Here is a 55,830-nt window from a genome sequence, read left to right as displayed (position 1 = left end):
GGAGCCCCCATGTCCATCCAGATTGGTCAACGCATTCCCGAAGTCGTCCTGCAGTACATCGATGACCGCGGCATCCACAAAATCGACACCCCTTCCCTGTTCGGCGGCCGCAAGTGCGTGCTCTTTGCCGTGCCCGGCGCCTTTACCCCGACCTGCTCCGAACGCCATCTGCCGGGGTTCATCGCCCATGCCGGCGAGTTCCGTGCGCGCGGCATCACCCTGATCTGCATGGCCGTCAATGATCCATTCGTGATGCAGGCCTGGGGCAAGGCCCACCAGGTGCCGCCGGACATCCTCCTGCTGGCCGATGGCAATGCCGATCTCACCCGCGCGCTGGGGATGGAAATGGATGCCAGCGGCTATGGCATGGGGCTGCGCAGCCGGCGCTTTGCGCTGTATGCCGAGGACGGTGTGGTCAAGGGGCTATGGGTGGAAGCACCGGGCGAGTTCCGCGTCTCCTCGGCCGAACACGTGCTCTCGCAACTACCGGCCTGATCAGACCGCGTCATGCCCAAACTCCCCACGACATCGCCCGGCACGGCTGTCCGGTTACCGGCGGCGATCTGGATTCTGGGGCTGGTCAGCCTGCTGATGGATGTCTCCTCGGAGATGATCCACAGTCTGCTGCCGCTGTTTCTGATCGGCACACTGGGCGCCAGCGCCACGTACGTCGGGCTGATCGAGGGGCTGGCGGAGGCGACCGCGCTGGTGGTCAAGGTGGTCTCAGGCAGCCTCAGCGACGCACTCGGCAGGCGCAAGGGTCTGGCTGTGCTGGGCTATGCCCTGGGCGCCGCCACCAAGCCCGTCTTCGCCCTGGCCAGCTCGGTCGGCATGGTGCTGACGGCACGCCTGCTGGACCGGGTCGGCAAGGGCATTCGCGGCGCCCCGCGCGATGCGCTGGTGGCCGATCTCGCGCCGCCCGGAACCCGCGGTGCGGCATTTGGCCTGCGTCAGTCACTGGACACCGTCGGAGCCGTGCTCGGCCCGCTGCTCGGCAGCGCACTGATGCTGCTGTGGGCCAACGACTTCCGCGCGGTGTTCTGGGTGGCGCTCCTGCCTGGCAGCCTGGCGGTGGCGCTACTGTTGTTTGGCGTGCATGAACCCGCCCGCCCTGCCCGGCAGCAAGCCGTCGGCAACCCGCTCCGGCGTGAGCGCCTGCGCCAGCTTGGCCGCCCCTACTGGCAGGTTGTCGCCGTCGGCGCGGTATTCACCCTGGCCCGGTTCAGCGAAGCGTTTCTGGTGCTGCGCGCGCAACAGGCCGGCATGCGCCTGGCGCTGGTGCCGCTGGTGATGGCGGTCATGAATGTGCTGTATGCGGCGACCGCCTACCCGTTTGGCCGGCTGGCCGATCGCTTCGCCCGTTCCCACCTGCTGGCGCTGGGGCTTGTCGTCCTGATCGCCTCCGACCTGATCCTGGCCAGCGCTGGCGGCTGGCCAGTGGTGCTGGCCGGGGTGGCGCTGTGGGGCATCCATATGGGCATGACCCAGGGCCTGCTGGCCGCCATGGTCGCCGACACGGCCCCCGCTGACCTGCGGGGAACGGCCTTTGGCATGTTCAATCTGGTCAGCGGGTTGGCCATGCTGGCCGCCAGCGTGATCGCCGGCCTGCTCTGGGACCGGCTCGGGTCAACGGCCACCTTTCTGACCGGCGCCGGCTTTGCTGCGCTGACCCTGCTCGGACTGCCCTACGCGACCCATGCCAGCAACAGGTCGGGTTGAACAACACCCCCAAAAGACATCGGGCCGCACAGGGCGGCCCGACGGGGTGACTTACAACGTGGTGCCGGAGATAGGAATCGAACCTACGACCCCATCATTACGAATGACGTGCTCTACCAACTGAGCTACTCCGGCGAGGCCGGCGATTGTACCGGCAGATGCGTCACGGCGCCAGACTCACGACGGAGTTCCCTAGGCAGGGCGAACACCATGTCCTCCGGCTCGCCGTGCAACTCCTGCACGGTCGAGGCGCCCAGCGCGCGCAGACGCTCCAGCACGCCTTGCACCAGCACTTCCGGGGCCGATGCCCCGGCTGTGACGCCCACCCGCCGGCGTCCGACCAGCCAGGCTGGATCGATCTGGTCGGCGTTGTCGATCAGCCAGGCCGCTGCGCCCTCGCGCTCGGCCAGTTCTCGCAGGCGGTTGGAGTTGGAGCTGTTGGGCGACCCGACCACCAGCACCGCATCGCAGCCGCTGCGCACCAGCGCACGGACGGCATCCTGCCGGTTCTGGGTGGCATAGCAGATGTCGTCGTGACGCGGGCCCTGGATGGCCGGGTAGCGTGCCTTGAGGGCGGCGATGATCTCGCGGGTGTCGTCCACGCTGAGGGTCGTCTGGGTGGTGTAGGCGCAGTTGTCGGGCTGAGCAAGCTGCAAGGCGGCGACATCCTCAAGATCCTCGACCAGGTGGATCTGGCCCGTCTGGCCGTCGCGCCGCCACTGGCCCATGGTGCCTTCAACCTCGGGATGGCCGGCATGACCGATCAGCACCATGTCCCGGCCTTGCCGGTTCTGCCGGCTGACCTCCAGATGCACCTTGGTCACCAGCGGACAGGTGGCGTCGAACACCTTCAGCCCGCGCCGTGCTGCTTCTTCGCGCACCGCCTGCGACACGCCATGCGCGCTGAACACCACGGTGGCGCCGTCCGGCACCTCGTCGAGTTCCTCGACGAACACCACGCCACGCGCTTTCAGATCGTCCACCACGAACTTGTTGTGCACCACTTCATGGCGGACATAGATGGGGGCGCCATGCAGCTCCAGGGCGCGCTTGACGATTTCGATGGCGCGATCGACGCCAGCGCAGAAACCACGGGGATTGGCGAGCAGGATGTCCATGTCGGCAAGTGTAGGCCAGTCAGTCACGGGCGTGGCCGGATTCAGACCCCGGCTTGCCCAGCAACCCGAACAGCGCGAGGCCGACGGCACCGGCCACCACCGCGCTATCGGCCACGTTGAACGCCGGCCAGTAGTGCTGACCCAGATGCCACTGGATGAAATCAACCACGTGCCCGTGCACGAACCGGTCGATGACATTGCCCAGCGCCCCGCCGATGATCAGCGCCAACGGCAGCGCCTGCCGGTAATCGTTGCGACGGGTGCGGGCCAGCATCCATGTCATCAGCGCACTGATCGTCAGCGCCAGGCCGGCAAACAGCCATTTCTGCCAGCCACCGGCATCGGCCAGCAGGCTGAACGCGGCCCCGGTGTTGTAGGTGCGGTACCAGTTCCAGAACCCCTCGATCACCGGCACCGGGGTGTATTCCGGCAGGCTGCGCAGCACCCACGCCTTGGACGCCTGATCCGCCGCCAGCACCAGTGCCGACAGCGCCAGCCACGGCAGCGCATTGGACCTGACGGGTGCCATCAGAACCACCGCCTGATTTCGCCGTGGCCGTCCACGTTGTCGACGCAGCGGCCGCACAGCAGCGGATGGGCGGCATGGCTACCGACGTCGGCGCGGTGGTGCCAGCAGCGCACGCACTTGGGCAGCGTAGTCGGCCGGGCCGCGACCTGGATGCCGGCACGCTGCGCATCCTCGTGCAGATGCACATCGCCACTGATGAACAGGAAACGCAGCTCCTCCTCCAGCGGTGCCAGCCAGGCGAACTCGCTTACGCCACAGTGCAGGTCGATCTCGGCCTCCAGGGCCGCCCCGATCTGGCCGGCGGCCCGCATCGGCTCCAGCACCTTGGCAACCTGTTCGCGCAGCTCCAGCAAGGCCTGCATGCGCTGTGCCGACAGCGGGGCATCCTCCGGCAATGGCGCCAGCCCCTCATACCAGGTCGTCAGCAACACATTGCCGGCACGCTCACCCGGCAGATGGCCCCAGATTTCGTCGGCGGTGAAGCTCAGGATGGGCGCAACCCAGCGCACGAACGCCTCGGCAATGTGGAACATCGCCGTCTGCGTACTGCGCCGTGCCGGCGCGTCTTCGCGCAGGGTATAAAGCCGATCCTTGGTGACGTCCAGATACAGCGCACCGAGATCGACACTGCAGAAGTTCATCAGCGTCTGAACGACGTCGGCAAAGTCATAGTCGGCATACGCGCGCACGATCTGCTGCTGCACTTGCCAGGCGCGATGCACGATCCAGCGGTCCAGCGCCACCATCTGATCCAGCGGGCGCAGATCGCGGGCTGGATCGAAGCCGTGCAGATTGCCGAGCAGGAAACGCGCGGTATTCCGGATGCGCCGGTAGGCGTCGGCGGTGCGTTTGAGGATTTCCTGCGACAGCGACATCTCGTTGCTGTAGTCGGTCGCGGCGATCCACAGGCGCAGGATGTCGGCCCCCAGGGTCTTGAGAATGTCCTGCGGCTCGATGCCATTGCCCAGCGACTTGGACATCTTGCGGCCATGCTCGTCCACCGTGAACCCGTGGGTCAGGCACTGCCGGTAAGGCGCCGCCTTGTCGATCGCCACGCCGGTGAGCAGGGACGACTGGAACCAGCCACGATGCTGGTCGGAGCCCTCCAGATACAGATCGGCCGGCTTGCCCAACCCGCGCGTGGCCAGCACGCATTCGTGGGTCACCCCGGAATCGAACCAGACATCCAGGATATCGGTGACTTTTTCGTACTGATCCGCCTCCGCGCCGAGCAGTTCGGCGGGATCCAGGCTGTACCAGGCATCGATGCCTGCCTGCTCCACCCGGTCGGCGACCTGGCGCATCAGCTCGACGCTGCGCGGGTGGATGTCGCCAGTCTCGCGATGCACGAACAGGGCGATCGGCACGCCCCAGGTACGCTGCCGCGAGATCGTCCAGTCCGGGCGCCCCTCGACCATGCCAGCGATGCGCGCCTGCCCCCACTCCGGGTACCACTTGACCGTCTTGATCGCCTCCAGCGCGTCGCGTCGCAGGTGCGCCTGCTCCATCGAAATAAACCACTGCGGCGTGGCGCGGAAGGCGATCGGGGTCTTGTGCCGCCAGCAATGCGGATAGCTGTGAGTAATCGCGGCATGCGCCAGCAGCGCATCGTTGCCACGCAACACGTCGACGATGGCGTCGTTGGCCTTCCAGACATGTAGCTGGGTAAGGTCCACGTCACCGGCGGGTGGCGTCGATGGCAGATACACACCGCGACCATCGACCGGATTGAGCTCGGCCATCAAGACGTTCCCGACCAGCCCGTAACGCTGGGCCACGGCAAAGTCCTCCTGGCCGTGGCCCGGGGCGGTATGCACTGCGCCAGTGCCGTCTTCGGCACTGACGTGGTCACCCAGCAACACCGGGATGTCACGCCATGGGTAGAACGGATGCCCGAACCGCAGACCCTCCAGGGCGGCACCGGGCGCACGCCCGTGGATGGTCAGCGTGGACACGCCGTAGCGCCGGAGCGCCTGCTCCGCCAGTGCTTCGGCCAGAATCAGCCAGCGCCGCGTGCCGTCGACCCTGGCCGGGCCTTCGACCAACACGTAGTCCAGCGTCGGCCCCAGCGACACCGCCAGCGACGCCGGCAGGGTCCAGGGCGTGGTGGTCCAGATCGGCACGGCCACTTCCACGCCCTCGGCGAGGGACACCCCGAACGCCCGAACCACGGCCTGCGGATCGCGGGCCGGATATGCCACGTCGATCGCCGGCGAGACTTTGTCCTGGTATTCGATCTCGGCCTCGGCCAGAGCGCTGCCGCAGTCGAAACACCAGTAGACCGGCTTGACCCCGCGCAGCAGGTGACCGTTTTCCACCACCCGGGCCAGCGCGCGGATCTCATCAGCCTCGAACCTGAAATCCATCGTGCGGTAGGGGTTGTCCCAGTCGCCCAGCACGCCCAGCCGCTTGAAGTCGCGCCGTTGCAGCTCGATCTGTTCGCTGGCGTACTCGCGGCATTTCTGGCGGAACGCCGCCGCATCCAGCTTCACCCCGACCTTGCCCCATTTTTTCTCGACCGCAATCTCGATCGGCAAACCATGGCAGTCCCAGCCCGGCACGTAAGGTGCGTCGAAGCCGGCCAGCGTCTTGGATTTGACGATGATGTCCTTGAGGATCTTGTTGACCGCATGCCCCAGATGAATGGCGCCGTTGGCATACGGCGGACCATCGTGCAGGACAAAGCGCGGACGCCCCTTGGAGGCGGCGCGGATCTGCGCATACAGGCCTTCCGCCTCCCAGCGCGCCAGCGTCTCCGGCTCACGCTTGGGAAGATCGCCACGCATCGGGAAGCGGGTTTCCGGCAACAGGATGGTGGTTTTGTAGGGATGTTCGTTCTGGTCGCTCACGCGCGGGCTCGCCGTGGTTCGGATTGGAGAAGGAGGGTGCGAGCCTGCCGAGCGTCGCGTTGCATCTGCGCCGTCAGCGCCGGCAGGTCGGGGAAGGTGGTCTCGTCGCGCAAGTGGGCGACGAACTCGACCTCGATGCGGCGCCCATACAGGTCACCCTCGAAATCGAACAGGTGCGCCTCCAGCAGCGGCTCCACGCCCTGTACCGTGGGCCGGGTACCGAAACTGGAGACCGACGGCCAGGGCGCCGGCCCCACGCCGTGCACCCAGGTCGCGTAGATGCCACGCAGCGGCGGGGTTTTGCCGCCATAACGCAGATTGGCGGTCGGAAACCCGAGCGTACGCCCCAGCTGCTGGCCACGCACGACCCGTCCGCCGATGGCATAGGGCCGCCCCAGCAGGCGTGCCGCCTGCGCGAAAGCCCCTTCGGCCAGCGCAGCACGGATGCGCGTACTGGACACCGGCACGTCATCGACCAGCACTGGCGCAATCGCCTGGGCGGAAAACCCCAACGCCTGCCCCAGGATCTGCAACAGGGCCAGATCACCGGCACGCCCCCGGCCAAACCGGAATCCCGGCCCGACCCAGACTTCACGGGCGCGCAGCCGCTCGACCAGCACGGTTCGCACGAACGTCTCGGCGTCCATGGCCGCCAAGGCGGCATTGAACCGCAGCAGCCCGACCCCATCGCAGCCCAGCGCCCGCAAGGCTTCGATCCGGGCACGCGGCAACATCAGCCGCGGCGGCGGCGCGGCGGCTGCAAAAAACTCGCGCGGCAGCGGCTCGAAACCAAGCGCCACCGCGGCCACGCCCAGCGCACGCGCACGCTCGACCGCGCGGCCCACCAGCGCACGATGACCCAGATGCAGGCCATCGAAGGCGCCGATGCAGACCACGCTGCCCTGCGGGCAAAGTGCCCGCCCGTGCCCCTCGGCGGGGCTGGCATCGCGGAAGAGGAAAAAGCGCATGACAGATCGCCAGTATAGCGATGCGGGACGAACCACGCCTGCGCTTGCGGCCTGCCGTCGCCTGAGTCAATGCTCGCGGAAATCGCGCAGCCTGAACCCCAGCGCCAGCATCGCCAGCACGTACACCGACGCGCCCCCCACCACCAGGGTGACCAGCCACCCCAGGCGCTGCCACTTATCCACCACGGTGAAGTCCGGCGCCACCTGCAGCCCCGCCAGCAGAGCCAGCGCCATCACCGCATTGGCCAGCAGCAGACGCAACAGGAACCGGCCCCAGCCTGGCTGCGGATCGAACACGTCGGCGCGGCGCAGCCAACGCCACAGCAGAGCCAGATTGAGGTAGCTCGACATCGCCGAGGCGATTCCCAACGCAAAATGCAACCCGGGCACCCGCGCCAGCGTGGCCATCACCCCGCCCGTCTTGGCGGCCTCGGGCACCCACAGCAGATACATCAAGGCCAGCAGCGCCACGTTGAAGACCATGTTGGCCAGCATCGCCACCAGCCCGGCGCGCACCGGCGTGCGCGTGTCCTGGCGCGCATAGAACGCCGGCAGCACGGTCTTGACCAGGGCAAAGGCCGGCAGCCCGAAGCTGAGGCCAAACACCGACAACGCGGTCATCCGCGCCGCTTCGGCCGTGAACCGGCCGTACTGGAAAATGGTGGACACCAGCGGCAAGGCCAGCAGCATCAACCCCAGCATCGCCGGCAGGATGATCACCAGCGTGGTGCGCAGGCCCCAGTCCAGGGATTTCGAGAAGCCGGCGCGATCGGTATTGACGTGATGCCGCGATAGCGTCGGCAGGATCACCGTGCCCAAGGCAATCCCGAACACCCCCAGCGGGAATTCCAGAAAGCGGTCGGCCGTGGACAACCAGCTCTGCGAGCCATGCACCAGCATCGCCGCGATGAAGGTGTCAAACAACAAGTTGACCTGGGCCACCGACGAACCCAGCAGGGTCGGCACCATCAACCGCACCACCTTACGCACATCCGGATGCCGCCAGCCCCAGCGCGGCAGCGCCAGCAGATCCAGCTTGGCCAGCGCCGGCAGCAGGAACAACAGTTGCAGGACGCCGGCGACCAGGATCGCCCACCCCATCGCCAGGATCGGTGGATCGGTCAGGCGCGATCCCCACAGCGCCCCGGCAATCATGCACAGGTTGAGGATGATCGGGGCAAAGGCCGGCAGCCCAAACCGCTGATAGCTGTTGAGGGCGCCCGCCGCCAGCGCGGTCAGCGAAACACACAACAGAAAGGGAAAGGTCAGCCGCAGCAGGCTGGCAATCAGCACCTGCTGGCCGGGGGCGGGATCGGCCTGGGTGAATGCCGCCGCCAACTGGGGCGCAAACAGCATGCCCAACGCAGTCACCACCAGCAGCACCCCACCCAGGGTACCGGCGGCGCGCGCCACCAGCGCCTTGAGATCCTGGTGCGGCCGGGTTTCCTTGATCTCAGTGAACACCGGCACGAACGCAGTCGAGAACGACCCTTCCGCAAACAACCGGCGCATGAAGTTGGGGATCCGGAATGCCACCCAGAACGCGTCGGTCATCCAGGTGGCGCCAAAGGTGGCATTGAACACCTGGTCACGAATCAGCCCGAACACCCGGCTGATCAGGGTCATGCCGCCGAACGACAATACCCCGCGCGCCATGCTGCGCGGCCGTCCCGCCGCGCTCATGCCTGCCCCTCTGCGCACATACCCATCCCGACACCCTGCCCTGCGGCCAACGACGTCACGCGCCACCCCCAGCGCCGCCAGGTACCGGCCCGGCATGTTGGTTTCCGGGTGTGGCGCTGCTTGACCCTATCCATCGTATCGCCCATAATCGGCGGTCTTTCCGAAGCTGTTGGTGGCCGCACATTGTGCCAGCCGCCAACCCTGCCGCCAAAACCCCAAGACTTTCCAGGATTGTCCCCGTGGCTAACATCAAGTCCGCCAAAAAGCGCGCCAAGCAGACCCTCGTGCGCAATGCCCGTAACGTGGCCCAGCGCTCGCAGATGCGCACCGCCATCAAGAAGGTCATCAAAGCCCTCGATGCCAACGATGTCGCCGCCGCCCGTGCGGCCTACGCCATCGCCGAGCCGCTGCTGGACCGCTTCGCTGCGCGCGGCCTGATCCACAAGAACAAGGCCGCCCGTCATAAGACCCGCCTGACCGCCCGCATCAAGGCGCTGCAGACCGCTGCCTGAGGCATCACGGTCGTTCGCCACAAAAAACCCCGCACAGGCGGGGTTTTTTGCGTGCCCGGATTCAAGACAGACCACGCCAGCGCCGAACCGAAACGCCCCACCATCAGGCACCTTCGGCCGCGTCCCGTGCCTGTTCGCGCAGGTGATCGAAAAACGCCTGCACCTCCAGCATGATCGGCCAGGTGCCCTGGCGACCGATCGCCGACACCAGAAACCACGGCGCTGTCCAGCCCAGCTCGGCCACGATGGCTTCGGCGGCTGCGCGCGCGTCCTCCTCCAACAGCAGATCGGCCTTGTTCAGGACCAGCCAGCGCGGCTTCTCCAGCAGGGCCGGATCGAACCTGCCCAGCTCGCGCTCGATGGCACGCACCTGCTGCACCGGTGACGGCAGGCCCTGCGCGCCGTTCAGCGGATCCATCGGCGAGATGTCCACCAGATGCAGCAGCAGCCTGGTGCGCTGGATATGCCGCAGGAACAGACTACCCAGCCCGGCCCCTTCCGCCGCCCCCTCGATCAGACCGGGAATATCGGCGATGACGAAGCTGCGGCCCGGCTCGACGCTGACCACACCGAGATTGGGATACAGCGTGGTGAACGGGTAATCAGCCACTTTCGGCGTTGCCGCCGATACGGCACGAATGAAGGTGGACTTGCCGGCATTGGGGAAGCCCAGCAACCCCACGTCGGCCAGCAGCTTCAGCTCCAGCCGCAACACCCGGGTCTCACCCTCGCCACCAGGCGTGGCCTTGCGCGGCGCGCGGTTGACCGAGCTTTTGAAATGCATGTTGCCAAGCCCGCCGCGGCCACCTTTGGCCACCAGCAGGCGCTGGCCATGCTCGGTCAGATCGCCAATGATCTCGTCGGTTTCGACGTTGTGCACCACCGTGCCCACCGGCACGGTAATGACCAGGTCTTCCCCGGCCTTGCCGTACATCTGCCGGCCCATGCCGTTCTCACCACGCTGGGCCTTGAACTTGGTCTGGTGACGGAAGTCCACCAGGGTGTTGAGATTCTCGTCGGCCTGCAGCCAGACATCGCCACCATCACCACCGTCGCCGCCGTCCGGCCCGCCCAGCGGGATGAACTTTTCGCGCCGGAAACTGATGCAGCCGTTGCCGCCGTTGCCGGCAATTACGGTAATTTCTGCTTCATCGACCAGTTTCATGGGCTGATTGTGCCGGGTGAGGGGGGCAAAGTTCCATCCGTCGCGCGGTGGTCAACGAAAAACCCCGCCGAAGCGGGGCTCTTCGTATCCACACAAGGGGGTGCCTGAAATCAGGCCGCAGCGATCACGCTGACGGTGCGACGCTTCTTCGGGCCCTTGACGGAAAACTCGACGGTGCCATCGACCAGCGCGAACAGGGTGTGATCACGCCCCAGGCCGACACCCGGGCCCGGATGGAACTGGGTGCCGCGCTGACGGACGATGATGTTGCCGGCCTGCACGGCCTGACCGCCGAACAGCTTGACGCCGAGGTACTTGGGGTTGGAATCGCGGCCGTTGCGGGTACTGCCGCCTGCCTTTTTGTGTGCCATTGTTCAATTCCTCCAGGCTGACGATCAGGCGCTGATGCCGGTGATCTGGATTTCGGTGTAGTGCTGCCGGTGCCCCATCTGCTTGCGATGGTGCTTGCGACGACGGAACTTGACGATGCGGATCTTGTCGGCTCGGCCATGCCCGATCACCTTGGCGGTGACGGTGGCGCCCTTGACCGCATCCCCGAGCTTGATGCCGTCGGCATCGCCCAGCATCAGGACGTTATCCAGCTTGATCTCGCTGCCGGCTTCGGCTTCGAGCTTCTCGACGCGGAGCGTTTCGCCCTGCATCACGCGGTATTGCTTACCGCCGGTGACCACGATTGCGTACATTGGGGTGTTCTCTTTCGGTTCTGTCGTTATTCTAAAGCGCAGCCCGGCCCAACCGAGCTGGCCCGCCCTGGGGCAGACCGGCAATTCTAGGCGATTACGGTAGCGCAAGGCAACCAGGTGTACCCCCGCGGCGCCTGCCCCAGATGCACACGCCGCCCCGATGGCGTCTGACAGCACCTACTGAGCGAACCCACCGATTTGCCCGGCCCGCGGCAGCTCGCTAGGCTTGCTGATTGGCCGCCCGGCCACTCCCCCACCCCCGCAGGACTTGGCGATGGCCCTGGACTACATCCGCATTCGCGGTGCACGGACGCACAACCTCAAGAATATCGACCTCGATCTGCCGCGCGACCGGCTGATCGTGATCACCGGGCTGTCTGGCTCCGGCAAGTCGTCACTGGCCTTCGACACGATCTATGCCGAAGGCCAGCGCCGCTACGTGGAATCGCTGTCGGCCTATGCCCGCCAGTTCCTGAGTGTGATGGACAAGCCCGATCTCGACCATATCGAAGGGCTGTCGCCGGCGATTTCCATCGAGCAGAAATCGACCAGCCACAACCCGCGTTCGACGGTCGGCACCATCACCGAAATCCATGACTACCTGCGCCTGCTGTATGCACGCGTCGGCACCCCGCGCTGCCCCGACCACGGCTATCCGCTGGAGGCGCAGACCGTCAGCCAGATGGTTGACCAGGTGCTGGCGATGGAGGCCGACCCGACGCTCGCCGAGCAGCGCTGGATGCTGCTGGCGCCGGTGGTGCGGGAGCGCAAAGGCGAGCATCTGCAGGTGTTCGATCAGCTGCGGGCACAAGGGTACGTGCGGGTGCGGGTGGATGGCGTGCTGTACGAGATCGACGCGGTGCCACCGCTGGCGCTGCGGGTCAAGCACACCATCGAGGCGGTGATCGACCGCTTCCGGCCGCGCGCCGATCTGCGCCAGCGCCTGGCCGAGTCGTTCGAGACGGCGCTCAAGCTGGGCGATGGCATGGCGATCGTGCAATCGATGGATCAGCCCGAGCGCGCCCCGCTGCTGTTCTCGTCACGCTATGCCTGTCCGGTCTGCGACTACTCGCTGCCGGAACTGGAGCCGCGGCTGTTTTCGTTCAACTCGCCGATCGGCGCCTGCCCGAGCTGCGACGGCCTGGGCGTGGCCCAGTTCTTCGACCCTGCCAAAGTCGTGGCCCATCCCGAGCTGTCGCTGGCCGCCGGCGCGATGCGCGGCTGGGATCGGCGCAACACCTACTACTTCGCGATGATCGACTCGCTGGCGCGGCATTACGGATTCGACGTCGATACGCCCTGGCAGAAGCTGCCGGAACGGATCCGCCAGATCATTCTCTACGGCAGCGGCGAAGAAGCGATCGCGATGCGTTATGTCGGCGAACATGGCCGCAAGGTGCAAAGCCGGCATCCGTTCGAGGGCATCCTGCCCAATCTCGAGCGCCGCTATCGCGAGACCGAAAGCGCCGCGGTCCGCGAGGAACTCGCACGCTACATCAGCGAACGCACCTGCCCCGACTGCGGCGGCGCCCGTCTGAACCGGCAGGCCCGCAACGTGTTCGTCGCCGACCGCGCGCTGCACGAAATCGCGATCATGCCGATCGACACCTGCCTGGCCTTCTTCGATTCGCTTCGCCTGCCCGGCTGGCGCGGTGAAATCGCCGCCAAGATCGTCAAGGAAATCCGTGCGCGGCTCGGTTTTCTGGTCGATGTCGGGCTGGATTACCTGAGCCTGGATCGCAAGGCCGACACCCTCTCCGGTGGCGAAGCCCAGCGCATCCGTCTGGCCAGCCAGATCGGTGCCGGCCTGGTCGGCGTGATGTACGTGCTCGATGAGCCTTCGATCGGCCTGCACCAGCGCGACAATGCCCGTTTGCTGGGCACCCTCACCCGGCTGCGCGATCTGGGCAATACCGTGATCGTGGTCGAGCACGACGAAGACGCGATCCGTCTGGCCGACCATATCGTCGATATCGGCCCCGGTGCCGGCAGCCATGGCGGCGAGGTGGTGGCATCCGGCACGCTGGCGGAGGTGATGGCCGAACCGCGCTCGCTGACCGGGCAATACCTGTCCGGCCAGCGCCGGATCGAACTGCCCACTCGGCGCCACGCGCCCAACCGCAAGTGCATGCTGCGTCTGCTCGGCGCCTGCGGCAACAACCTGAAAAACGTCGATCTGGAGATTCCGGTCGGCCTGATGACCTGTATCACCGGCGTCTCCGGCTCCGGCAAGTCCACCCTGATCAACGACACCCTCTACGCACTGGCGGCCAACGAAATCAACGGTGCCGCGCATACACCAGCGCCGTATCGGGCCATCCACGGGCTGGACCATTTCGACAAGGTGGTGGACATCGACCAGTCGCCGATCGGCCGCACCCCGCGCAGCAACCCAGCCACCTACACCGGGCTGTTCACGCCGCTGCGCGAGCTGTTCGCGCAGGTGCCGGAAGCACGTGCGCGCGGCTATTCGCCGGGACGCTTCAGCTTCAACGTGCGCGGCGGCCGCTGCGAGGCCTGCCAGGGCGACGGCCTGATCAAGGTGGAGATGCACTTCCTGCCCGATGTGTACGTACCTTGCGACGTCTGCCAGGGCAAGCGCTACAACCGGGAAACCCTGGAGATTCGCTACAAGGGCTACAACATCCACGATGTGCTGGAAATGACCGTGGAAGAGGCGCTGGAGCTGTTCCAGCCGGTGCCCGCCATCGCCCGCAAACTGGAGACGCTGATGGACGTCGGTCTGAGCTATATCAAGCTCGGCCAGAGCGCCACCACGCTGTCCGGCGGCGAAGCACAACGGGTCAAGCTGTCGAAAGAACTGTCGCGCCGTGACACCGGCCGCACCCTGTACATCCTCGATGAGCCCACCACCGGCCTGCACTTCCACGATATCGAGGCACTGCTGGGGGTGCTGCACCGTCTACGCGACGATGGCAACACCGTGGTGGTGATCGAGCACAATCTGGACGTGATCAAGACCGCCGACTGGATCGTCGATCTCGGGCCCGAGGGCGGCCATCGCGGCGGCACCATCGTTGCCACTGGCACCCCCGAGGACATTGCCGTACACCCGGCATCGCACACCGGCCGCTTTCTTGCGCCATTGCTCGAACGTGATCGGGCAAGCTCTGCCGCTCCCCACACGTTGAAGACTGCACCATGACCACCACTGCGCCGTTCCGTGTCGCCATCCCGCTGCGTTGGAGTGACCTGGATGCCTACAACCACGTCAACAATGCGCGCTATCTGACCTTTCTCGAACAGGCGCGCATCGAGTGGATGCAGACCCTCGACACACCCTGGGTGACGCCCTCGCTGGGCCCGGTGGTGGCCTCGGCCATGCTCAACTTCAAGGCCCCGATCGAATATCCGGCTTCGATCTTCGTTGAACTTGCCGTGACCCGCGTCGGCACCAGCAGCGTGACGATCGGCCACCGCATCGTCGCTGCCGATGGCACCCTACACTGTGACGGCGAAGTGGTCCTGGTCTGGATCGACCGCCACAGCGGCCGCGCCACTCCACTGCCGGAAGGCGTCCGCCAGGCCGTCAACCAACTGCGCATCGCATGATCAGCCCCCAATCCGAGGCACGCCCCATGTCCCTGATCGACATCACCCGTACCGGCCCGATCTGGCAGTTGCAGATGGCCCGCCCCCCGGTCAATGCGCTCAATCCGGCGCTGTGTCTGGCACTGGCCGATGCAGTCGAACAGGCCGTGGCGGAAGGGGCCGGCGGCATCGTCCTGGCTGGCGGCACCAAGGTGTTTTCCGCCGGACTGGATGTGCCCTACCTGCTCTCGCTGGGCGACGACCAGGAGGCCCTGCTGCAGGCCTGGTCGGCGTTCTTCCGTGCCGCCCGCGCCCTCGCCGCAAGCCCGGTTCCCGTGGTAGCGGCCATGGCCGGCCATGCGCCGGCTGGCGGCTGTGTGCTGGCCCTGTGCTGCGACTACCGGATCATGGCCAACGGGCCGTTCCGGATCGGGTTGAATGAGACCCAGGTCGGGCTGGTCGCCCCGGAAGGTATCCAGGCCTTGCTGGTGCGGGTGGTCGGGCCGCATCGCGCCGAACGGCTGCTGGTGGCCGGCGCAATGCCGGAGGCCGACGAGGCGCTCCGGATCGGGCTGGTGGACGAACTCACCGATATCGACGAAGTCAACGCCCGCGCCCATGCCTGGCTGCAGGCACTGTTGGATCTGCCGTCCATGCCGATGCGCGAAACCCGCGCCATCGCCCGCCGCGACGTGGTGGCCGCGCTGGCTCCGGAACGCATCGACCTGGAGCGGTTCGTCGCGCAATGGCGGCACCCAGACACCCAGGCCGCGCTGCGCGCCATGCTGGCGCGGATCGGCAAATAAGCGATACCGCGGCCCTACGGGCCGGTCGCAACAGGCCGTGCCGGATCGGTGATCCAGCCACTCCAAGAGGCTGTAAACAGCTTGCCGCCGCGCAGCCCGGCCCGCTCCATCGCCAGCAGGGTGTGACAGGCGGTGACACCAGAGCCGCACATCGACACCACCTGGGTTGGATCACGGTCGCCCAGCAGGGCCCGGAACTCGGCCGCCAGTTGCATCGGCGACTTGAACTGACCTGTCTCCTGAAGGTTGTTCATGTAGTAGCGGTTGATCGCGCCCGGCACGTGCCCGGCCACCCGATCCAGCGGCTCCTGTTCGCCACGGAAGCGCTCCGGCGCCCGTGCATCGATCAAGATCCCGCCATTGGCCAGATGCGCCTCCACCGCCGTCGCGTCCAGCAGCCGGCTACGGTCGAAATGCCCGGCATAGTGCGCCGGCACCGGCCGCGGCGGCACACTCGAAGCCGGCAACCCAAGTGCGATCCAACGCTTCAGGCCACCGTCCAGCACCGCCACCTTCTCGTGCCCAAGCACGCGCAGCAGAAACCACAATCGGGCGGCGATCGCACCGTCACCATCGTCGTAGGCCACCACCTGGGTGGAAGGACTGATCCCCCACTGCTGCAGACGTGCCAGAAAGGCGTGCTCGTCTGGCCACGGATGCCGCCCCTCCCCGTGTCGGGCCATGTTCGACAGATCCCGCTCCAGATGGGCATACACCGCACCAGGCAGGTGCGACTTGCGCCATGCCTGCTCACCGGCAAGCGGGTCGGCAAGACTGAAACGGCAATCCACGATCACCACGTCCGGCCGCTGCAGCGCCATTGCCAGCACGTCGGGTTGCACCAAAGTCGTCCAGCCTGCCATCACTCACTCCTTTGCTCTGATTGCGCGGTAAGCAGCCGTTGCCGCAGGTTGACCAGGATCGCCGCGGTCGCGCCCCAGATCCGCTGCGGCGCATAGTCGTATTGAAACACCTGGTGGCTGCGACCGCCGAACTCGACCGAGACGGTCTGCACGCGGGCGGGATCCAGCAGCAGCGACAGTGGCACCTCGAACACCTCCGCCACTTCCGATCGTTGCAGTCGGGGCTGATATCCAGGCGCCACCAGCGCCAGCACCGGCTGCACCTGAAATCCGGTGACCGTGACCAGCGGATCCAGATAACCCAGCGGCTGCACCAGCGTCTGCTCCAACCCGATTTCCTCCTGCGCCTCGCGCAGGGCCGCCGCCACTGGCGAGGCATCCTGCCCCTCGATGCGTCCCCCTGGAAAGCCGACCTGCCCCGGGTGATCACGCAAATGGGCGGCACGCCGGGTCAGCAACACGGCCGGTTGTGCGTGCGCGACCACACCCACCAGCACGGCCGCCGGCCGCAATGTCGGTGGCAGCGGCAGGCCTTGCAGCGCGTCCAGGTTCCACGGCGGCCGTTCCGGCGGCCGCGTCAGCGGCTCCACCGCCCGTTGCAGCCTGGCGGCCAACACCGGATTCATCGCCCCGCCCGCTGTGTGGCCCGGGCGCGCAGTACTGTCTCCATGAACAGACGCCGCTGGGCTTCACTCCAGCGCATCCATGCCGCGATTTCCTCGCGGCTGCGATGACAGCCGACACACAGCCCCTCGGCATCGAGCCGGCAGACGCGGATGCAGGGACTGGAGATGGGGGGAGATGCTGGGGCCATGCTGAAAATGGTACATCCCAGAACGCGAAACGCCGGCACACGGCCGGCGTTTCGACACTGCCACGGCAATGGCGTGATGGCTTACTTCACAACCCCCAGCTCAACCTGCAGGGCAATCGCCTGCTGATCGAACTGCGTGTTCTGGGCGCCGCCCATCTTGCCCGGCGGGATCACCACCTCATACACCGTGCCCTGGTTCATCAGCGGCAGGGTTTCCTTCAGCGCCGGGATCGGCGCATCGCCCACCTTGAACGGCGGCGGCGTCTGCACTCCGCTGAGCGGCATGCCAACGGCCGCCAGGAAGCTGCGGAAGGCGATCTGCACTTCACTGTTGGCAGTCGGCTTGGGGCCGGTTCCGGCCTTGGCCACGCGGTACATGATGCCGCTGGGCAGGGTCACCACCCCTTGCTGCGCCTTGTACTTGCCGATGAAGTCGGCCGACTGCGCCTGGTTGTCGGCCAGCGCCTTGCGGAACGCCTCTTCAGCCTTCTGCTGCATGCGCTGCTGGAACCCGGCGTAAGCCGCGCTCAGTTGCTGCTCGGTATAGGCCGGCTGCTTGCCAGCGAAGGCGTCCTGCACGCCTCGGACCACGGTGGCGATATCAATGGGCTCACCGGTATTGGCCAGCTCCTGCCCCAACTGCCAGCCGAAGGCATAACTGGCGTGGAACTTGTCCACGGCCGGTGCCGCAGGACTTGCGGGCTTGGCCGCCGTGGCAGCCGCCGGTTTGGCTGGGGTCGGCGCAGGGGCCGGCTTGGTCTGTGCCGAGGCAACCCCGGCGGTCAGGGTCAGGGCCGCCAGGCTGGCAGCAATCACACGCAACTTCATCCACAACCTCGTTTGTCGTTGAACCGCCGGATGGCGGCCCTGGGGAACCCGGCACAGGCCGGGAGGAATGTCCTGCCGGTCAACCGCTCCGGCGTGACGCGCTAGGATACTGGCCACACGACACGACCGCCACTTGCGGTCTGGCAGTGTGACCGCCTGCCGCGGCCAAAGTTCCTCCTCCTTTTCGGATAGTCCCAATGACCGAGCCCTTGCTGCTGACCGAAACCGCCGCGGGTGTGCGCACCCTGCGGATCAATCGCCCCGACAAGCTCAATGCTCTCAACCGTGAGGTGATCGACGCGCTGGATGCGGCTTTTGCAGAGGCCGCACGCGACCCCGAGGTGCGCGTCGTGGTACTCACCGGGGCCGGCCCCAAGGCCTTCGTGGCGGGTGCCGACATCGCGGAAATGCACACCCTGACCCCGGTGCAGGGCCGTGATTTTTCCCTGCGGGGCAGCCGGATGATGCGGCGGATCGAAAAACTCCCCAAGCCGGTCATCGCCATGATCAACGGCTTTGCCCTGGGTGGCGGTCTGGAACTGGCGATGAGCTGCCATCTGCGGATCGCCGCCGACAGCGCCAAGGTCGGCCAGCCGGAAATCAACCTCGGCCTGATCCCCGGCTTTGGCGGCAGCCAGCGCCTGCTACGCCTGTGTGGGCGGGCCGCCACCCTGGAGCTATGCCTGACCGGCGCGCCCATCAGCGCCGAGCGCGCATTGCAACTGGGCATCGTCAACCGCGTGGTGCCGGCCGCCGACCTTGAGACCGAGACGATGACGCTGGCCAAGCAACTCGCCGCCGCTGCGCCACTGGCCCTGCGCGGGCTGCTGGACTGCGTCAATGTCGGCGGCGAGTGCAGCCTGGAAGAAGGGCTGGAATACGAATCGGCGCAGTTCGGGCTGATCTTTGCCACCGAGGACATGCGCGAGGGCACCCGAGCATTCCTGGAAAAGCGCAAACCCACCTTCACCGGCCGATGAGCACACCCGCTTGCTGCCCCTGCGGCTGCTGCGCAGACGCAGGCGCGCGCGCCCACGCGATCATGGCGGCACTGGCCGTGGATGATCTCGACCAGGCCCTTGCGCTGGGGCTGCTGGAGGCAACCCCGTGCCCGGCATGTCCACCCGACTGCCAGCAGCACCTGCTCGATGCCCGCTCCGCCCGCCTGCGCGCGCTGGCGGCCCGCGACCGACATCGCCAACGCAACGCCCGTGTGGCGCAACGCATGATGGCGCGCGAAGCCGCACGACGCCCACCACCGGCAGCTGACACGCCGTCGTCGCTGCCGCCGGCAGCGGCGGCTGCGCTGGCACGGGCGCTGGCCAAGGCACGGGCACGCCGGCCATGACGCAGGCACGCAAGCCCCGGCCCCCTCCGGGCAGCCGGCTGACCGTTGGCGAGATCACCGATCTGTTCCGGCGCCTGCGTGCCGCCAACCCGCACCCCACCACTGAGCTCGAGTACACCACGCCCTTCGAGCTGCTGGTGGCGGTGGTGTTGTCCGCGCAGGCCACCGACGTCGGCGTCAACAAGGCCACCCGCAAACTGTTTCCGGTGGCCAATACGCCCGCCGCCATCCTGGCCCTGGGCGAGGACGGCCTGAAGCGCTACATCAACACGATCGGCCTCTACAACGCCAAAGCGGCCAACCTCATCGCCCTGTGCCGGCAGCTACTGGAACGCCATGGCGGCGAGGTGCCGCGCACCCGCGAGGCACTGGAAGCACTGCCCGGCGTTGGCCGCAAGACCGCCAACGTGGTGCTCAACACCGCCTTCGGTGAGCCGACTATTGCGGTGGACACCCATATCTTCCGGGTCGCCAACCGCACCGGTCTTGCGCCAGGCAAAACCGTCCGTGCGGTGGAAGACACCCTGATGCGGGTGGTGCCGGAGGACTTCAAACGCGACGCCCATCACTGGCTGATCCTGCACGGCCGCTACATCTGCAAGGCCCGCAAGCCCGACTGCCAGCACTGCCCGATCCGCGACCTGTGTCGCTGGCCGGAGAAGAACCACCCTGGGGAACAGACTCGAGCGGCCTGACCATCGCCAGCCCTGGCCGCCCAAACAGACAGCGGCGGGCCGAAGCCCGCCGCCGACGTGACAACTATTCCAAGATGCCTCGCGAACCAGATGCTTGTGGTTCGTGAACGCAGGTCACCCCGCGACCCCATCGCACACGCGATGGGTTTCGCCAGCTTGGATTCAGCCCAGCGCGTTAGAAGCGGAACTCGCCCCACATACCAAACTCGTCGGTCTTGAGGTCCTTGGTCCGCAAGGCGTTCTTCTGGTCGGTGTGCTTGTACACGGTGGCCAGCTTGACGCCCTTGGTGATCGGGAACTCGACACCGACGTTGTAATAGGTGTCACGCAGGGTCGGGTCGAGCGTCTTGCTGAGATCGGTTCGATCGTAACGGCCAAACAGGGTGACGCCATCGCTGTTCAGGCCGACGCTGCCCCACACCGACCAGCCGCTGGCCTTGTCGCTGGCCACGGTCAGCACGTTGTTCCAGTTCTTGGCCTGGAAATATTCCACGCCCAGACGGGTCGTGCCCGCCATGTAGGCTGCCATGACATCGAACCGTTCCGCCGTGTGCAAGGCATTGACCGTCTGCTTCTCCTTGCCCAGCGTGCCGTTGTAGAAGCCCACCGCCAGCACGGTATTGGCCATCGGCGCCACGCTCAGCCGGCCTTCAAAGTCCAGCCCCTTGCTACGGCTGGGATTCTTGTAGCCATTGCCATTAAGCGCGGCCACTGCGTATTCCACATTCCCCCCGGCCAGCTTGCCGCTGGCATGCAGCCCCCAGTCGGCCGAGGTGCCGAACTTCAGGCGGTCAATCAGGGTGTTTTCGACATAGCGCATGCCGTAGTAGCTCTCGGCAAACGGTACCCACGGCAGATCAGAGGCACCAGCGCGCAGCATGAAGGCGTCGCTGAGCGTGTACTGCACATAGGCTTTCTTCAGGTAGATCTCGGTGGATGAGATCGCCGAGGAATACTGGAAGTCGGTGGTCAGGTTCATCGACCACTGGTCGTTGAACGTGTGGTCCACACCCAGATAGAAGCGTTTGATGTCGAAGGCAAACCCGGACTTGTCGGTCTTCACGCCGTGGTTTTTGTCATCGATGTGGGTCAGGTCGTAGTACATCCGGCCGCTGATCTTGGTGTCGTTGACCAGCTTGGCCAGCTTGTCGACCTTGCCCTTGGTGGCCTCGGCCTCCTCGATCGCCTTGGCCTGGGTGATGTTGACGTCGGACTGGGCATCCGCTTGCGCCTCCAGGCTTTCAACCTTCGCCTGCAAGGCGGCGATCTGGGCCTTGAGTTCGGCAATGTCCTGAGCGGTCGGCGCGCTCTGCGCCAGGGCGTTGAAGCTGGTGCCAGCAATGGCCACGGCGAGGGCGGCGGCCAGATGAGTGGGACGCATGGAAAACTCCGTAATGGTCAGTTGAAGCGGCGAATGTCGAGTGTGCGCACATGGACCGGCGACCGGCCGATGCCATGCCGACACACATTGGAACCCAAGTTCATTGCAGGTTTATGTCGGGCTCACGTTTTTTTCACGCGGCACCCCAGCCCACTGCCAGTGCCGGGGCGACTGTCACCTGCGCGTCACATTGCCGCCGCATGCTTGTCACGCTGCCGATCTCCAATGTCGGCGTGTGGCTCGGCCACCACCCCCAACCCTGATCAGGAGTTTCCCGTGCTCAAGACGCTTAAGTCCCGTATCGCCGTGCTGGCCATCGCCTCCAGCTTTGCTGCGACCGCTGCAGCGGCCGATATCACCGGCGCCGGTTCCACCTTCGTCTATCCGATTCTGTCCAAGTGGTCGGCTGACTACAGCGCGGCTACCGGCACCAAGGTCAACTACCAGTCGATCGGCTCCGGCGGCGGCATCGCCCAGATCAAGGCGGGCACGGTGGATTTTGGCGCCAGCGACAAGCCGCTGCCGCCGGACGAGCTGGCCAAGGCCGGCCTGGCCCAGTTCCCGCTGGTGATCGGCGGCATCGTGCCGGTGGTCAACGTGCCGGGCGTCGCCCCCGGCGCCATGAAGCTGGACGGCCCGCTGCTGGCCGATATCTATTTGGGCAAGATCACCATGTGGAATGACGCGCGCATCGCCGCGCTCAATCCGGGCCTGAAGTTGCCGGCGCTGAAGATCACCGTGGTGCACCGCTCCGATGGCTCCGGCACCACCTTCAACTTCACCAACTACCTGTCCAAGGTCAGCCCGGAGTGGAAGCAGAAAGTCGGCGAAGGCACCTCGGTGGCCTGGCCGGCCGGCGTGGGCGGCAAGGGCAATGAAGGCGTGTCCGCCTATACCCGCCAGATCCGCGGCGGCATCGGTTATGTCGAGTACGCCTACGCCCTGCAGAACAAGCTGAGCTATGCCCTGATGAAGAATGCCGCAGGCAACTTCGTCAAGCCCAGCGACGACAGCTTCCAGGCGGCAGCCGCCTCGGCCAACTGGGGTGCCACCAAGGACTTCCACCTGGTGATGACCAATGCCCCCGGTGCCCAGGCCTGGCCGATCGCGGCCACCGTCTTCATCTTGATGTACAAGAAGCCCAAGGACGCCGCCCGCAGCCAGGAGGCGCTGAAGTTCTTCAAGTGGGCACTGGAAAAGGGCCAGCCGCAGGCGGCGGCGCTGGACTATGTGCCCCTGCCGGACAGCCTGGTCAAGCAGGTCGAAGCCTACTGGGCGCAGAACATCGGCGCCCGCAAGTAACCGATCGCTTTGCCATGCACGACACCGAGGCGGGCCTGCGCCCGCCTCGTTCGTTTTTAAGGTCACACTGCCGCGCCGGCAGGTGACCTGGGCATGACAACTGGATACCACCGTCATCGTTTTGTCACGAAACCCAGGTTAGATGGGCGGGCTGCGCCGGCCCGGTGACGGGCATGTCCGGTTCGCGTTTCTCATCCCACAGGCTGCAATGAACACCACAGATCCCGATCTGCTGTCGCGCGCCAGCGCCGATGCGCGTACCGACCGCCGCTTCCGCTGGCTGGTGACCGGCGCTGGCCTTTTCGTCCTGGCCACACTGCTGGCGGTGGCACTGTCGATGCTGTGGGGCGGGCGCGAGGCGTTTGCCAAGTTTGGCCTGGCCTTCCTGTGGACCGACCAGTGGGACGCGGTACAGCAGCAGTTCGGTGCACTGGTGCCGATCTACGGCACCGTGGTCACCGCCCTGCTGGCGATGCTGATCGCAGTACCGGTGAGCTTTGGCATCGCGTTTTTCCTCACCGATATCGCCCCCAAGTGGATGCGCACTCCTATCGGCGCGGCAATCGAGCTGCTGGCCGGCATCCCCTCGATCATCTACGGCATGTGGGGCCTGTTCGTGCTGGTGCCGCTGCTGGGTGAACACGTTTTCCCTTGGGTGGATGAACACCTGGGCCAACTGCCATGGCTGGGGCCACTGTTTCAGGGCCCGCCGCTGGGGCTGGGCATGGGCACCGCCGGCCTGGTGCTGGCAGTGATGGTGATCCCCTTCATTTCCTCGGTGATGCGGGACGTGTTCCTGACCGTGCCCGGCCCGCTGAAGGAATCGGCCTACGCGCTGGGCGCCACCCGCTGGGAAGTGGTGTGGGACGTGGTGCTGCCTTACACCCGCTCGGCGGTGATCGGCGGCATCTTCCTCGGCCTGGGCCGGGCGCTGGGTGAAACCATGGCCGTGACCTTCGTGCTGGGCAATGCCCATGCATTGACTTTCTCGCTGCTGGAGCCGGGCAACTCGATCGCCGCCACCATCGCCAACGAGTTCACCGAAGCAGACTCGCCGATGTACCTGTCCTCGCTCATCGCGCTGGGGTTCGTCCTGTTTCTGGTCACCTTCATCGTGCTGGCGATCTCGCGGCTGTTGCTGAGCCGCCTGAACAAGCGGGAGGGCAACTGATGACCACCAACAGCCTGTATCTGCGCCGGATGGCGAAGAACATCATCGCCCAGAGCCTGGCGGTGCTGGCCGCGGCGTTTGGCATCTTCTGGCTGCTGTGGATTCTGTGGACCACGCTCAAAATGGGGATCACCGCGCTGACCCCGGCGCTGTTCACCCAGATGACGCCACCGCCGGGAGAAGAAGGCGGTGGCATGCTCAATGCATTCTTCGGCAGCGCGGTGATGAGCCTATTGGGCATCGTGCTGGGCACGCCCATCGGCGTGCTGGCCGGCACCTACCTGTCCGAATACGCCGACCGGCACTGGATCGGCGGCGTGATCCGCTTCGTCAACGACATCCTGCTGTCGGCGCCGTCGATCGTGCTGGGCCTGTTCGTCTATACCCTGGTGGTGATGCGGATGGGGCATTTTTCGGCGCTGGCAGGCGCGATCTCGCTGGCCCTGATCGCGCTTCCGGTGGTGGTGCGCACCACCGACGAGATGCTGCGGCTGGTGCCGCGGCAGATGCGCGAAGCGGCGCTGTCGCTGGGCATCCCTCAGTGGAAGGTGATCACCCAGGTGCTCTACCGCAGCGCCCTGCCCGGCATCGTCACCGGCATCCTCCTGGCGCTGGCACGGATCAGCGGCGAAACCGCCCCGCTGCTGTTCACTGCGCTCAACAACCAGTACTGGACCACTGACCTGCTGGCGCCAATGGCCAACGTGCCGGTGGTGATCTTCCAGTTTGCGATGAGCCCCTACGACGGCTGGCACGCGCTGGCCTGGGCGGGTGCCTTCGTTCTCACCCTGTTCGTGCTGGTGGTCAGCCTGATCGCCCGTGCCATCGTTGCACGCAACCGCATGCACCATGACTGATTTCCCTGGAACCTCCACCATGACCGACCTGCACATCGCAGCGAAACCCGCCGCGCCAGAGGTGGCGACGCCGGCCATCAAGATCGCCGCGCGCGGCCTCAATTTCTGGTACGACAAGTTCCACGCGGTCCGCAACATCGACCTGGACATTCCCGAGAAGCGTGTCACCGCGCTGATCGGCCCGTCCGGCTGCGGCAAGTCCACCCTGCTGCGGGTGTTCAACCGCATCTATGCGCTGTACCCCAAACTGCGCGCCGAAGGCGAGGTGCTGCTGGATGGCGAAAACATCCTCGACCCCCGCTACCCCATCAACCGGCTGCGCAGCAAGGTCGGCATGGTGTTCCAGAAGCCGGTGCCGTTCCCGATGACGATCTACGAGAACGTCGCCTACGGCATCCGCCACCATGAGCGGTTGTCGCGTTCGCAACTGGACGAACGGGTGGAACAGGCCCTGCGCCAGGCCGCGCTGTGGGATGAGGTGAAAGACAAGCTCAAAGCCAGCGGTCTGAGTCTGTCCGGCGGTCAGCAGCAGCGGCTCTGCATCGCCCGTGCGATTGCCCTGCGCCCCGAGGTGCTGCTGCTGGACGAACCCACCTCGGCGCTGGACCCGATCTCCACCGGCCGCATCGAGCAACTGGTGGAAGAGCTCAAGCAGGAGTTCACCATCATGATCGTCACCCACAACATGCAGCAGGCGGCGCGCGTGTCCGACTACACCGCCTTTATGTACATGGGCGATCTGGTCGAGTACGGCCCGACCACACAGATTTTCTCCACCCCTGCGAAACAGCAGACCGAGGATTACATCACCGGGAGGTTCGGCTGATGAACGAGCACAACCACATCGTCCGCAGTTACGACCGGGAGCAGGCCACCCTGCTCGACGAGCTGATCCGCATGGGCCAGATGGCGGTCGCCCAACTGGAAGCCGCGCTGGAAGTGGTCGATCGCCGCGACTCCAGCGCCGCCGAGCGCATCGTCGCCAATGATGAAGCCATCGATGCGTTGGAACGCCAGATCAACCACGACGTGATCCATCTGATCCGCCGCGGCCCCCTGGCCTCTGATCTGCGCATCATTCTGGCCGCACTGCGGGTGGCGTCTGATATCGAGCGCATCGGTGATTACGCCGCCAACATCGCCAAGCGGTCGCTGGCCCTCAACCTGGCCCCGCCGCTGCCGCATACCCGCGGCCTGGCCGCACTTGGCAAGCTGGCGGTGCAGCAGGTGCGGGAAGTGCTGGAGGCCTACCGCAACCGCGACGAACAAGCCGCACTTCGGGTGCGCCAGCGCGATGCCGAGCTGGACACCCTCTATACCGGGCTGTTCCGCGAGCTGCTCACCTACATGATGGAAGACCCGCGCGCCATCACGCCCTGCACGCATCTTCTGTTCATGGCCAAGAATCTGGAGCGGATTGGCGACCACGCTACCAACATCGCCGAGAACATCTGGTTCCTGCTGCACGGCGAGGCGCCGCTGCCGGAGCGCGAGAAGCGCGACGACAGCAACACCGCAGCGCCCTGATTCCGACCGTGACCTCTGCCGCTGGCTGCGGCCGCCGGTAAGGGGTAGGATCAAGCCTTCCGATCCTGACAGCGCGAGGAATCTGCCATGTCCACTCCACGTACCTCACTGGCACTGCTGGTCGGCGCCGCGGTCGCCTCCGGCAGCCTGTTTTCGATGCAGGCGCTTGCCCATGGCTACATGCAGGATGCCGGCAAAGCCCAGGCCGCCGAAGGCAAATGCGGGGAAGGTAAATGCGCCGCGGCCATGCAGGGGAAGGCCGACCACGAAGGGGGGTGCGGCATGGCGATGATGGACACCGACAAGGATGGCCGTATCTCGCGCGCCGAGTTCGCGGCACGTCATCACGGCGACACGTCGATGTTTGCCAAGATCGACAGCAACGGCGATGGCTTCATCAGCCAGTCCGAAATGGACGCCCACCACGCCGCCATGAAGAAGCCCGCCGCTGGCGCCAAAGCCACCAGCGAAGGCAAGTGCGGCGAGGGGAAGTGCGGCAGCATGTAAGCCTGCATGACCGGCGATCTGCCCACACATGCGGCAGGGTTGGGCTTGCGCCGCGCCCTGCTGGATGACCTGCTCAAGGCCCCTGCGGGGGCCTTCGATTTCCTCGAGTGCGCGCCTGACAACTGGATCGGCGTGGGCGGCGTATTCGGGGACGCACTCGATCGGCTGGCCAGCCGCCATCCCCTGACCTGCCACGGCCTGTCGCTGTCGCTAGGCGGCCCCGATCCGCTGGATCTTGAGTTCCTGCGGCAGACACGTGAGTTTCTCGACCGTCACCAGGTTGCCCTCTACAGCGAACATCTGAGCTACTGCGCCGCCGACGGCCAGCTTTACGACCTGCTGCCGTTGCCGTTCACCGAGGCCGCAGTCCAGCACGTCGCCGCCCGCATCCGCCAGGCACAGGACGTGCTGGGGCGTCGCATCGCGATCGAAAACATCAGCAGCTATGCCATCCCCAGTGCGGAAATGGATGAAGCCAGCTTCATCCGTGCGGTGCTAAAGGCCGCCGACTGCGACCTGCTGCTCGACGTCAACAACGTCTGCGTCAATGCCTGCAACCACGGCTATGATGCCCGCGCCTTCATCGCTGCCCTGCCCAGCGATCGCATCGTGGCCTACCACATCGCCGGTCACGACGATCGCGGCCCCGACCTGAAAATCGACACCCACGGTGCGCCGGTGTGCGAGGACGTGTGGGCATTGCTCGACCACACCTACGCCGTCCACGGCGTGCGCCCCACTCTGCTGGAACGCGACTTCCGCTTCCCGCCACTTGCCGTGCTGCTGGACGAAGTGGCACGCATCCGCACACTCCAGGCCGCCTATCCATGAGCACGCTGGAACAGCACCTACGCGCCCTGGCCTGGCACCTGCGCGACCCGGAGGCGCATCCACCTCCGCCGGGCATGGCGCCACGCGGCCTGGCCATTTACCGCACGCTGATCGTCAACAACCTCGACACTCTGTTGACCGGCACCTTTCCGGTGATCCGCAGAACACTGGGCGATGCGGGTTGGCAGGCGCTGCTGCGCCGCTTCCTGCGCGAACACCGCAGCCGCACGCCCCTGTTTCCGGAGCTGAGCCGGGAGTTCGCCGATTACCTGGCCGGATACGATGATCCCGCCCATCCCTGGCTGGGCGAGCTTGCCCATTACGAGTGGGCGGAACTGGGCCTGCAACTGCTCACTGCCGACACCCCAGCCCATACCCCCGACGCCGACCCGCTGCAGGCGCGGCCACTACGCTCGCCGCTGGCCTGGCCGCTGGCGTACCGCTGGCCGGTGCACCGGATCGGGCCGGACTACCAGCCCGACACCGCACCCGACACCCCGACCCTGCTTCTGCTGCACCGCCAGGCGGACGGCACGGTGCGCTTCTCGCTGCTGTCCCCGCTGCTGTATCAGCTGCTTGCGCTCGCCGATGGCCAGCGCAGCGGCGAGCAACTGCTGCACCGGCTGGCCGAAGACGCCGGACTTGCATATGACGCGGCATTCCGTGCCGAAGCGCTGCCGATGCTGCGGCAGCTGTACGCACACGGGGTGTTGATCGCTGCTGCCGCAACCACCGGCAGCGGCCAGACACCATGACCCTCAGGCCACGTGGGACGCCTCTGCTAGGCTGTGCACGATGACCACCTCCGCTGCACACCCCACCCTCTCGCCCATGGCCCACCGGTTTCGCGGCTATCTGCCCGTTGTCGTGGACGTGGAAACCGGCGGCTTCGACTGGAACCGGCACGCCCTGCTGGAAATCGCCGCAGTGCCGATCGAACTCGATGACGCCGGCCGCTACGTGCCAGGCGAAGTCGCGCATGCCCATATCGCGCCAGCGCCCGGCACCGAGATCGACCCGAAATCGCTGGAAGTCACCGGCATCAAAATCGGCCATCCCCTGCGCGGCGAAGTCAGTGAACGTGAAGGGCTGGACGCGGTGTTCATCCCGGTGCGTGCCGCGGTCAAAAAGCATGGCTGCCAGCGCGCCATTCTGGTCGGCCACAACGCCCACTTCGACCTCAACTTCCTCAACGCCGCGGTGGCACGGGTGCAGCACAAGCGCAATCCGTTCCACCCGTTCAGCGTGTTCGATACGGTGACCATGGCGGCGCTGGCTTACGGGCAAACCGTGCTGGCACGGGCGGCAATGGCCGCCGGACTGGGCTGGGACCCGCAGGAAGCGCATTCGGCGGTGTACGACGCCATGCAGACCGCGCGCCTGTTCTGTGCCATCGCCAATGCCTGGCCGCGTCCACCTGCCGCCACCGAAGCGATGCCCGAATCACCGTCGGCGGCGTCGCCCGACATCCGCGCATAAGCGCACCCCTGCCGCGGCGCGAGGAAATCCCTGTCGGGCACAGATGACCGACCACACAGCCATCGCGCATGCGATTGCGGCGTGTGACCCAAGCCCAGCATGCACCGGCCTTGGCGTTGTCAGCCCTTCCCTAGGAAAGACTGCCACGCAGGCTGCGGGCAATGCCATACAGGCTGATCAGCACCCACACCGATTCCAGCAGGAATACGGAAATGTTGAAGCCGCCCCATAGCGACACCAGCACGCCGCTCGCGCCCAGCAGATTGAGAAACTGATAGGGCAGCCGGTTGCCATGCAGGCGTCCGGCCTGTAGCAGGAAATACGCCAGCACGATCAAGGCCGTCCCCAGCAGGCCCACCCAGTCGTACCACTGCAGATTCATCGCATCACCTCAGTCAGGCCAGCCGCTGCCGGACAGCCTCGAACAGTGCGATCCCCGCAGCCACCGAGACATTGAGGCTTTCAAAGCCGCCCGGCATTGGGATCTGCACCAGCTGGTCGCACTGCTCGCGGGTCAACCGGCGCAGGCCCTCACCCTCACTGCCCAGCACCAGTGCCACGTTGCCACGCAGGTCCAGCGCATACAGCGACGCGTCGGCCTCGCCCGCCAGCCCATAAATCCAGACCCCCAAGCTCTGCAACTCGCGCAAGGCACGGGCGAGGTTGGTCACGCTGACCACCGGCACGGTATCGGCGGCACCGGCCGATGTCTTGCGCACGGTGGCGTTGACCTGCACCGCCTTGTCCTTGGGGATGATCACCGCAGTCGCACCGGCCGCGGCCGCACTGCGCAGGCAGGCGCCAAGGTTGTGCGGGTCCTGCACGCCATCCAGCACCAGCAGCAGTGCCTGCCCCGCCGCCGCCGCGACTAACCCCGCCAGCGCATGCTCGTCCAGGGTTTTCGCGGCCGCATAACGGGCCGCCGCCCCCTGATGGCGCAGCCCCCCGGCCACCCCGTCCAACGCCTGCGTGGTCACCCGCCGCACCGGGATGTCCTTGCGCTGCGCCTGCTGTTCAATGTCGAGGATGCGTGGATTTTTGGCGGCTGCGTCCAGCAGGACTTCGCGCACATGTTCGGCGTCGTGCTCCAGCGCGGCAGCCACCGCGTTCAGGCCGACGATCCATTGGGAGGATTTGCTCATGCGCACATTGTGCCGCATGGCCACCTGCACGGCATGCCAACCGCCGCGGCACAGCACGGCAGGCACCACCAGGGACCACGGCCGTTGGCGGCGCAGCCGGCCTCAGTACGGGCGCTTGGCGCGCTTGGCCGGCTTGCCGCGCGTCTGCGTCGGTGGCTGACCAACGTCCTCGCCAGCCAGCCGGAAATCGATCTTGCGCTCCTCCACGCTGGCCTTGAGCACCACCACCCGCACGCGATCCCCCAGCCGGAAGGTGTGGCCACGGCGTTCGCCGGTCAGGGTCTTGCGGACTGCGTCGAAGTGGTAGAAATCGCGCGGCAGCTGGGTGACGTGGACCAGCCCGTTGACCTTGGAGTCATCCAGTTCGACGAACAGACCAAAGCTGGTGACGCCACTGATGGTGCCGTCGAACTCCTTACCGACGTGCTCCTCCATCCAGGCGGCCCGGTAACGCTCATCCACCTCGCGCTGCGCTTCGTCAGCGCGCCGCGAGCGTTCGGAACACTGCAAGGCTAGCGCCGCCATGTCGTGCGCCGAATAGTCGTAGCCTTCTGCCCGGCCGCCACGCAGCGCATGCTTGATCGCCCGATGCACCAGCAGATCGGCATAGCGGCGGATCGGCGACGTGAAGTGGGCATAGGCCTCAAGCGCCAACCCGAAGTGACCGATGTTCTCCGGCGCATACACCGCCAAGGCCTGGCTGCGCAGGATCACCGACTCCAGCAGGGCGGCATCCGGACGTTCGCGGATCTTTTCCAGCAGGTTGCGGAAATCCTTGGGCTTGACCTTGCCCCACGGCGGCAGCCGCAGCTGAAACTCCTTGAGGAACTCCTCCAGCTCGGCGTATTTGGATTCCGGCGGCTTGTCGTGATTGCGGAATGGCGCCGGAATGCCGCTGTCCAGCAGGAACCGCGCGGCCGCCACGTTGGCGGCGATCATGCACTCCTCGATCAGACGATGCGCATCATTACGCTCCAGCATGCCCGCCTGGACGACCGCGCCTTTGGCATCGAGCACGAAGCGCACTTCGCCGGTCTCGAACTCGATCGCCCCGCGGCGCGCCCGTGCCTTCGCCAGCACCTTGTAGAGCCGGTGCAGCTGGCGCACCTGCGGCAACAGCCGACCGATCTTGGCCCGCGCCTCGGCCTGCGCATCCTCTGGCACCCCTTCGCCCACCGCGTTCCACACATCGGTATAGGTCAGCCGGGCGTGCGAATGCATCACTGCCTCGTAGAAGCGCGCGTCCTGCACGGTGCCATCGCGACCGATGCGCATGTCGCAGGCAAAGCACAGTCGATCCACCTGCGGATTGAGCGAACAAATGCCATTGCTCAGCGTCTCCGGCAGCATCGGCACGACATAACCGGGGAAGTACACCGAGGTCGCACGCCGCTGTGCTTCCACGTCCAGCGGCGAGCCGTGCGGCACGTAATGGGAGACATCGGCGATCGCCACGATCAGGCGGAAACCCTCACCCTCTGGCGCGCACCAGACCGCATCGTCGAAGTCCTTGGCGTCTTCGCCGTCGATGGTCACCAGCGGCATGCCGCGCAGGTCAACGCGCCCGGCGATGTCGGCCGGCAGCACCTGCAAAGGCACGTCGGTGGCTTGCGCCAACACCTCCGGCGGGAACTCGTGCGGAATGTCATGCCCATGAATCGCCGCTTCCACCGCCAGCGAGGCGGTCAGCTTGTCGCCCAGCACGGCCAGCACGCGGCCGATCGGCGGGCGATAGGCATCCTGCGGGGTGGTGATCTCGACCACCACCAGCTGCCCAGGACGGGCGCCGTTGCGCGCGTCCTGCGGAATCATCACGTTGCGCAGGATCCGCTTGTCATCCGGGATCACATAGCCAATGCCGAGCTCTTCGGCATAGCGCCCCAACAGCCGGGTCAGGCGCCGTTCCAGCACTTCGACGATGGCAGCCTCACCGCGCCCACGCCGGTCACGACCGGTGATGCTGACCAGCACACGGTCACCGTGGCCGACCTTGCGCATCTCCAGCGGCGGCAGGAACAGATCATCGCCGCCTTGCTCCGGACGCAGAAACCCGAATCCATCCGGGTTTGCGATCACGGTTCCGGCAATCAGCTCGGCCTTCACCGCCGGCACGTAACCGCCCCGGCGGTTTTGCAGCAACTGGCCATCGCGCAGCATCGCCGCCAGCCGCTTGCGCAGCGCCTCGAACCGATCTGGCGCGGTCAGCCCAAGCGCCTGCGCCAGCTCATGCTCGTCCAGCGGGCCTTCACTCGCGGCCAGCGTCTGCAGAATGACTTCCCGGCTGGCGATCGGGTTGGCATAGCGCTCGGCCTCGCGCCGTGCATAAGGGTCCGGCGGTGGCGTCGGCAGCCCGGCCTGCGCCTTGCCGTCAGAAGGCGAACGGCGCGTCGTGGACTTGGAGGATGTGCGGGAAGACGAGTTGCGGCCGCTGCCGCGTTTGCGTGGTGGTCGTGTCATCCAATGATGGTACATGCTCAAAGGTGAACCCGGACACGGAAGACGCATACAACGTGTTGACAGCCCGCAGCGCAATCTGCAAAATGCGCGCCTCACCACCGGCCCAGGTGGCGGAATTGGTAGACGCACTAGTTTCAGGTACTAGCGGGTAAAACCGTGGAGGTTCGAGTCCTCTCCTGGGCACCAACACACGCTTCCGGCCCGTTCACGGCAACCGGAACATGAAAACCCGCCGTTTGGCGGGTTTTTTGTTTGGACGCCAGCACGCAGACGAGACCGGCCAACACCGCGCCGCTGCGTGGCAGGCGCATGGTCAGCGCGGCGGCAGGCTGAACTCGAGATTGTCGATCAATCGGGTCTGGCCAAGACGGGCGGCAATCAGCGCTACCCGCGCCCCACCCTCGCCCGGTTCCGGCACGCTCAGATCGGGCCGGCGCAGCACCGCGTAATCCGGCACGAAACCCGCCTGCGCCAGCCCCGCCACGGCCTCGGCCTCAATCTGCTCATGCGGCTGACCATCCAGCGCCGCTTGGCGCATGGCGGTCAGGGTGCGATAGATCAGCGGCGCCAGGCGGCGCTCATCTGCCGTCAGATACTGATTGCGCGAGCTCATCGCCAGACCATCGGCCTCGCGTACTGTCTCGCCGGCGATGATCCGGATCGGGAACTGCAAGTCCGCCACCAGACGGCGGATCACCGCCAGCTGCTGGTAATCCTTGCGGCCGAACACCGCCAGATCCGGCTGTACCTGCAGAAACAGCCGCGTCACCACGGTGCAGACGCCATCGAAGTGGCCCGGGCGGCTGGCGCCTTCCAGTACCCCGGTCAGGCCGGGCACCCGGATTGCGGTGGCCTGCGCCACGCCCAGCGGGTACATGGTGTCCACATCCGGCCGCCAGAGCAGGTCGCAGCCGGCGTCCTGCAAGCCACGGGCATCGGCTTCGGGCGTGCGCGGGTAGCGGGCGAAATCCTCATTCGGGCCAAACTGGGTGGGGTTGACGAACACGCTGGCGACCACGCGGTCGGCATGTTGCCGCGCCAGCGCCACCAGCGAGTGATGGCCGGCGTGGAGATTGCCCATGGTCGGCACAAACCCCACCGTCAGACCTTGCTTCCGCCAGGTCTGGATACGCTCCCGCAGCGGCTCCAGTTGGGTGCAGATTTCGATCATGTGTAACTGTGCTCCGAGCCGGGGAACGTGCCGCTGCGCACGGCCTCGACATAGGCGCGCACAGCGCCCTCGATGGAACCGCCCTCGGCAAGAAAATCCTTGACGAACTTCGGGCGGCGATGGCCAGTATCGACCCCAAGCAGGTCATGCAGCACCAGCACCTGCCCGTCACAACCGGGCCCGGCGCCAATACCGATGGTGGGAATCGGGCTGGCAGCCGTGATCGTCTCTGCCAGCGTCGCTGGCACCCCTTCCAGGACCAGCAGCGCCGCGCCGGCCTCGGCCACCGCCAGGGCATCGGCCCGCAGCCGTTCGGCAGCCGCCTGCTCGCGGCCCTGCACCTTGAAACCACCCATTCTCAGTACTGACTGCGGGGTCAGGCCGAGATGAGCGCACACGGGGATCTCCCGCTCGACCAAAAACCGGATGATGTCGAGTTTGTACCCGGCGCCCTCCAGTTTGACCATGGCCGCCCCTGCCTGGATGAAGCGCATCGCAGCCGCATGTGCCTGCGCCGGAGTGGCATCGCTGCCGAATGGCATGTCGGCGATCTTGAGCGCGCGACGGGCACCGCGTGCCACTGCTGCCGTGTGATACGCGATGTCATCGACTGTCACCGGCAGAGTGGAGTCATGCCCCTGCACCACCATACCCAGCGAGTCGCCGATCAGCAGCAAATCGACCCCCGCCTTGTCCAGCACCCGCGCAAAGCTCGCCTCATAGCAGGTCAGCATGACCAGGCGCCGGCCTTGCGCGCGCGCCTGCGCCAGCTGCGGCACGCTCCAGGCGATTGGGTCGGCATGAACACTCATTGGCAGGCTCCAGCGACAACGGGAGGCCGATTATGGCGCACACACGCGCCACGGCGCCGGTAGCAAGCAGGCGACCGCCCCGTCATGGCACGGCATCGATGGGCTCGATCCCGGCCGGATCAACTAAACGCAAGGCCTCGCCCACGCTGCCATGCCCGGGAAAAGGCGCCTCCGGGGCGATCTCTGCCAGCGGCACCAGGGCAAACGCACGTTCGTGCAGATAAGGATGCGGCACCCGCAATCCGGGCTCATTGATGACCTGCTCGCCATACAGCAGCAGATCCAGATCGAGGACGCGTGGCCCCCAGCGCCGCGCAGCCGTCTCGCTGCGACGATCACGTCCGGCTTTGAGTTCGATGGCCTGCAGCGCTGCCAGCAGTGCCTGCGGCGTGAGCGTGGTTTCCAGGACAGCGGCCGCATTGATGAAATCGGGCTGATCAATCCGACCCCAGGCCGGCGTGCGGTACAGCCGCGATACCGCCAGCAAACGGCTCTCGGGCAACGCCGCCAGTGCCTGCAGGGCCTCCTGCACGGCCTTGACCGGATCGCCCAGATTGGCCCCGATTCCAATGTACGCCCGCGTCTTCTCAGTCATCACGTCGCCTTTGGCTTGCGGCGCCGGCGCCGCCGGCGTGGCGCCCCGGCGCTGGCATCGTCTTGCGGTGCCTCTGGCACCACATCCTCCCGCCCGGCACTGTCGGGCGCAGCATCGCCGGTGCCGGCCCGGGCCGAAACACCTTCCAGCGCCGCCACCGGATGCTGCTGGACCTGCCGCCAGAACGCCACATCATCGGCATGGGAATCGGATGCCACTTGCCGCAGCTCCAGGAAGTCGAATGCCGCGCGGAAGCGCGGGTGCGCCAGCAGGCGAAACACCCGCTTGCGCTGCCGCAGCGAGAAGCGCGGCTGCAGCAGCCAGATTTCCTGCATCGGCACCGTGAAGCGGCGCGGTATCGCGGTCCGCTCCAGCTGGTGCAGGGTGACCCGATCAGCGGCCCGGCGCTGCGCTTCGGCCAGCTGCACGCCCTGGGCTTGCAGTTGGGCCAGCGTGCGGCAATACGCCGGCCACAGCAGCACCGCATACAGAAATGCGGGCGACACCGGATCGCCATTGGCCACGCGATGATCGGTATTGCCCAGCCCTTCCAGCAGCATGCGCCGCAACGCACCCGATGAGTTGGCGGCCAGCGCCTGCGCGGTTTCCGGCAGCAGCACTGGCAGCAGCCCAAGACGCTCCAGCTGCTCGAAACTGGCCACGGCATGGCCGGTCAGGAACAGCTTGAGGGTTTCCTCGAACAACCGAGCCGGCGAAGCCTCAGCGAGCAACGGCGCCATGCGCGGAATCGGTGCCGCAGTCGCCGGGTCAATGGAAAAGCCCAGCTTGGCCGCCAGCCGCGCCGCGCGCAGCATCCGCACCGGGTCCTCGCGGTAGCGCGCCTCCGGCTCGCCGATCAGGCGCAGCACCCGCGCCTGGATGTCTTCGTAGCCGCCCACATAGTCGCGCACCGAGAAATCTTCGATGGCATAGAACAGGGCATTGGCGGTGAAATCCCGCCGCACGGCGTCTTCCTCGATGGTGCCGTACACGTTGTCGCGCAGCAGACGGCCACTGTCATCAGTCTGCCGGTCGCCTTCGTCATCGCCACCATTGGCGCGGAAGGTCGCCACCTCGATGATTTCGCGGCCAAATATCACATGTGCCAGCCGGAACCGCCGGCCGATCAAGCGACAGTTGCGAAACAGGGCCTTGATCTGCTCCGGCGTGGCATCGGTGGCCACGTCGAAATCCTTGGGCTGCCCCCCCAGCAGCAGATCACGGACGGCGCCCCCCACCAGGTAGGCCCCATAGCCGGCTTCGCGCAAACGGTAGAGCACACGCAGGGCGTTGGGGCTCATCTGCTTGCGTGACACCCCATGAACATCGCGCGGGATCACGCGCAACTGGGGAACGGGCTGTGGGGAATCGGTGGAGGTATCGGTCATGCGCAACAGGTTGCGGCGGAAGAAAGGTGGCATTGCCATCGAACAGCGAAGCTCTTTATACTAGCAAGCTCTGCGCACCCATCTGCGCTCGCCGGCAACCAGGATCGCCCGGCAACCGTTTCATGCTCCCTTCGTCTAGAGGCCTAGGACGTGGCCCTCTCAAGGCTAAAACACGGGTTCGAATCCCGTAGGGAGCGCCAAATACAAACACCGGGCCGCAAGGCCCGGTGTTCGTTTTGGCATGCCGGAATGCCTACCGCCACCTAGCCGACACCATCGGCAGCCAATCGGCAACTTTGTGCGGGCAACCCTCGGGCATCAGGCCACACCGGCAAAGGCCGGCGCTACACTATGTGCAATCGCAGTACGGAACCTCCCCCATGCCTTTCGTCGTCACCGAAAACTGCATCAAGTGCAAGCACACCGACTGCGTCGAGGTGTGCCCGGTCGACTGCTTCCACGAAGGTCCCAACTTCCTGGTGATCGACCCGGACGAATGCATCGACTGCACCCTGTGCGAACCGGAATGCCCGGTCGGCGCGATCTTCCCGGAAGAAGATGTCCCGGCGGGCCAGGAAGTGTTCATCGCCCTGAATGCCGAGCTGGCCAAGCAGTGGCCCGTCATCACGGTGCGCAAGGATCCCCTGCCTGACCACGCCGAGTGGGATGGAAAGCCCAACAAGCTGGCCCTGCTCGAACGCTAAATTTCTCTGCCAGGCGAGAGCCAAAGCGCACCAATAACTGCATACCCGCACACACAGACAAGGGCGCCTACCGGCGCCCTTGCTGTATCTGCCACAGGTAGCAAAGCAACCCAGTCAGGGCGAAATCACCGCCTTCAGCTGGGCGATCAACTTGCCCGCCGCCGGGCCACTGGGGGGCAAGCCGCGCGGATCGACCGCCGACACGAACGCCCCCTCGCCAGCCTTGGTGACCCGCACCAGGAACTTCTCGCCCATGTAATCGACGTCGTAGGTGCCCAGGAGTTCGGCTTTGCTGGCGATCTGCACGCCAGGCGTTGCCGCCAGCACCTCGCCGACCTTGGCAAAGACGGCCTCGCGCTCCGCCGCCACCGCAAACCCGGTGGCCGGCACAGGACGCGCGGTGGAGGCACTACTGCTACCGACCGCCGGCAGGGCCATGGCTTTGTCGGCCGCGGGACGATCCAGATCCGGCGGCACTTCGAGTGGGCGCGCCTCACCACTCAAGGTGTAGAGCTCGTTCTTTTTCTTGAACCAGTGGCAACCGGACAGCCCGCTCACCAACAAAATGGCAGCAAGCGGTGCGGCAAGACGGGTCACGCGGAAAGTGCGATGCATCGGAGGCTCCTGTCGGACCGCGACGGTGCGGTCATGAGTGTTCGCTGCGCTCTTCGAGCTGACGGATCACCGCATGCAGGCGCGCGGCCTGGGCGGCATGGGCGGATGATAGCGGCAACAGCGGCAGCCGCAGCCCGTGACCGATGCCGTCGAGCGCCAGCAGCGCCTTGACCGGGATCGGGTTGGGCTCCACCCCGAGAAAATGGTAGAGCTCCACCAGCGCCGCATCGAGCGCCTCGGCACGGGCGGCATCGCCGGCACGTGCGGCATCACACAACTGGCGGAAGGTGCGCGGCACCACGTTGGACGCCACCGAGATCACCCCGTCGGCGCCGGCCAGCATCGCCCGCACCGCGGTGGGATCATCGCCACTGAGCACCACGAAGTCCTCGCGCCGCAGCGGCAGCAAGGCCTGCATCCGCGCCTCCTCGGCACGGGCCTCCTTGATGCCGACGATGTTGGCATGCAGAGACAGCTCTCCGGTGGTCTCCGGCAGCATGTCGCAGCCGGTACGGCCAGGGACGTTGTAGAGCACCACCGGGAGGCCGCCATCATCGGCCACCGCCCGGAAATGCGCCAGCAGGCCAGCCTGGGTCGGCCGCACATACGGCGGCGTGACCACCAGCGCAGCATCGGCACCCAACTGCGCCGCGCGCCGGGTCGCCTGGACGGTCTTGGCGGTGTTGGACTGCCCGGTACCGGCCAGCACCGGCATGCGCCCGCCCAGACATTCCACCGCGCGGGCGAGCAGACGGGCGTATTCATCATCGGTTAGCGCGGTTGCTTCGCCGGTCGAACCAGCCACCACCACGCCCTGCGTGCCGGCCGTCAACTGCGCCTGCAGCAGACGGTCCCAGGCCGGGAAGTCGATGTCGCCCGCCGGCGTGAACGGCGTAGCCAGTGCGGTGATGCTGCCGATGAGTCGCAAGGGGAAGTTTCCAGGTTCGCGCAGGCCAGACCAGGCGCGCGTGACGGGCGGATGGGCCGGGTGATCTTACTTGCGGCTGGAAAGCGCCGGCAAGTATGCTGGACACCTGCCCGCCGCCTCCGGCGGCACTTCTGACATCGTTTCGGGATACCGCATTGAGCAAGACCGCTGCCCGGCCTGCACCCAACGAGAACTACCTGCTGATCAACGCGTACACCACGCATCCGCAGTCGCCGCTGCTGGCCGTCACCCGGCGCATTGCCGATTCCGGCTGCAACCTGGTGGATGCGCGGCTGGCCACGGTCGGCCGGGATGTCTCCGTCACTGCTCTGGCCACCGGGTCCTGGGACGCGGTGGCCAAGCTCGAGGCCATGCTGGCCAAGCTGGAGCGTGAAGAAGGGCTGAAACTGGTCTGGTACCGCACAGGCCCGAAGGCGCTGCAGTCCAACCTACTGCCCTACGTGGTGGAGGTGATCGCTGCCGACAAGCCCGGCATCCTGTTCCAGCTGGCCGACTTTTTCGACCACCAGGGCATCACCATCGAAAGCCTGCATTGCTCACGCTACCGGGCGATGCAGACCGGCGCCGACATGTTCTCGGCCCAGCTCACTATCGGGGTTCCGGCCGACATGCACATCGCCGCCCTGCGCGAGGACTTCCTGGAGTTTTGCGACCACTTAAACCTCGACGCGATCATGGATCCGATGAAGTACTGACCGGAGTCTGCACCCAATGATCGACACCGGCGACCGCATCCCTGACCTTCCGCTCTCCCTCACCAGCGGCACGCCTTGCTCGCTTGGCCAGTTCGCCGGCAAGTGGCTGGTGCTGTACTTCTATCCGAAGGACGCCACTCCCGGCTGCACCAGCGAAGGCCAGGCCTTCAACGCCCTGCTGCCAGAGTTCCGGCGCAATGGGGCCGAGGTGCTGGGGGTCTCGAAGGACTCGGTCAAGTCACACCAGAACTTCCGTGCCAAGCAAGGCTTCGACTTCGATCTGGTCAGCGATGCCGATGGCCGGCTGTGCGAAGCGTTTGGCGTGATCCAGCCCAAGAAGCTGTATGGCCGTGAGTTTCTGGGCATCGTCCGCAGCACCTTCCTCATCGATCCGGCCGGGGTGGTGCGCCGCAAATGGCAGCCGGTCAAGGTTCCGGGCCACGCCCAGGCTGTCCTGGATGCGCTGCTGGACGAGCAGCGCAGGTGACCGGCCGATGCGCGCTCCCGGCCACGGCTGCGCGAACGAGTGTTCCCGACCGGGCAGCCACGCCCTGGTTTACGCCACATCCCGGCCCAGGCATCTGCACATACCGCCACCTGGCACGCCCCATCGCAGGCGGGCGCAACCCGTCGTGTCCCGTTTCCCCAGCGTAGGACTTCCCGCATGACCCGCAGCAAGCGCATCTACGTCCTCGACACCAACGTGCTGATGCACGACCCCACTGCGCTGTTCAAGTTCGAGGAACACGATGTCTACCTGCCGATGCAGGTGCTGGAGGAGTTGGACAACGGCAAGAAAGGCACCAGCGAAGCCAGTCGCAATGCCCGTCAGGTCAGCCGGTTCCTGAACGAATTGATCGAGGCGCACGGCAGCAGCGATGTCAGCCAGGGCATCGCTCTGGTGCGCCCGCAAGGCCTGCAACTGCGCGGCCCGGAAAGCGCCGGCAAGCTGCGCTTCCAGACCGGGGACTTTGATGCCGGCAAGCGGTTTGGCACGGTCATCCCCGACAACAACATTCTGGGCGCGATCCTGGCGCTCAAGGAGGCCGAGCCGGAGACCCCGGTGGTCTTCGTCTCCAAGGACATCAATCTGCGGATCAAGGCGTCGATTGCCGGCATCGTCAGCGAGGACTATGAAAACGACCGCGCGCTGGATGACTTCAGCCTGCTCTACACCGGCGCCACACCGCTGACCGAGGATTTCTGGCAGCGCCATGGAAAGGATCTGAAGTCCTGGACCGAAAAAGGCCGCACCTACTACGAGATCATCGCCGCTGACGACGAGATCTGGTACCCCAACCAGTTCGTGTTCCTGCCGGGCGACGAGCAATCAGAGATGAAGGTGGCGCGCCTGCAGGACGGCCGGGTGATCCTGCAGATCGTCGATGACTTCCGCCATGCCCAGCACGCGGTCTGGGGCATCACCGCCCGCAACCGCGAGCAGAACTTCGCGCTCAACGCGCTGATGGATCCGGACATCGACTTCGTCACCCTGCTGGGCACCGCCGGGACCGGCAAGACCCTGCTGGCACTGGCGGCCGGGCTGGCGCAGACGATGGACCAGCAGCGCTACCGCGAGATCATCATGACCCGCGCCACGGTCAGCGTGGGCGAGGACATCGGCTTTCTGCCCGGCACCGAAGAAGAAAAGATGACGCCGTGGATGGGGGCGCTGACCGACAACCTGGAAGTGCTCACCCACAACCAGGACGGCGGCAGCTGGGGCCGTGCGGCCACCAACGACCTGCTGGCCTCACGGGTCAAGATCCGCTCGCTCAACTTCATGCGCGGCCGCACCTTCCTGTCGCGCTATCTGATCCTCGACGAGGCGCAAAACTTAACGCCCAAGCAGATGAAGACCCTGATCACCCGCGCCGGCCCGGGCACCAAAATCATCTGCCTGGGCAATGTCGAACAGATCGACACGCCCTATCTGACCGAGACGACCTCCGGGCTGACCTACGCCGTGGACCGCTTCAAGAGCTGGGCCCACAGCGCCCATGTCACCCTGCGCCGCGGCGAGCGTTCCCGCCTGGCCGATTACGCCTCCGACGTGCTCTGAGTCGCCTCGACCTGCCCGTGCGCGTCGGCCAGCGCACGCAGGGCATCGGCCAGATCCGCGTAATAGCCATCGGGATGGTCGCGACGCACCAGCTGCGCCCGCATCAGCTTGCGCAGCACACGCAGGTTGGCGCCGCACAGCACCACCTTGATCCCACGCTTGTGCATGGCTTCGATGGTGGATTCCAGCCGCTTGAGGCCGGTGGCGTCAATCAGCGGGACGCGTTCCAGCCACAGCACCAGCACCTTCGGCGGCTGCCGCGACCACGACAGCGCCCGCTCCAGCGAATCCACCGAGCCGAAGAAGAACGGCCCTTCGATGGCATACACCACCACATCGGGCGGCAGCGCCTGCAGCCCGGCCCGGGCCAACTGCTCGCGCAGGCTGTGCGGGTCGTGCTCGACCACCGACACGGCCGCACTCATCCGCCGCATGAACTGGAACATCGCCAGGATCACGCCGATGTTCACCGCCACTACCAGATCGGTGAGGATGGTCAGGGCGAAGGTGATCACCAGAATGCCGGCATCGGAACGCGGTGCATGCCGCAGCAGGCGCAGGAAACGATGCACCTCGCTCATGTTCCAGGCCACCACGAACAGCACGGCAGCGAGCGCCGCCAGCGGCACCTTGCCGGCGTAGGGCGCCAGCGCCAGCAGGATCAGCAGCAGGGTGATCCCGTGCACCACGCCGGCAATCGGCGCATTGCCGCCGTTGCGGATGTTGGTGGCGGTACGGGCAATCGCCCCGGTCGCGGCGATACCGCCGAACAGCGGCGAAAGGATATTGGCGATGCCCTGCCCGATCAGTTCCTGATTGGAATCATGCCGGGTGCCGGCCATACCGTCGGCGACCATCGCCGACAGCAGGGACTCGATCGCGCCCAGCATGGCGATGGTGAATGCCGATGGCAACAGCGCCATCCAGCGGTCGAAATCCGCCACCGGGAACTGCAAGGACGGCAGGCTGCGCGGAATCGCCCCGAAGGTGGATTCGATGGTCGCCACACTCGGCAGATCCAGCACGCTGACGATGCCCGTGGCCACCAGCATCGCCAGGAGCGGCCCCGGCACCCGCGACAGCCCCGGAATGCGTGGCCCCCACAGGGTCAGCAGCAGGCTGACCACGCCCACCGCCGTGGTCGCAGGATCGAGATGCCCGAACGACTGCACAAGCCGCCAGAGCTTGAGATAGAACGGGCCATTGCCGGGCGCCGGCAAGCCGAAGAAGTACTGCCACTGCCCCACCCAGATGATGACCGCGATCCCCGCGGTAAAGCCGACGATCACTGGATCGGGAATGTAGCGGATCACCCCGCCCAGACGCGCCCAGCCCATCGCCACCAGCATCACCCCTGCCATCAGGGTTGCCAGCAGCAGGCCATCCACGCCGAACTGCGCCACCACCCCAGCCAGGATGACGATGAACGCCCCGGTCGGCCCGGCGATCTGCACACGCGAGCCGCCGAACAGCGACACCGCGATCCCGGCGATGATCGCCGTGTACAGGCCCTGTTCCGGCTTGACGCCCGACGCGATGGCAAAAGCCATCGCCAGCGGCAGCGCCACCACGCCGACGATGACGCCAGCGACCAGATTGCGCGGCCAGTTTTCCCGTCGCAACAACCCGGCGCGTGCGGCGTCCACGATCGCGATCATTGCATCCGACTCCTGCTCATGACGTTTGATTTCTGGATTTCAGGCGCACACCGCGCCCACCGCCCGGACTGCTCGCCCCTTCACCGATCAGCTCCACGCCGGCAGCCTCCAGGGCCTCCACCACCCGGGTGAGCGAATCCACCATCCCACGCACGGTTCCGTCGCTGGCCTCCATGCGCTGGATGGTCGGCAGCGACAGACCAGCCAGTTTGGCCAGGGTCTTCTGGTCGATACCGAGCAGGGCGCGAGCCGCGCGCATCTGTTGTGAGGTAATCACGGGCAATCTGATGTATAAAACATCACAATTGGCTTGTTTACCATTAATTCTGACTCGAGAAACACCACATGGTCAAGCCAAAGGCGGCACCCATCCAGCACGCCTGCAGCCGCCGTCGGTGAGACAGGCCCGGCGCGGTCAGCCCGCCCCTGCGGAGCGAACGCCACTGCTAGACCGGCTGGAAGCTGCGCACACGAAAACGACGACGCCGGCGCATGGCCGGCGTCGTCGTATCGCAAAGATGGCGCGCCCGGAAGGATTCGAACCTCCGACCCCCAAGTTCGTAGCCTGGTGCTCTATCCAACTGAGCTACGGGCGCAAGCGGAGGCGGAATTATGGGGAAACCCCGCCTGTGCGTCAACGAAAATTTTTCCCGTTGCCGCGCTTTGGTTCGCGTTTCGCCGCAAGTGGCGGAGACTGAGGGATTCGAACCCTCGATAGAGCTTTTGGCCCTATACTCCCTTAGCAGGGGAGCCCCTTCGGCCTCTCGGGCAAGTCTCCGTGAGGCGAAACCGCGAGCCGGAAAGGATACAGTCAGTCGTGCGTTCCGGCAAACCCTTTGTTCAGGACTCGGCGTCTTCGTCTTTGGCGCCGGGTGCCATGCCGCTCTGGATGCGCTGGTAGATTTCCTCGCGATGCACCGCGACATCCTTGGGCGCGGTGATGCCGATGCGCACCTGGTTGCCCTTCACACCGAGCACGGTGACCGTGATCGCATCACCGATCATCAAGGTCTCGCCTACTCGTCTCGTCAGAATCAGCATGGCTCTGCAACTCCCCTGTCGCTGGCGCTCACGCACGACCAGAAGAAGTCCAGCCGGCTGACATCCAGATTTGGGCGATCATACTGGTCAAGCTTCCTATGCTACAAGCCGTGCCTGCGCATCGGCAGGCATGCGCCTTACACCCGCTGGCGCACCCAATCCGGCACACCGGCGAGCGCCGCGCGCAGGGCCGGGCCGTCTTCGCCGCCACCCTGCGCCATGTCCGGGCGTCCGCCCCCCTTGCCGTTGGCCTGACGCGCGACCTCGCCCAGCACCTCGCCGGCCTTGATCTTGCCCAGGGCCGCGCCAGAGACGCCGGCCACCAGCGCGACCCGGCCGCCCTCGGCGCCAGCCAGTACCACCACGGCATCCCCCAGTTGTTGCTTGAGACGGTCCATGACCTCGCGCAGAGCCTTGGCATCGAAGCCTTCCAGACGCGCGGCCAGCACCTTGATCCCGGCAACGTCCTGCGCCTGGTTGGCCAGGTCGCCGGTGGCGCTGGACGCCGCCTTGGCCTTGAGCTGCTCCAGCTCGCGCTCCAGCTTCTTCTGCCGCTCCAGCAGCGCGCGCAGTCTGTCGGCCACATCCGCGACATTCCCACCCAACGCCTGCGCGACTTCGCGCAGGCGCTGCTCTTCGCTGGCCACGTGATCCAACGCGCCCTGCCCGGTGACGGCCTCGATCCGGCGCACGCCAGCGGAAACGCCGCCTTCGCTGATGATCTTGAACAGCCCGATGTCACCGGTGCGGTGCACATGCGTACCACCGCACAACTCGGTGGAGGCATCGCCGAAGCGCAGCACGCGCACATGCTCACCGTACTTCTCGCCGAACAAGGCAATGGCGCCGAAATCCAGCGCCTCCTGCATGCCCATGTGATGCACCTCGCCAGCATGGTTGGCGCGGATCTGGGCATTGACCCGGCGTTCGATCTCGGCCAATTCGTCGGTGGTCAGCGGCTGGAAATGAGAAAAGTCGAACCGCAGACGATCCGGCGCCACCAGCGAGCCTTTCTGCTGGACGTGCCGCCCCAGCACCTCACGCAGGGCGGCATGCAGCAGATGGGTGGCGCTGTGATTGAGCACGATGGCGGCACGCCGGTCGGCATCGACTGCGCCGTGCACCCGGTCTCCGCGCGCCAACCGGCCCTGTTCCAGCACACCCACATGGCCGTGGTACTGCCCCGCCAGCTTGAGCGTGTCGCGCACCGTAAACGTCAGACCCGCGCCGGTCAGCACGCCGGTATCGCCGACCTGACCGCCGGATTCGGCATAGAACGGGGTACGGTCGAGCAGCACGATTGCCTCGTCGCCGGCCGTGATGGCCTCCACCGGCTTGCCGTCCTTCAGTAACGCCACCACGGTCAGACCGTCGGCGGCAAGCTGCTCGTAGCCGAGGAAGCCGGTTGGCGCCAACTGTGCCACCAACTCGGCCGGCAGCTGCACACCCGCCCCAAACTTGCCGGCCGCGCGTGCGGTCTCTTTCTGCTGCGCCATGGCCGCATCGAACCCGGCAAGGTCAACGGTCATGCCGCGCTCACGCGCCATGTCCTGGGTGAGGTCGAGCGGGAACCCGTAGGTGTCATACAACCGGAAGGCATCGCTGCCCGGAATGACGCCATTGGCACGCGCTGCCACGTCCTCGAAGATGCGCATGCCGGCATCGAGGGTTTCGGCAAAGCGTTCTTCTTCCGCCAGCAGGGCGCGCTCGGCGGTGGCCCGACCTTCGCGCAGGATCGGGTAGGCATCGCCCATCAGCGCATCAAGCGGTGCGACCAGTTTGTGGAAGAACGGCTGGCGCATGCCCAGCATCCAGCCATGCCGCAGGGCACGGCGGATGATCCGGCGCAGCACATAGCCGCGGCCTTCGTTGGACGGCAGCACGCCATCGACGATCAAGAAGGTGCTGGCACGGATGTGGTCGGCGATCACCCGCAGCGACTTGCTCTGCAGGTCGCGGGTGTGAGTCAGCTCTGCCGCTGCCCGGATCAGGGCCTGGAACAGGTCGATCTCGTAGTTGGAATGCACATGCTGCAGAACCGCGGCGATCCGTTCCAGCCCCATGCCGGTATCGACGCAGGGTGCCGGCAGCGGCACCAGCGTGCCATCCGGCTGGCGGTCGAACTGCATGAACACCAGGTTCCAGATTTCGATGAAGCGGTCGCCGTCCTCGTCCTCGGAGCCCGGAGGGCCTCCGGGAATCTCCGGCCCGTGGTCGTAGAAAATCTCGGTGCAGGGCCCGCACGGGCCGGTATCGGCCATCTGCCAGAAGTTGTCAGAGGCATACGGCGCGCCTTTGTTGTCTCCGATGCGGATGATCCGCTCCGGCGGCAGGCCGATCTGGTCACGCCAGATGGCGTAGGCCTCGTCATCGGTGTGATAAACGGTGACCAGCAAGCGCTCGCGGGGCAGTTTCCAGACCTCGGTCAACAGCTCCCAGGCCCAGGCGATTGCCTCTTGCTTGAAGTAATCACCAAACGACCAGTTGCCCAGCATCTCGAAGAAGGTGTGGTGACGGGCGGTGTAGCCCACCGAGTCCAGGTCGTTGTGTTTGCCGCCGGCGCGCAGGCAGCGCTGGACATCAGCGGCACGCACGTAGCTGCGCTTCTCGGCGCCCAGGAACACGTCCTTGAACTGGACCATGCCCGAGTTGGTGAACAGCAGGGTTGGGTCGTTACCGGGCACCAAGGGTGCAGACGGCACGATGGTGTGCCCCTTGGAGGCAAAAAAATCCAGAAAATCGCGGCGAATCTCAGCAGTCGTCTTCATGCAGGCATCAACAGTGCGGGCCGTGGCCGGGCGCGGCCGCACAGAATGCGGCCACACCAGTCGAGTCGGCAATCCAGTCCTGCAAGTGTACAGGCCCGCCGTCACCGGCAGGGCCCTGGCCGCACTGTTAGTCGGTCGGGCACCAGGCCGCCCGCACCAGATCCATGTCGAACCCACGCCGCAGTAGCAGCGCCGCGGCCCGGTTCCGGGCCTCACGGTCGCCGGTCAGCGCCTGCGGATGGCGCCGGCGCACCAGATCACGGGCCACGTCTGCCCAGTCGTCGATCTCCTTGAGCGCCTGATCGATCAGCTCGGCTGGCACACCATGGGTGGACAGCTCGGCCCGCACATAGGCCGGCCCATAGCCGCTTGCCGCCCGGGCGCGCACCAGGGCAGCGGCAAAACGGGCGTCGTCCTGCCAGCCGTCTTCGGCCAACCGTCGGACGGCCGCTGCGGCGGCATCTGCTGCCACGCCACGGGCAACCAGCTTGCGTTCCAGCTCGCGCCGGGAATGCTCACGTCGGGACAGCAGGGCCACCGCCTGCTGCAACGGGGTTGGTGCCGCCCGACGACGTTTTGCCCGGGCTGGCTGGCCGCTGGGTTCTTCAACGTCGGTCATGCCTGCTATCAAGAATGTGCGCAAAGGTGCGCATGGTTCTTTTCCTGCCCCGACGTGGCCTGCTGACCACATTCGTCTCTGACAGGCGTGACTTTCCCGACTACGACAGGAACCCTTCCTGCCGCAGTGCCGCCATTGCTGGACGGACTCGCCACGGGTAGGGCAGTTGCGGTTGCCAACCGTTCCAGATTGCGCGCTGCGTTCAGATCGCGGTCGTGTCGTGTCCCACACTCAGGACACGTCCACGCTCGGTCACTCAACGTCAACGCCTCGTTCTTCCAGCCGCAGACCGAACACAGGCGACTGCTCGGATACCAGCGGTCGGCAATGACCAACCGGGTGCCATAGCGGTTCGCCTTGTATTCCATCTGCGAGCGAATCATCCCAAAGCCCACGTCGCTGATTGCTCTGGCAAGTCGGTCATTTGCCAACATGCCTTTGACGTGCAAATCCTCGATCACCACCGCTTGGTTTTCGCGGCAGAGTCGGGTGGTGAGCTTGTGGATGAAATCCACTCGGAGATTGGCGACGCGCATGTGCAGCCGCGCCAATGTCCGAGCAGACTTCCGCCGGTTGTTGGAGATGGGAAGCCGGGTGCCTTTGGGAAGCCGGGCGTTCGGCGCAAATCCAGCAGCCACCTTGGCGGCTTCAACCTTGCGGCTGACCCGCCGACTCCGAATCTTCAACCGACGCAGTGCCGCTTTCAGCGGCTTGGGTGCAGCAATCGTTTCGCCACTGGAAAGGGTCATGGCGGCTTTCACGCCGAGGTCAACGCCAACGATGCCATTTCCAGTGCGATGGCGGTGGAATATGTGATCTGGCACTTCGACCTGAATCGCCACACACCAGCGATCCGCCGTGCGCGAGACGGTGGCACCGAGAATCTTGCCATCAAAGCGCAGCGCCTCCGTCATGGCAACCTCGCCCACTTTGGGCAGGCGGATCACCGTGCCGATCACCTGGAACTTGTCGTTGGCGACATAGAAGCTGTCACGGCAACGCCCTTTCTTCTTGAACTTCGGTTCAAACGCCTTCTTTCCCTTCTCTCAGGTCTTTGAAAAACCGTGTCCAGGCGCGTTCCAGGTTCTTGAATGGCTGCGCATGGGCATCTCGATGGATGGTCTTGATCCACGGCTGCCCGTTCTCATCCAGCCACTCAGGATCACGGTACTTGATGGCGTTGAACTGCTTCTTGAGCGCCATCGCGTTGGGCTTGCGACCGGCTTCGTACTGCCGGTTCCATTCAGCCAATGCCCAGTTCCACACCCGACGCGCTGTGCCGCAGGCGCGCTTGAAATAGTCCACCTGCTCAGGCGTCGGACGAAGCGCGATCTTGTGGCTCAGTTGCACGGTTTCACCCCTGTGGCGTTGGATCAGCATCCAGCTTCAACGCTTCGTTCAGCTTTTTCCGGTAGTTGCGCAAGCCGTAAAGCCTGGATGAGAAGCAATGCACGATGGTCATCAGGTCTTGCACCATCTGCTATCAAGAATGTGCGCAAAGGTGCGCACGGTTCTTTTCCTGCCCCGACGTGGCCTGCTGACCGCATTCGTCTCTGACAGGCGTGACTTTCCCGACTACGGCAGAAACCCTCTCTGCCGCAGTGCCGCCATTGCTGGACGGACTCGCCACGGGTGGGCAGTTGCGGTTGCCAGCCGTTTGAGATTCAACGCCGCGTTCAGATCACTGTAGAGCCGACGATTGCTGTCGGTTCGTGCCAACGGGATCAGCCGCCCCTCACGCCCCCACCGTTGCAGCGTCTTGACCGTCACGCCCACGCCAAGCAGCTTCGCCGCCTTGCCAGTGCTCATGGTGTTTTCTATGAGGATACTATCGCGCACTATTTGCAAGGCTAGAGTCATGCCTCCTCGCTGAGTACATCGTCCTCACGTGGGGCATCCTTTGGCACGTATTTTTCGCGCAGGGCTGCCTCCAGCTTCTGCGCCACGGCCGGATTTTCCTTCAGGTACTGGCGGGCGTTTTCCTTGCCCTGGCCGATGCGCTCGCCGTCATAGCTGTACCAGGCGCCGGATTTCTCGACCAGCTTGGCCTCCACGCCCATGTCGATCAGCTCGCCCTCGCGGGAGATGCCTTCACCGTAGAGGATTTCGGTCACGACCTGCTTGAAGGGCGGCGCCAGCTTGTTCTTGACGACCTTGATGCGGGTCTGGTTGCCGATGATTTCCTCGCCCTTCTTGATGCTGCCGATACGCCGGATGTCCAGCCGCACCGAGGCATAGAACTTGAGCGCATTGCCGCCGGTGGTGGTTTCCGGGCTCTGGCCCGGCATCATCACGCCAATCTTCATGCGCAGCTGGTTGATGAAAATGACCAGACAGTTGCTGCGCTTGATGTTGCCGGTCAGCTTGCGCAGCGCCTGGCTCATCAACCGTGCCTGCAGGCCGGGCATCTGGTCGCCCATTTCGCCCTCGATTTCAGCCTTGGGCGTCAGGGCCGCCACCGAGTCGATGACCACCATGTCAATGGCGTTGGAGCGCACCAGCATGTCGGCGATCTCCAGTGCCTGCTCGCCGGTGTCGGGCTGCGACAAGTACAGCTCGTCAAGATTGACGCCCAGCTTCTGGGCATAGACCGGATCGAGCGCATGCTCGGCATCAATGAAGGCGCAGGTGCCGCCGGCTTTCTGGCATTGGGCGATGGCCTGCAGGGTCAGGGTGGTCTTGCCGGAGGATTCGGGGCCATAGATTTCAACCACACGCCCCTTGGGCAGACCGCCGATGCCAAGGGCGATGTCGAGCATGAGCGAGCCGGTGCTGATGGTTTCCACCGCCTCGACCGTGCGATCCCCCATCCGCATCACCGAACCCTTGCCGAACTGCCGTTCGATCTGGCCCAGGGCCGCGGCCAGTGCGCGCTTTTTGTTCTCGTCCATCGGGGTGCTCCTTGAGTCTTGAGGGAAAGTCTGGAGTGGCTGCAATGTGGTCAGGCTACTGCGGGTCCGTCGCACCAGCTGCGACAGCCCGCCACGACATCAAAGATGGCGCCGCCAGCCCCCGGCCGGGATCGGGAAATGCCGCCGCACGCACCGGACTCCGGCGCAACAATGATCAGACAATGGCGCAGCGGCTTAGGCATTCGGGCGCACCAGGCCGCAGTACAGGCCTTCGATGGCGAAGTCCTGCCCTGGCCGGACTTCGATCGGCGGGTAGTCGGGATTGCGTGGCAGCAGCCGCACCCGGCCCTGGCTGATCTTGAGCAGCTTGACGGTAATCTCGTCGTCGATCCGAGCGATCACGATCTGGCCGTTGCGGGCCTCGCGGGTACGGTGCACGCCGATCAGGTCGCCGTCGAAGATGCCCTCATCGCGCATGGAATCGCCCTTGACCTTGAGCAGGTAGTCCGGCCTGGGCGAAAACAGCGCCCGATCCAGCAGCAGCACCTGGTCGCTGCCGATGTCGGCACCGATCGGCACCCCTGCGGCCACCTGCCCCAGCACCGGCAGGTGCAAGGCGTCGTCATTGGCTGGCAGCGGCAATTGCCGCGGGCCCTCCGGCAGCCGCACGAGCCGCAGGCTGCGCGCCCGGCCGGGGCGACGTTCGATGACGCCGGCCGCCTCCAGGGCATCCAGGTGGTACTGGGCGGCGCGCACCCCCTTGAAGCCAAAGGCGCGAGCGATCTCCACCTGCGACGGGGCAAACCCGTCGGCTTCGATCCGTTCGGCGATGAAGGCGTGGATGGCGCGCTGGGTATCGGTCAGTTGCATGTGTGTAGTAATACTACTAACCGACAACCAACGCAAGCCTTGCGACCACCCGCCGCTTGGAAAGGTCTTCCGTGGTCAGCGGGACGCGCCGGGTTATTCGACGACGCCCTCAAGGCGGCCCAGCAGCGCCAGCACGCCACGTAGCGCGGTTGCCACCGTCTGCCGGCGCACGGCCTCACGGTCGCCATCGAAATGAAAGACCTCGGCACGGGCATAGCCGCCGCGCCGCTTCCAGCCAATCCAGACCGTGCCGACCGGTTTATCGGCGCTGCCGCCGCCGGGGCCGGCGATGCCGGTGACCGCCACCGCGACGGTCGCACCGGAATGCACCAGCGCGCCCGATACCATTTCCACCACCGTTTCCCGACTGACCGCGCCGAACTGCTCCAGCGTTTTGGGATGTACGCCGAGCAGCGCCTGCTTGGCTTCGTAGCTGTAGGCGACCATGCCGCAGTCGAACCAGGCAGACGCGCCTTCGATGTCGGTGATGCATTTGGCGATCCAGCCCCCGGTACAACTCTCGGCAGTCACCAGCATCTGCCGCTGTGCCTGCAGCGCGGCACCGGCACAACGGGCGAGTTCAGCGAGGTCGGCATCGGTGGGAATGTGCATCACGGTCATCCGGCAAGGGCTGAATGCTGCCCGCACCCGCGGGCCTGGCAAGTGTGCGTTGGGCGCGATCTGAACACATCCACGCATGACATGCCAGCCCGTGTCGCGCCCGGCACAGGGCCGGAGGCGATCCGGGCTGACACATTCAGGCGGGCGCTGTTGTCCTTACTCGAAACGCAGGCGCAAGGTGGCCCCGAACATCCGCGGCGCCCCCAGGAAGGCGTCGTAGGTGTTCCTGGGGTTGCCCGGCTCCGGGGTCCCCAGCGCCTGCAACGGGCCATCAAACCCGACCTGCAGATAGCGCTGGTTGAACAGATTGGTGGCCCACAGCTCTACCTGCCAGCGTTCATCGCGGCGCCCCAGCCCGATCCGGGCATTGACCAGCCCATACCCTTTCTGCCACTTCTCGGCATCCAGGTCGGAGCCGGTGTTGTAGCCGGTCATGTACTTGCCACCGATGTTGAAGCGGCCACGCAGCGTCGCGCCGATATCCCATTGATAGGTCAGCGACAGCGTGCCGGAAAACGCCGGCGCAAAGCTGATACGCGCCCCTGGCAGCTTGTACAACGCCCCCGGATAGACGAAATCCGCCCCCGGGATGTGCTTGCCGTAGCGGGTATCCGCCCACATCGCGCCTGCCTGCAGCATCAGCCCGCGCAACGACTTGGGCTGCCACAGCAGCTCGGCATCCAGCCCACGCGAAACCACTTCCGGGATCGAACGCACCACGAAACTGGTGCCAAGGAAGCTGTTGAGCTGGAAATCGCTGTAACGCTGATGGAACAGGGCACCATTGAGCAGCAGGTTGCCGCCCGCCCAGGTGGTCTTGGCCCCCAGCTCCCAGCTATTGACGAACTCGCCCGGGAATGAGGTGTCATTGACCGGCCGGATGCCGGGACCTCCGCTGGACAGGCCATTGGCAGACTGCACGCGGTCCAGGTTGAAGCCGCCGGCCTTGTAGCCCCGCGCGTAGGACAGATAGGTCATGACGTGCGGGTTCCAGCGATAGGCCGCCTTCAACGTGCCCGACCACTCGTTTTCGGCCATCGACTGATTGGTGACCCGGCCGTTATGCAGCACATTGGCCCAGGGCAGACAGCTGTAGGCCACCACATTGCTGATGATCGACTGCTGGGTGGCCGCCGGCAGCAGCGAGAACGGCACGCCGCGTGCGGTCAGGGCGGTGGCGATGCGGCCGATGGCCGCGGCGCTGATAGTGCCGTTGGGATCGAAATATGAGGCACAGCCAAGACCGCCGTTGGGGTTGGCATACTGCGAACGCAGATCCTTGGTTTCCCGGGTGTAACGCAGGCCCAGGGTGACATCCAGGCCTTCGCTGGCGTGCCAGGTGTTGTTGCTGAACAGCGCGCTGCTGCGCGCCGTCTGGCGGTAATGGTCGAGCGCCCCCAGCCCCGCAAACACCGTACCGAACGGACGCCCGGTGGCATCGGCAAGGAAGCTGGCCGCATTGGGCAGACTGGCCGAAGGCGGATTGATCAGCGACAACAGGCCAATCGACAGATAGGGCTCATACGCCGCCCCGATCCGGTAGCTTTCGGTGCGGCGGATCGTTTCATGGCTGTAGAACGCCCCTACCAGCCAGTCCACATGCTCGGTGCTGCCGGCCAGCCGCAACTCCTGGCTGAACGTGCGGAACTGGTTGTAGGACTCGTCCTTCTGCGGATTCATGTAAATGAGATCCGCCGCGCTGAAATCGAAGTCGCGGCCATTGATCGCCGACCAGTCCCGACTGGCCGTGACCGAGGTCAGGGTCGCCCCGCCCAACGCATCCATGCTGACCGTCACCGTGGCCTGCACGCCCTTGTCATCGATCTTCTGGGTGGTATCGCGGTTGCTGTAGGCCACCCGCGCCCACGGGTTGGCAGGAATGGCGATGGCATTGCCGCCGCCCAGCGCATTGATCAGCGGCGCACTGCTGCCGCTGACCAGCTGCACCGCAGTACAGCAATTTTCATTGCGGTGGGTGGCATCCGCCGCCAGCAGCACTTCCACGTTATCGGTGGCCAGCCACAGCAGCTTGGCACGGAAGGTGTCGTAGTTCTGGTCGTAGTCGCGGTGTTCACTCCGCGGGCCGGCGCCGGTGACGACGCGCATCCAGCCGTCGCGCTCACGATGCGCGGCATACAGCCGCAGCGCGGTACGGTCGGACATTGGCGCGTTCAACCAGGCGTTCGCACCACGTGCGTTGTAGTTGCCGATGCCAAGCTCGCCCCCGCCGGCCCACTCGAAATCCGGCTTGCGGGTGATGATGCTGATCACGCCTGCCGACGTGTTCTTGCCAAACAAGGTGCCTTGCGGGCCTTTCAACACCTCGATGCGATCCAGCTCGCCCAGATCGCCAAAGCCGACCGAGTTGCGCGGGCGGTACACATCATCGATCACGATCCCGACCGAGGATTCCAGACCAATGTTGTCGCCCACCGTCCCGATGCCGCGCAGGCGCGCGGTGGTGATGGCCTCGTTCTGGGTCGAGGTAACCGTCAGCCCCGGCACCAGGGTCTGCAGGTCCTTGATGTCGCGCACGTTGTTGTCCTGCAACAGTTGCTGCGGCAATGCGGTAACGGTGATCGGCACGTTCTGCATGATCTCCTCGCGCTTCTGCGCGGTGACCACCAGCGTGTCCAGGGTTTTCGGCTCGTTTTGGGCTTGCTCCCCGGCCGACCCGGCCGCAGGTGCCGTTTGCGCCACGGCCGGCAGCGCACCGGACCACAGCAGCGCCACGGCCACCGCAGTAGCCAACCGATTGGAATGAAGATGCTGGCACGACATGATCGACCCCTCCCTCAAGGATGATTGCGTTGATGGCAACGTAAACCGGCTCCCCAGCCGGTCACGGCATCACAACACACCTCCAGTGCACGAACAAGGCGCACGCAGACGAACGCACCCGCCAGACGGCGGGTGCGGGCGAGGCAATGAATGAAGGTGGCCGAGCGTCGTTCGGTAGCGCCGCCCGTTCTGGGACCGACGAGTTACCAGCAGCCCGATGTCGATGGTGTCTTGGTACCGGCCTGGTTGAGGGTCAAAGTGCCGCAACTGTCGCCGGCCTGCGGGCCTTTCGGAACGGCTGAAAGCGTATAGGTCTTGGCAGCGGTGGCGAGCGAAAACGTGTAGAAGTTTAAGGTATCCGGCTCACACGCCTGGGTCAGGGTGCCGATCGCTGGCGCACCGGCATAGCTGAGATCGGTGGTGTACACCCGCTCCAGCCGTTGCGCCATGGCCACCAGGCAGGCCTCGCCAGCCGCGCGCCGGGTCTTACGTTGGTGCTCGTTGTAAGAAGGCAGAGCAATACTGGCCAGAATCCCGATGATGGCCACCACCACCATCAGCTCGATCAGGCTGAAACCGGACTCATGGGAAGCGCGCATGGGATGTTCCCTCGAAGAATGGGCTCCATCGCGTCTGGTGTGGAACGGGCCGCCGGATGATGTCAGCCTTGGCGGATGCAAGAACAACTCTTCACCCAGGCTTTGGGGCTGACGCCGCCGTGGGCGGTAGACAGCGTGTCGTTTCGTCCGGATGAGGGGGCGATCCACTTCGAGGTGTCGTGCGATACGGCCCGGCTGGCCTGTCCGGTCTGCGGGGCGGCGG

The 55,830-nt window shown here is 65.8% G+C and carries 53 protein-coding genes, 5 tRNA genes and 3 pseudogenes; 24 read left to right on the top strand and 37 right to left on the bottom strand.

The window, feature by feature from the left end:
* Nucleotides 1-9 precede the first annotated feature (9 nt).
* A complete protein-coding gene (locus tag BUA29_RS01880) occupies nt 10-495 on the top strand; it encodes a peroxiredoxin (protein WP_072754938.1) in 486 nt (161 codons plus the stop codon).
* Nucleotides 496-507: 12 nt separating this feature from the next.
* Nucleotides 508-1,719 (top strand): MFS transporter, encoded by a 1,212-nt coding sequence (locus BUA29_RS01875; protein WP_072754937.1) that lies wholly within the window; start codon nt 508-510, stop codon nt 1,717-1,719.
* Between the two features lie 59 nt (nt 1,720-1,778).
* Here the strand turns inward: BUA29_RS01875 and BUA29_RS01870 are convergent.
* The 6 genes from BUA29_RS01870 to murJ form a co-directional block, all read right to left on the bottom strand.
* Nucleotides 1,779-1,854 (bottom strand) — tRNA-Thr (locus BUA29_RS01870).
* Entirely contained in the window at nt 1,845-2,837 is a 993-nt protein-coding gene (ispH, locus tag BUA29_RS01865; RefSeq protein WP_072754936.1) for a 4-hydroxy-3-methylbut-2-enyl diphosphate reductase, read from the bottom strand. The genes BUA29_RS01870 and ispH overlap by 10 nt, the downstream gene beginning before the upstream one ends.
* 19 nt (nt 2,838-2,856) lie before the next feature.
* Nucleotides 2,857-3,366 (bottom strand): signal peptidase II, encoded by a 510-nt coding sequence (gene lspA / locus BUA29_RS01860; RefSeq protein ID WP_072754935.1) that lies wholly within the window; start codon nt 3,364-3,366, stop codon nt 2,857-2,859.
* Nucleotides 3,366-6,152, bottom strand: a complete 2,787-nt coding sequence (ileS, locus tag BUA29_RS01855) for an isoleucine--tRNA ligase (protein ID WP_218587145.1) — start codon at nt 6,150-6,152, stop codon at nt 3,366-3,368. Before ileS ends, lspA begins: the two co-directional genes overlap by 1 nt.
* A 59-nt stretch (nt 6,153-6,211) precedes the next feature.
* Nucleotides 6,212-7,183 (bottom strand): bifunctional riboflavin kinase/FAD synthetase, encoded by a 972-nt coding sequence (locus BUA29_RS01850; protein WP_072754933.1) that lies wholly within the window; start codon nt 7,181-7,183, stop codon nt 6,212-6,214.
* 66 nt (nt 7,184-7,249) lie between these two features.
* Entirely contained in the window at nt 7,250-8,839 is a 1,590-nt protein-coding gene (murJ, locus tag BUA29_RS01845) for a murein biosynthesis integral membrane protein MurJ (RefSeq protein WP_084602296.1), read from the bottom strand.
* 266 nt (nt 8,840-9,105) lie between these two features.
* Between murJ and rpsT the strand changes: the two genes are divergently transcribed.
* On the top strand, nt 9,106-9,378 hold the full coding sequence (gene rpsT, locus BUA29_RS01840; RefSeq protein ID WP_072754931.1) for a 30S ribosomal protein S20: 273 nt from the start codon (nt 9,106-9,108) through the stop codon (nt 9,376-9,378).
* A gap of 103 nt (nt 9,379-9,481) precedes the next feature.
* Here rpsT and obgE read toward each other — a convergent pair whose 3' ends face one another.
* The 3 genes from obgE to rplU all read right to left on the bottom strand — a co-directional run bounded on the left by obgE (nt 9,482) and on the right by rplU (nt 11,247).
* Nucleotides 9,482-10,543 (bottom strand): GTPase ObgE, encoded by a 1,062-nt coding sequence (gene obgE, locus BUA29_RS01835; protein ID WP_072754930.1) that lies wholly within the window; start codon nt 10,541-10,543, stop codon nt 9,482-9,484.
* A 110-nt stretch (nt 10,544-10,653) separates the two neighbouring features.
* Nucleotides 10,654-10,914: a 50S ribosomal protein L27 gene (rpmA, locus tag BUA29_RS01830; protein ID WP_072754929.1), complete on the bottom strand. Its 261-nt coding sequence runs from the start codon at nt 10,912-10,914 to the stop codon at nt 10,654-10,656.
* Between the two features lie 24 nt (nt 10,915-10,938).
* On the bottom strand, nt 10,939-11,247 hold the full coding sequence (gene rplU / locus BUA29_RS01825) for a 50S ribosomal protein L21 (RefSeq protein WP_072754928.1): 309 nt from the start codon (nt 11,245-11,247) through the stop codon (nt 10,939-10,941).
* Between the two features lie 274 nt (nt 11,248-11,521).
* Here rplU and uvrA point away from each other — a divergent pair.
* The 3 genes and pseudogenes from uvrA to BUA29_RS01810 form a co-directional block, all read left to right on the top strand.
* Nucleotides 11,522-14,410: pseudogene (gene uvrA, locus BUA29_RS01820) on the top strand (excinuclease ABC subunit UvrA); the annotation flags it as partial.
* Nucleotides 14,410-14,820, top strand: coding sequence for an acyl-CoA thioesterase (locus BUA29_RS01815; RefSeq protein ID WP_072754927.1), 411 nt, complete (start codon nt 14,410-14,412; stop codon nt 14,818-14,820). The pseudogene uvrA and the gene BUA29_RS01815, both read left to right, overlap by 1 nt.
* A gap of 26 nt (nt 14,821-14,846) precedes the next feature.
* On the top strand, nt 14,847-15,605 hold the full coding sequence (locus BUA29_RS01810) for an enoyl-CoA hydratase/isomerase family protein (protein WP_072754926.1): 759 nt from the start codon (nt 14,847-14,849) through the stop codon (nt 15,603-15,605).
* Nucleotides 15,606-15,619: 14 nt separating this feature from the next.
* On the opposite strand, the gene BUA29_RS01805 is transcribed toward BUA29_RS01810, so the two are convergent.
* From BUA29_RS01805 to BUA29_RS01790, 3 genes and pseudogenes are all read right to left on the bottom strand, one after another.
* Complete coding sequence (locus BUA29_RS01805) at nt 15,620-16,468, bottom strand: sulfurtransferase (protein WP_072754925.1); 849 nt, start codon at nt 16,466-16,468, stop codon at nt 15,620-15,622.
* Nucleotides 16,468-17,282 (bottom strand): annotated as a pseudogene (locus tag BUA29_RS01800) (CoA pyrophosphatase). Before BUA29_RS01800 ends, BUA29_RS01805 begins: the two are co-directional and overlap by 1 nt.
* 81 nt (nt 17,283-17,363) lie before the next feature.
* A complete protein-coding gene (locus BUA29_RS01790) occupies nt 17,364-18,110 on the bottom strand; it encodes an FKBP-type peptidyl-prolyl cis-trans isomerase N-terminal domain-containing protein (RefSeq protein WP_072754922.1) in 747 nt (248 codons plus the stop codon).
* A gap of 197 nt (nt 18,111-18,307) precedes the next feature.
* Between BUA29_RS01790 and BUA29_RS01785 the strand changes: the two genes are divergently transcribed.
* The 3 genes from BUA29_RS01785 to nth all read left to right on the top strand — a co-directional run bounded on the left by BUA29_RS01785 (nt 18,308) and on the right by nth (nt 20,153).
* Complete coding sequence (locus BUA29_RS01785) at nt 18,308-19,090, top strand: enoyl-CoA hydratase/isomerase family protein (protein WP_072754921.1); 783 nt, start codon at nt 18,308-18,310, stop codon at nt 19,088-19,090.
* 62 nt (nt 19,091-19,152) lie between these two features.
* Nucleotides 19,153-19,458: a hypothetical protein gene (locus tag BUA29_RS01780; protein ID WP_072754920.1), complete on the top strand. Its 306-nt coding sequence runs from the start codon at nt 19,153-19,155 to the stop codon at nt 19,456-19,458.
* Nucleotides 19,455-20,153, top strand: a complete 699-nt coding sequence (gene nth / locus BUA29_RS01775; RefSeq protein WP_072754919.1) for an endonuclease III — start codon at nt 19,455-19,457, stop codon at nt 20,151-20,153. Before BUA29_RS01780 ends, nth begins: the two co-directional genes overlap by 4 nt.
* A 175-nt stretch (nt 20,154-20,328) precedes the next feature.
* Here the strand turns inward: nth and BUA29_RS01770 are convergent, their stop codons facing one another.
* Complete coding sequence (locus BUA29_RS01770) at nt 20,329-21,534, bottom strand: porin (protein WP_072754918.1); 1,206 nt, start codon at nt 21,532-21,534, stop codon at nt 20,329-20,331.
* Between the two features lie 276 nt (nt 21,535-21,810).
* Between BUA29_RS01770 and pstS the strand changes: the two genes are divergently transcribed.
* The 9 genes from pstS to rnt all read left to right on the top strand — a co-directional run bounded on the left by pstS (nt 21,811) and on the right by rnt (nt 29,208).
* A complete protein-coding gene (gene pstS, locus BUA29_RS01765) occupies nt 21,811-22,836 on the top strand; it encodes a phosphate ABC transporter substrate-binding protein PstS (RefSeq protein ID WP_072754977.1) in 1,026 nt (341 codons plus the stop codon).
* Between the two features lie 208 nt (nt 22,837-23,044).
* Entirely contained in the window at nt 23,045-24,007 is a 963-nt protein-coding gene (gene pstC, locus BUA29_RS01760; protein ID WP_072754917.1) for a phosphate ABC transporter permease subunit PstC, read from the top strand.
* Nucleotides 24,007-24,864 carry a phosphate ABC transporter permease PstA gene (pstA, locus tag BUA29_RS01755; protein WP_072754916.1) on the top strand — a complete coding sequence of 286 codons (858 nt, stop codon included), beginning with the start codon at nt 24,007-24,009 and terminating at the stop codon, nt 24,862-24,864. The genes pstC and pstA overlap by 1 nt, the downstream gene beginning before the upstream one ends.
* A 19-nt stretch (nt 24,865-24,883) precedes the next feature.
* The gene (gene pstB / locus BUA29_RS01750) at nt 24,884-25,690 is read left to right on the top strand and encodes a phosphate ABC transporter ATP-binding protein PstB (RefSeq protein WP_072754915.1); all 807 of its coding nucleotides are present in this window, start codon (nt 24,884-24,886) and stop codon (nt 25,688-25,690) included.
* Nucleotides 25,690-26,391: a phosphate signaling complex protein PhoU gene (gene phoU, locus BUA29_RS01745; RefSeq protein WP_072754914.1), complete on the top strand. Its 702-nt coding sequence runs from the start codon at nt 25,690-25,692 to the stop codon at nt 26,389-26,391. Before pstB ends, phoU begins: the two co-directional genes overlap by 1 nt.
* A gap of 87 nt (nt 26,392-26,478) precedes the next feature.
* Nucleotides 26,479-26,898: an EF-hand domain-containing protein gene (locus BUA29_RS01740; protein WP_072754913.1), complete on the top strand. Its 420-nt coding sequence runs from the start codon at nt 26,479-26,481 to the stop codon at nt 26,896-26,898.
* Between the two features lie 6 nt (nt 26,899-26,904).
* On the top strand, nt 26,905-27,729 hold the full coding sequence (locus tag BUA29_RS01735; protein WP_072754912.1) for an HvfB family MNIO-type RiPP peptide maturase: 825 nt from the start codon (nt 26,905-26,907) through the stop codon (nt 27,727-27,729).
* A complete protein-coding gene (locus BUA29_RS01730; RefSeq protein WP_072754911.1) occupies nt 27,726-28,484 on the top strand; it encodes an HvfC family RiPP maturation protein in 759 nt (252 codons plus the stop codon). The genes BUA29_RS01735 and BUA29_RS01730 overlap by 4 nt, the downstream gene beginning before the upstream one ends.
* 40 nt (nt 28,485-28,524) lie before the next feature.
* Nucleotides 28,525-29,208, top strand: a complete 684-nt coding sequence (gene rnt, locus BUA29_RS01725; protein WP_072754910.1) for a ribonuclease T — start codon at nt 28,525-28,527, stop codon at nt 29,206-29,208.
* A 130-nt stretch (nt 29,209-29,338) separates the two neighbouring features.
* Here rnt and BUA29_RS01720 read toward each other — a convergent pair whose 3' ends face one another.
* From BUA29_RS01720 to rnr, 3 genes are all read right to left on the bottom strand, one after another.
* Nucleotides 29,339-29,590 (bottom strand): CBU_0592 family membrane protein, encoded by a 252-nt coding sequence (locus BUA29_RS01720; protein WP_072754909.1) that lies wholly within the window; start codon nt 29,588-29,590, stop codon nt 29,339-29,341.
* A gap of 13 nt (nt 29,591-29,603) precedes the next feature.
* Nucleotides 29,604-30,350, bottom strand: coding sequence for a 23S rRNA (guanosine(2251)-2'-O)-methyltransferase RlmB (gene rlmB / locus BUA29_RS01715; RefSeq protein WP_072754976.1), 747 nt, complete (start codon nt 30,348-30,350; stop codon nt 29,604-29,606).
* A gap of 102 nt (nt 30,351-30,452) precedes the next feature.
* Entirely contained in the window at nt 30,453-32,855 is a 2,403-nt protein-coding gene (gene rnr / locus BUA29_RS01710) for a ribonuclease R (protein ID WP_084602295.1), read from the bottom strand.
* 53 nt (nt 32,856-32,908) lie between these two features.
* Between rnr and BUA29_RS01705 the strand changes: the two genes are divergently transcribed.
* Nucleotides 32,909-32,993, top strand: a tRNA-Leu gene (locus tag BUA29_RS01705).
* A 127-nt stretch (nt 32,994-33,120) separates the two neighbouring features.
* On the opposite strand, the gene panC is transcribed toward BUA29_RS01705, so the two are convergent.
* The 4 genes from panC to pcnB form a co-directional block, all read right to left on the bottom strand.
* Nucleotides 33,121-33,978 (bottom strand): pantoate--beta-alanine ligase, encoded by an 858-nt coding sequence (gene panC, locus BUA29_RS01700; RefSeq protein ID WP_072754908.1) that lies wholly within the window; start codon nt 33,976-33,978, stop codon nt 33,121-33,123.
* Nucleotides 33,975-34,790: a 3-methyl-2-oxobutanoate hydroxymethyltransferase gene (gene panB / locus BUA29_RS01695; RefSeq protein ID WP_072754907.1), complete on the bottom strand. Its 816-nt coding sequence runs from the start codon at nt 34,788-34,790 to the stop codon at nt 33,975-33,977. Before panB ends, panC begins: the two co-directional genes overlap by 4 nt.
* An 82-nt stretch (nt 34,791-34,872) precedes the next feature.
* Nucleotides 34,873-35,385: a 2-amino-4-hydroxy-6-hydroxymethyldihydropteridine diphosphokinase gene (folK, locus tag BUA29_RS01690; RefSeq protein ID WP_072754906.1), complete on the bottom strand. Its 513-nt coding sequence runs from the start codon at nt 35,383-35,385 to the stop codon at nt 34,873-34,875.
* Complete coding sequence (gene pcnB / locus BUA29_RS01685) at nt 35,385-36,773, bottom strand: polynucleotide adenylyltransferase PcnB (RefSeq protein ID WP_072754974.1); 1,389 nt, start codon at nt 36,771-36,773, stop codon at nt 35,385-35,387. Before pcnB ends, folK begins: the two co-directional genes overlap by 1 nt.
* Nucleotides 36,774-36,897: 124 nt before the next feature.
* Here pcnB and BUA29_RS01680 point away from each other — a divergent pair.
* Nucleotides 36,898-36,973, top strand: a tRNA-Glu gene (locus BUA29_RS01680).
* Between the two features lie 180 nt (nt 36,974-37,153).
* Complete coding sequence (gene fdxA, locus BUA29_RS01675) at nt 37,154-37,477, top strand: ferredoxin FdxA (protein WP_072754905.1); 324 nt, start codon at nt 37,154-37,156, stop codon at nt 37,475-37,477.
* Between the two features lie 114 nt (nt 37,478-37,591).
* Here fdxA and BUA29_RS01670 read toward each other — a convergent pair whose 3' ends face one another.
* The gene (locus BUA29_RS01670) at nt 37,592-38,092 is read right to left on the bottom strand and encodes a hypothetical protein (protein ID WP_072754904.1); all 501 of its coding nucleotides are present in this window, start codon (nt 38,090-38,092) and stop codon (nt 37,592-37,594) included.
* Nucleotides 38,093-38,123: 31 nt separating this feature from the next.
* A complete protein-coding gene (dapA, locus tag BUA29_RS01665) occupies nt 38,124-39,020 on the bottom strand; it encodes a 4-hydroxy-tetrahydrodipicolinate synthase (protein WP_072754903.1) in 897 nt (298 codons plus the stop codon).
* Between the two features lie 95 nt (nt 39,021-39,115).
* Here dapA and BUA29_RS01660 point away from each other — a divergent pair, with 95 nt between their 5' ends.
* The 3 genes from BUA29_RS01660 to BUA29_RS01650 all read left to right on the top strand — a co-directional run bounded on the left by BUA29_RS01660 (nt 39,116) and on the right by BUA29_RS01650 (nt 41,798).
* Nucleotides 39,116-39,736, top strand: a complete 621-nt coding sequence (locus BUA29_RS01660) for a glycine cleavage system transcriptional repressor (protein WP_143148767.1) — start codon at nt 39,116-39,118, stop codon at nt 39,734-39,736.
* Nucleotides 39,737-39,752: 16 nt separating this feature from the next.
* Nucleotides 39,753-40,223, top strand: coding sequence for a peroxiredoxin (locus tag BUA29_RS01655; protein WP_072754902.1), 471 nt, complete (start codon nt 39,753-39,755; stop codon nt 40,221-40,223).
* A gap of 177 nt (nt 40,224-40,400) precedes the next feature.
* Nucleotides 40,401-41,798, top strand: a complete 1,398-nt coding sequence (locus tag BUA29_RS01650; RefSeq protein WP_072754901.1) for a PhoH family protein — start codon at nt 40,401-40,403, stop codon at nt 41,796-41,798.
* Here BUA29_RS01650 and BUA29_RS01645 read toward each other — a convergent pair.
* The 15 genes and pseudogenes from BUA29_RS01645 to BUA29_RS12500 all read right to left on the bottom strand — a co-directional run bounded on the left by BUA29_RS01645 (nt 41,777) and on the right by BUA29_RS12500 (nt 55,607).
* Complete coding sequence (locus BUA29_RS01645) at nt 41,777-43,456, bottom strand: SulP family inorganic anion transporter (RefSeq protein WP_072754900.1); 1,680 nt, start codon at nt 43,454-43,456, stop codon at nt 41,777-41,779. The genes BUA29_RS01650 and BUA29_RS01645 overlap by 22 nt on opposite strands.
* A 16-nt stretch (nt 43,457-43,472) precedes the next feature.
* A complete protein-coding gene (locus BUA29_RS01640; RefSeq protein ID WP_072754899.1) occupies nt 43,473-43,733 on the bottom strand; it encodes a helix-turn-helix domain-containing protein in 261 nt (86 codons plus the stop codon).
* A gap of 242 nt (nt 43,734-43,975) precedes the next feature.
* Nucleotides 43,976-44,052, bottom strand: a tRNA-Arg gene (locus BUA29_RS01635).
* Between the two features lie 89 nt (nt 44,053-44,141).
* Nucleotides 44,142-44,234 (bottom strand) — tRNA-Ser (locus BUA29_RS01630).
* Nucleotides 44,235-44,296: 62 nt separating this feature from the next.
* Entirely contained in the window at nt 44,297-44,497 is a 201-nt protein-coding gene (gene csrA / locus BUA29_RS01625) for a carbon storage regulator CsrA (RefSeq protein ID WP_072754898.1), read from the bottom strand.
* A 137-nt stretch (nt 44,498-44,634) separates the two neighbouring features.
* A complete protein-coding gene (alaS, locus tag BUA29_RS01620; RefSeq protein ID WP_072754897.1) occupies nt 44,635-47,265 on the bottom strand; it encodes an alanine--tRNA ligase in 2,631 nt (876 codons plus the stop codon).
* A 127-nt stretch (nt 47,266-47,392) separates the two neighbouring features.
* The gene (locus tag BUA29_RS01615; protein ID WP_072754896.1) at nt 47,393-47,884 is read right to left on the bottom strand and encodes a regulatory protein RecX; all 492 of its coding nucleotides are present in this window, start codon (nt 47,882-47,884) and stop codon (nt 47,393-47,395) included.
* A gap of 8 nt (nt 47,885-47,892) precedes the next feature.
* Nucleotides 47,893-48,858: pseudogene (locus BUA29_RS01610) on the bottom strand (RNA-guided endonuclease InsQ/TnpB family protein); the annotation flags it as partial.
* A 49-nt stretch (nt 48,859-48,907) separates the two neighbouring features.
* Nucleotides 48,908-49,234, bottom strand: a complete 327-nt coding sequence (locus BUA29_RS12300; RefSeq protein ID WP_218587143.1) for a helix-turn-helix domain-containing protein — start codon at nt 49,232-49,234, stop codon at nt 48,908-48,910.
* A 225-nt stretch (nt 49,235-49,459) separates the two neighbouring features.
* A complete protein-coding gene (locus tag BUA29_RS12295; protein ID WP_218587142.1) occupies nt 49,460-49,744 on the bottom strand; it encodes a MerR family DNA-binding transcriptional regulator in 285 nt (94 codons plus the stop codon).
* Entirely contained in the window at nt 49,741-50,775 is a 1,035-nt protein-coding gene (gene recA / locus BUA29_RS01600; protein WP_072754895.1) for a recombinase RecA, read from the bottom strand. The genes BUA29_RS12295 and recA overlap by 4 nt, the downstream gene beginning before the upstream one ends.
* 195 nt (nt 50,776-50,970) lie before the next feature.
* On the bottom strand, nt 50,971-51,606 hold the full coding sequence (gene lexA / locus BUA29_RS01595; protein ID WP_072754894.1) for a transcriptional repressor LexA: 636 nt from the start codon (nt 51,604-51,606) through the stop codon (nt 50,971-50,973).
* A gap of 93 nt (nt 51,607-51,699) precedes the next feature.
* Nucleotides 51,700-52,218, bottom strand: a complete 519-nt coding sequence (locus tag BUA29_RS01590) for a CinA family protein (RefSeq protein WP_072754972.1) — start codon at nt 52,216-52,218, stop codon at nt 51,700-51,702.
* A 165-nt stretch (nt 52,219-52,383) separates the two neighbouring features.
* A complete protein-coding gene (locus BUA29_RS01585; RefSeq protein WP_072754893.1) occupies nt 52,384-55,008 on the bottom strand; it encodes a TonB-dependent receptor in 2,625 nt (874 codons plus the stop codon).
* A 203-nt stretch (nt 55,009-55,211) separates the two neighbouring features.
* Nucleotides 55,212-55,607 (bottom strand): type IV pilin protein, encoded by a 396-nt coding sequence (locus BUA29_RS12500; protein WP_072754892.1) that lies wholly within the window; start codon nt 55,605-55,607, stop codon nt 55,212-55,214.
* Nucleotides 55,608-55,830 lie beyond the last annotated feature (223 nt).

It is taken from the genome of Thermomonas hydrothermalis (assembly GCF_900129205.1).
Taxonomy (GTDB): domain Bacteria; phylum Pseudomonadota; class Gammaproteobacteria; order Xanthomonadales; family Xanthomonadaceae; genus Thermomonas; species Thermomonas hydrothermalis.
Note: the sequence above shows the minus strand (reverse complement) of the source record. Positions and strands in the feature narration are given on the sequence as shown.

Bases quoted from the DNA above. Each gene is read 5' to 3' on its own strand.
- BUA29_RS01730 (WP_072754911.1), top strand. From the start codon at position 27,726: ATGAGCACGCTGGAACAGCACCTACGCGCCCTGGCCTGGCACCTGCGC.
- rnr (WP_084602295.1), bottom strand. From the start codon at position 32,855: ATGCGTCTTCCGTGTCCGGGTTCACCTTTGAGCATGTACCATCATTGG.
- BUA29_RS01720 (WP_072754909.1), bottom strand. From the start codon at position 29,590: ATGAATCTGCAGTGGTACGACTGGGTGGGCCTGCTGGGGACGGCCTTG.
- BUA29_RS01810 (WP_072754926.1), top strand. From the start codon at position 14,847: ATGTCCCTGATCGACATCACCCGTACCGGCCCGATCTGGCAGTTGCAG.
- BUA29_RS01615 (WP_072754896.1), bottom strand. From the start codon at position 47,884: ATGACCGACGTTGAAGAACCCAGCGGCCAGCCAGCCCGGGCAAAACGT.
- ileS (WP_218587145.1), bottom strand. From the start codon at position 6,152: ATGCGTGGCGATCTTCCCAAGCGTGAGCCGGAGACGCTGGCGCGCTGG.
- BUA29_RS01790 (WP_072754922.1), bottom strand. From the start codon at position 18,110: ATGAAGTTGCGTGTGATTGCTGCCAGCCTGGCGGCCCTGACCCTGACC.
- BUA29_RS01850 (WP_072754933.1), bottom strand. From the start codon at position 7,183: ATGCGCTTTTTCCTCTTCCGCGATGCCAGCCCCGCCGAGGGGCACGGG.
- panC (WP_072754908.1), bottom strand. From the start codon at position 33,978: ATGATCGAAATCTGCACCCAACTGGAGCCGCTGCGGGAGCGTATCCAG.
- BUA29_RS01650 (WP_072754901.1), top strand. From the start codon at position 40,401: ATGACCCGCAGCAAGCGCATCTACGTCCTCGACACCAACGTGCTGATG.
- BUA29_RS01805 (WP_072754925.1), bottom strand. From the start codon at position 16,468: ATGGCAGGCTGGACGACTTTGGTGCAACCCGACGTGCTGGCAATGGCG.
- lspA (WP_072754935.1), bottom strand. From the start codon at position 3,366: ATGGCACCCGTCAGGTCCAATGCGCTGCCGTGGCTGGCGCTGTCGGCA.
- fdxA (WP_072754905.1), top strand. From the start codon at position 37,154: ATGCCTTTCGTCGTCACCGAAAACTGCATCAAGTGCAAGCACACCGAC.
- BUA29_RS12295 (WP_218587142.1), bottom strand. From the start codon at position 49,744: ATGACTCTAGCCTTGCAAATAGTGCGCGATAGTATCCTCATAGAAAAC.
- rlmB (WP_072754976.1), bottom strand. From the start codon at position 30,350: ATGAGCAAATCCTCCCAATGGATCGTCGGCCTGAACGCGGTGGCTGCC.
- obgE (WP_072754930.1), bottom strand. From the start codon at position 10,543: ATGAAACTGGTCGATGAAGCAGAAATTACCGTAATTGCCGGCAACGGC.
- BUA29_RS01880 (WP_072754938.1), top strand. From the start codon at position 10: ATGTCCATCCAGATTGGTCAACGCATTCCCGAAGTCGTCCTGCAGTAC.
- phoU (WP_072754914.1), top strand. From the start codon at position 25,690: ATGAACGAGCACAACCACATCGTCCGCAGTTACGACCGGGAGCAGGCC.
- panB (WP_072754907.1), bottom strand. From the start codon at position 34,790: ATGAGTGTTCATGCCGACCCAATCGCCTGGAGCGTGCCGCAGCTGGCG.
- recA (WP_072754895.1), bottom strand. From the start codon at position 50,775: ATGGACGAGAACAAAAAGCGCGCACTGGCCGCGGCCCTGGGCCAGATC.
- pstA (WP_072754916.1), top strand. From the start codon at position 24,007: ATGACCACCAACAGCCTGTATCTGCGCCGGATGGCGAAGAACATCATC.
- ispH (WP_072754936.1), bottom strand. From the start codon at position 2,837: ATGGACATCCTGCTCGCCAATCCCCGTGGTTTCTGCGCTGGCGTCGAT.
- alaS (WP_072754897.1), bottom strand. From the start codon at position 47,265: ATGAAGACGACTGCTGAGATTCGCCGCGATTTTCTGGATTTTTTTGCC.
- BUA29_RS01655 (WP_072754902.1), top strand. From the start codon at position 39,753: ATGATCGACACCGGCGACCGCATCCCTGACCTTCCGCTCTCCCTCACC.
- BUA29_RS01785 (WP_072754921.1), top strand. From the start codon at position 18,308: ATGACCGAGCCCTTGCTGCTGACCGAAACCGCCGCGGGTGTGCGCACC.
- BUA29_RS01780 (WP_072754920.1), top strand. From the start codon at position 19,153: ATGGCGGCACTGGCCGTGGATGATCTCGACCAGGCCCTTGCGCTGGGG.
- BUA29_RS01645 (WP_072754900.1), bottom strand. From the start codon at position 43,456: ATGATCGCGATCGTGGACGCCGCACGCGCCGGGTTGTTGCGACGGGAA.
- BUA29_RS01735 (WP_072754912.1), top strand. From the start codon at position 26,905: ATGACCGGCGATCTGCCCACACATGCGGCAGGGTTGGGCTTGCGCCGC.
- BUA29_RS01660 (WP_143148767.1), top strand. From the start codon at position 39,116: ATGCTGGACACCTGCCCGCCGCCTCCGGCGGCACTTCTGACATCGTTT.
- rplU (WP_072754928.1), bottom strand. From the start codon at position 11,247: ATGTACGCAATCGTGGTCACCGGCGGTAAGCAATACCGCGTGATGCAG.
- BUA29_RS01590 (WP_072754972.1), bottom strand. From the start codon at position 52,218: ATGCACATTCCCACCGATGCCGACCTCGCTGAACTCGCCCGTTGTGCC.
- pcnB (WP_072754974.1), bottom strand. From the start codon at position 36,773: ATGACCGATACCTCCACCGATTCCCCACAGCCCGTTCCCCAGTTGCGC.
- lexA (WP_072754894.1), bottom strand. From the start codon at position 51,606: ATGCAACTGACCGATACCCAGCGCGCCATCCACGCCTTCATCGCCGAA.
- murJ (WP_084602296.1), bottom strand. From the start codon at position 8,839: ATGGCGCGCGGGGTATTGTCGTTCGGCGGCATGACCCTGATCAGCCGG.
- rpmA (WP_072754929.1), bottom strand. From the start codon at position 10,914: ATGGCACACAAAAAGGCAGGCGGCAGTACCCGCAACGGCCGCGATTCC.
- BUA29_RS01740 (WP_072754913.1), top strand. From the start codon at position 26,479: ATGTCCACTCCACGTACCTCACTGGCACTGCTGGTCGGCGCCGCGGTC.
- rnt (WP_072754910.1), top strand. From the start codon at position 28,525: ATGACCACCTCCGCTGCACACCCCACCCTCTCGCCCATGGCCCACCGG.
- BUA29_RS01670 (WP_072754904.1), bottom strand. From the start codon at position 38,092: ATGCATCGCACTTTCCGCGTGACCCGTCTTGCCGCACCGCTTGCTGCC.
- BUA29_RS01770 (WP_072754918.1), bottom strand. From the start codon at position 21,534: ATGCGTCCCACTCATCTGGCCGCCGCCCTCGCCGTGGCCATTGCTGGC.
- BUA29_RS01585 (WP_072754893.1), bottom strand. From the start codon at position 55,008: ATGTCGTGCCAGCATCTTCATTCCAATCGGTTGGCTACTGCGGTGGCC.
- nth (WP_072754919.1), top strand. From the start codon at position 19,455: ATGACGCAGGCACGCAAGCCCCGGCCCCCTCCGGGCAGCCGGCTGACC.
- BUA29_RS01815 (WP_072754927.1), top strand. From the start codon at position 14,410: ATGACCACCACTGCGCCGTTCCGTGTCGCCATCCCGCTGCGTTGGAGT.
- folK (WP_072754906.1), bottom strand. From the start codon at position 35,385: ATGACTGAGAAGACGCGGGCGTACATTGGAATCGGGGCCAATCTGGGC.
- BUA29_RS01875 (WP_072754937.1), top strand. From the start codon at position 508: ATGCCCAAACTCCCCACGACATCGCCCGGCACGGCTGTCCGGTTACCG.
- BUA29_RS12500 (WP_072754892.1), bottom strand. From the start codon at position 55,607: ATGCGCGCTTCCCATGAGTCCGGTTTCAGCCTGATCGAGCTGATGGTG.
- pstC (WP_072754917.1), top strand. From the start codon at position 23,045: ATGAACACCACAGATCCCGATCTGCTGTCGCGCGCCAGCGCCGATGCG.
- csrA (WP_072754898.1), bottom strand. From the start codon at position 44,497: ATGCTGATTCTGACGAGACGAGTAGGCGAGACCTTGATGATCGGTGAT.
- pstB (WP_072754915.1), top strand. From the start codon at position 24,884: ATGACCGACCTGCACATCGCAGCGAAACCCGCCGCGCCAGAGGTGGCG.